The sequence below is a fragment of the Streptosporangium jomthongense genome, assembly GCF_042650425.1.
Classification (GTDB): domain Bacteria; phylum Actinomycetota; class Actinomycetes; order Streptosporangiales; family Streptosporangiaceae; genus Streptosporangium.
This window is the reverse complement of the sequence record NZ_JBHSBC010000002.1, coordinates 55,406-97,382: the sequence shown is the minus strand read 5'-3', so window position 1 is coordinate 97,382 and position 41,977 is coordinate 55,406. Positions and strand designations below refer to the sequence as shown.

Sequence of the window (41,977 nt, the reverse complement as noted above, 5' to 3'; positions counted from 1 at the left end):
CGCCGCCGACGACCCCGGTCAGGCCCACCGGGTGGACAGCGGCAGGCTGTACGAACCCTTCCCCTACTACGACTCGCCGCTGACCGCGCCGACCGTCCTGTCCTCTCCCCGGGTACGGCCGGGTGCGCCGCTGCCCGACCTGCGCTGCGCCGAGGGCGGCCGCGCGACCACGCTGCGCGCCATCACGGCGGGGTCGCTGACCCTGCTCGCCGTACCCGGTCGCGACGGCCTCACCCCCGGGCTGAGCGCCGCGCTCGACGCCGTCCCCGCCCCCGCCTGGGTCCGGCGCCGCGTCCTGGCCCCCGCGCCCGCGGGCCCCGGCACGCTCACCGTGCTGTCCGACAAGATGTGGGACATCTACGCCGGCGAGCAGGATGTCGTCTACCTCGTGCGCCCCGACTGCTACGTGGCGGCCGTCGTCCCGCTGGACGGCACCCCCGTCGACTTCGGCGCGCTGACCGCCGAGGCGTCCAACGCCGCCGGCTGACCACCATCCCGCCCCAACAAGGAGCAGCACCATGATCGACAGCAGCGCCGTCGTCGAGACCTCCCGGGTGAGCGTCGAGGCCGCGCCCGGACGCACCAAGCTGGTCACCGTTCCCCTGGACGGGCAGGTGCCCATGGGCATGCACGGCGGCGTGGCCGAACACTACAAGGTGCCGCTCGACACCATCGAGCCGCACGCCACCACCCTGGACTACCTGGTCGGCGCCACCGCGGGATGCCTGACCGGCACCCTGTCCGGCATGCTCGGACAGCTCGGCCAGCCGACCACCGACGGCGCGCTGACGTCCGAGGCCGAGGGGACCATCGTCAACGACGGCGGGGTGCTGCGGATCGCCGCCGTCCACGTGCGTTACCGGGTACGCCTGGCCGAGGGGGTGGACCCCGCCGAGGTGGCACGCGCCCACGACCGGCACACCCGGCACTGCCCCATCGCGCGAACCATCGGCGGCTGCGTGGAGATCACCACCACCCTGGAGACCGTCTGAGCCCACCTCTCCCTCCGGATCCCGGGCCGCCGGGCGGCGGCGCCGGGCCTGCGGAGCGGCGGATGGACGGAGTGCCGTTACCCTCCCGACCTGGGGTTCCAGACCACTGTGCGGACCGCCCCGTGCCGGTCGCCACGTGCGTCTCGCGTTGAGCACGTCGTGTGACGGGCGCCAGGCGGGGTAGCGCATCTGTCGTCCCCATGTCGCGTCCTCCTGGAGGGAGCCGCCGGTATGACCGACCGGATCACCGACCCGTGGGGGGCGCGTACGCCGTACGGCCCTCCTGGCGCGGCCGAGCGGATCGCCGCCTCGCTTCCCGAGGGCGTGCGCGCCCTGCTGCCCGGCGATCCGGGCCGGCACAGTGCCTGGCCGGTGCGGGTGGACGCCTTCCTTGAGGAGGGCGTCCAGGAGAAGGACGTCGAGAAGTGGGTGCAGGCCGCCTCGATCCTGCACTCCAACGGCGACGCGATGGACATCGCCGTCGCCGGAGGCCGGATCGTCGGAGTACGCGGCCGGGCGGGCGACAGGGTCAACCACGGGCGGCTCGACCCCAAGGACCTGTACGGCTGGCAGGCCGCAAACAGCCCCGACCGGCTCACACGTCCCCTGGTACGTGAGGGCGACCGGCTGGTCGAGACGGACTGGGACACCGCGATGGGGCGGATCGTCGCCCGCTCAAGGGAACTGCTCGACGGACCGGGTGGCTGGGGCCACTTCGGCTTCCACACCAGTGGCCAGCTGTTCCTGGAGGAGTACTACACCCTGGGCGTGATCGGCAAGGCCGGGATCGGCACACCGCACATGGACGGCAACACCCGGCTGTGCACGGCGACCGCCGCCGCGGCGCTGAAGGAGAGCTTCGGCACCGACGGGCAGCCCGGCTCCTACACCGACGTCGACCACTGCGACGCGATCGCGCTGTGGGGTCACAACGTGGCCGAGACGCAGACGGTGCTGTGGATGCGGATGCTGGACCGGCGCCGTGGCCCCCGGCCCCCGGCCATGATCGCCGTCGACCCTCGGGAGACGCCGGTGGCGCGGGAGGCCGACGTGCACCTGGCGGTACGGCCCGGCACGAACATGGCGCTGATGAACGCCCTGATCCACCGGCTGATCGACAAGGGGTGGTACGACGAGGAGTACGTCCGCTCGCACACGATCGGATTCGAGGAGCTGTGCCGGGTCGTGCGGGACTGCCCGCCCGGATGGGCGGCGGAGATCTGCGACGTGCCGGTGCGCTCCATCGAGCACGCCGCGGAGATCCTGGGGTCCTCCAGGAGGCTGCTGTCGACGGTGCTGCAGGGCTTCTACCAGTCCAACCAGGCCACCGCCGCCGCCTGCCAGGTCAACAACATCCATCTGCTGCGCGGCATGCTGGGCCGCCCCGGAGCGGGGCTCTACCAGATGAACGGCCAGCCGACCGCGCAGAACACCCGCGAGACCGGGGCCGACGGCGACCTGCCCGGGATGCGCAACTGGGACAATCCCCAGCACGTTCGGCAGCTCGCCGAACTGTGGAACGTCGAGCCCTCGGTCATCCCGCACTGGGCTCCCCCGACGCACGCCATGCAGGTCTTCCGCTACGCCGAACAGGGCTCGATCAAGCTACTGTGGGTCTCGGCGACCAATCCCGCCGTCTCCCTGCCCGACCTGGCGCGCGTCCGCCGGATCCTCTCCAAGGAGGACCTGTTCCTCGTCGTGCAGGACATCTTCCTGACGGAGACCGCGATGCTGGCCGACGTGGTGCTGCCCGCGGCCACCTGGGGGGAGAAACAGGGCACGTTCACCAGCGTCGACCGTACCGTCCACCTGGCGGACAAGGCGGTGGAGCCGCCCGGCGAGGCCCGCTCCGACCTGGACATCTTCCTCGACTACGCCCGCCGGATGGACTTCCGCGACAAGGACGGCGCGCCGTTGGTCAAATGGCACGATCCCGAGTCGGCGTTCGAGGCGTGGAAGGCGTGCTCGGCCGGGCGTCCGTGCGACTACACCGGCATCACCTACGAGCTGCTGCGCGGCGGAAGCGGTGTCCAGTGGCCGTGCACGCCCTCGGCTCCGCGCGGCACCGAAAGGCTCTACACCGGCGGGCGCTTCAACACCGACCCCGGCTACTGCGAGGACTACGGGCACGACCTGCTCACCGGAGCCGCCTACGACGAGGAACGCCACCGGGCCATGGAACCGCGGGGGCGGGCGTTCCTGCGGGCCGCGCCGTACCAGCCCTCCCCCGAGGTGACGAGCGAGGAGCATCCGGCGCTGCTGACCACCGGCCGCACCGTCTATCACTTCCACACCCGCACCAAGACCGCCCGCGCGCCCCAGCTGAACGACTCCGCCCCCGAATGCTGGGTGGAGATCGCCCCCGGTGACGCCGCCGCGCTGGGGGTGGCCGAGGGGGACCTGGTTCGTGTGGAGTCTCCCCGGGGGGAGCTGGAGGCCAGGGCCAGGGTGTCCGGGACCCGTCCCGGGGTGGTGTTCGTGCCGTTCCACTACGGCTACTGGGACCGTGGCGAGCCCGGCCCCGGCGGGGAGGCCCCCCGCGCGGCCAACGAGCTGACGATCACCGGCTGGGACCCGGTGTCCAAGCAGCCGATCTTCAAGGTCGCCGCGGTCCGGGTGACCAGGGTCTCCTCCGGGGGCGGGGTGCCTTCCGCCGCCCCCACCGTCGGCGTCGTCCCCGCCGACCCACGGGTCCCGGCCACGAGGGGCGGGCCCGCGGCGCAGGTCCGCGAACGCGTCGAGGAGGCGTGACATGCACCTGGCCCACTATCTGGGGTTGCTGCACAGGTCGCAGACCGAGCTGGCGGACGCCTTCCGCGAGGTCGGGCGGGGCCATCGTGGCGAACCCGACGTCCATCACGTCTGCGAGCGGCTGGCCGGGCAGTGCGACGAGCACGCCCGCAGGCTGGCGCCCTTCGCCCGGCGTTACTCCGAGAAGGCTCCCGACGAGCCCGAGAGACTGCACGCCACCCTGTTCTCCGGCACCCGCACCGGCGGCCTGGGACTGCTGCGCGACCTGCACGACCTTTACCTCATGGCCGCCGAGTGCGACATCTCCTGGACCCTGATCGGTCAGGCCGCGCAGGGGGCTCGGGACGAGGACCTGCTCGGCGTCGTCGAGGTCTGCGAGAAGGAGACCGCCGTCCAGCTGCTGTGGCTGCGCACCCGCATGAAGCAGGCCGCCCCCCAGGCCCTGGTGGTCGCCTCGTGAGCGGCCTACCGCCGCGCGGCTCCGCCCGCGTCCTGGGAGGACTCGCTTCGTGACGCCGGTTCCGGAGTCCTCCCCCGCACGGTGGGCCGCCGCGTGCGCAGCGCGTGGAGCAGGCGGGCGGACGCGCCGCCGTTCTCGGCCGCGAGTACGGCCAGCAGCATGAGCGCCGCGCCGGACCATCCGACGACGGTCAGCCGGTCACCGGCGAGCCAGAAGCCGAACAGCCCCGCGAAGACGGGTTCGGTGGTCAGGAGCAGGGACGTGCGCACCGGTGAGGTGTGCCGCTGCGCGTAGGACTGGACGAAGTAGGCCAGGGCGCTGGCCACCACCGCGGTGAAGGCGATGGCCCACCAGGTGTCGGTGGCCGTCGGTGTGACAAGCCCGCCGGTGGCCGAGGCGACCGCGAGCGCGGCGATCCCGCAGACGCCCAGCTGCACGACGACCATGGAGCCCACGGGAAAACGGCGGATGGTCCTGTCCGTGACGATGATGTGCGCGGCGAAGCCCAGGCTGCAGCCCAGCGTGAGGGCGTCGCCGACCGGGCTCCAGGCGCCGCCGAACCCCGACAGGAGCAGAAGCCCGCACGCGGCCAGGGCGATGCACACCCACACCCGGCCGCTGACCGCCTGGCGCAGCACGAGCCAGGCGAGGATCGGGGTGAAGACCACGGACAGGCCGGTGATGAATCCGGAGTTGGACGCGGTCGTGTAGGCCAGTCCGACGGTCTGGAGACCGTACCCGGCCGTGAGAAGGGCCCCCAGCGTGAGACCAGCCCGCCAGCCGGCCGCCGGTAGCCGCCGCAGGTCCCTGCCGTAGGGCACCAGCAGTACGGCCGCCGCCGACAGGAACCGGAGCGCGATGAACGACCACGGCGGAACGTCCCGGATGGCGTCCTGGGTCACGGTGAACGTCAGGCCGAAACAGAGGGCGACGCCGACGAGCCCGAGCTCGGCGACACGTCTGCTCCGTGTCCCGGCCTGACCGCCGCTGGGGGTTCTCACGTGGCTGAATTCCTTCGTCTTGCTGAGCCTGCCAGAGGATCTCCGGGGCTTCGCCCCAGCAGTGGATCATGCCAGGCGGCTCTCGCTCCGGCGGCCCGGTCCAGGGCGCGCGAGCCGCGGGCGAGCCGGGACGGCGCGCCCCGGCGGCCGGACCCCGCGACGTCAGTAGGTCGAGAGCAGATGATGCAGGACACGCACGCCGAAGCGGAGCGCGGACTCGGGAACACGTTCGTCCACCCCGTGGAACATGGCGGCGAAGTCCATCTCCGGCGGGAGCCGCAGAGGGACGAACCCGTACCCGTGGATCCCCATCCGATGGAAGGTCCTGTTGTCGGTCCCCGCGGACAGGCAGTAGGGCACGACGCGCCCCTGTGGATCCTCGGTCCTGAGCGCGCCCAGCATGGCCTCGACCAGCGGGGTGTCGAACGGAGCCTCCACCGCCTCCTCGAAGTCGATGCGCTCACTGGACACCCGGGGCCCGGCCAGCCGGTGGAGCGTGTCGAGGAAGTCGTCCTTCAGCCCTGGAAGGAAACGCCCGTCGATCTCGGCGACGGCCAGTTCGGGCACGACGTTCGTGGCGTATCCGGCGTGGAACTGTGTCGGATTGGCCACGTGGCGCAGTGAGGCCCCGATGAAACGGGCCGTCGGCCCGAGTTTGCCGAGGACACCGTCGATGTCGTCCTCGTCGAACGGCACGCCGCAGGCGTGGCAGATCTCCTTGAGCATGCGGAGGGTCGTGGGGGTCAGCCGCTGCGGCCAGTGGTGGGCGCCGATCCGGCTCACGGCCGCCGCCAGCTCCGTCACCGAGTTGTCCGGGTGGATCATGGAGCCGTGACCCGCCTGGCCCTCGGCGCGCATGCGAATCCACGCCAGCCCCTTCTGCGCCGTCTCCACCAGGTAGAGCCGCAGGTCGGGGGCGATCGAGACGGAGTAACCGCCGACTTCGCCGATGGCCTCCGCGCATCCCTCGAACAGTTCCGGGTGCTCGCGCACCAGGAACCGTGCGCCGTGGTCCCCGCCGGCCTCCTCGTCGGCCAGCCAGACGAAGACCAGGTCCCGCCGCGGCCGGATTCCCCTGCGCACCATGTCGCGCACGACGGCGACCATCATCGCGTCCATGTGTTTCATGTCGACGGCCCCGCGGCCCCATATCCAGCCGTCGATCACCTCACCGGCGAACGGGGGCACGGTCCAGTCACGCGGGTCGGCCGGGACGACGTCGAGATGCCCGTGCACGAGCAGCGCGGGAAGCCCGGGCACGGTCCCGCTCATGCGGACGATCACGTTGCCCCGGCGAGGCTCGCTCTCGATGTAGGTGGGGTCGAGGCCGACCTCGCCGAGCCACCGCATGACCAGCTCGGCCGCCTCGCGTTCGCCGGGGCCGTCGCTGCCGAGATTGCTGGTGTCGATCCGGATGAGCTCGGCGCACATGCGTACGGTCTCGTCCTCAAGGACCGTCATGCGGACTCCTTGTCAGAAGGCCGTCCTTCGGCAGGTGCCCTCGTTTGTAGGCCCGGGTGATGAACGCCATGTCCACATCGACCACGTCGGTCAGTCCTCCGACGACCCGGGTGACGAATCTGTACAGGTCCGCCTCGTGGGCCAGGCAGACCTCGACCAGGAGATCATGACTGCCCGCGATGGCCGCGCAGTAGCGGACTCCGGGATGGCGAGCGAGCGCCCTCCCCACCTCGTCCAGGCCGGCGGGACGCACCTCCAGGCCGAGCTGGGCCTCGACGCGCAGGCCGAGCAGCGCGGGTTCCGCCTCGACGCGCAGGTGGACCATCTGCTGTTCCAGCAGCGAGGTCACCTTACGCCGAGCGGTCGGTACCGAGATGCCGAGTTCGTCGGCGATCTGGGTGTAGCTCATGCGGCCGTCGCGCACGAGCATCTCCGCCACCTGGCGGTCGACGCCCCCGAAGTCGACCCGATCCGGTAGCTCGGCGAGCAGCGGGACACCCAGGGCCCCCACCGCGGCGCACTCCTGCTCGCTGAGCAGGGGGGCGTGCCAGTCGGCGACCGTGGTGAACGTCCTGAGCACCACCTGTGCCTCGGTGGCCCGTACCCCGGGGACGGCCGGTATCTCGTCGGCGAGGATCCCGTGCAGGTTCCGCAGCGGACCCTCTCCCGAGGCGACGAGTTCGCACCACAGATCGGCGGCCCCGGTGATCGCGAAGACCCCGCGTACGTCCGGCCGGGCGGCCAGGACACGGGCCGTGGCGTCCACCGATCCCGGTTCCGTGCTGACGCGTACGTGCACGGGGCTGCCGACACCGGCGCGCAGGTCGTCGTAGGTGGCCGTGATCCGGATGGCGCCGACGGCGAGCATGCGCTGCACGCGTCGCGCCACCGTGCGTTCGTTCTCACCGAGCACCCGCCCCAGGTCCCCCCAGGTGGCCCGGGGTGAGATCTGCAGCGCCGCGACGAGACGACGATCCAATTCATCAAGTATGTCGGAATCTAACATCCAGAACCTCAATATAGCGCTTTCGTAAACATTAATACCACTCCTTGCCTCAATATGTCATCAGGTGCAAACTTCTCGGCATACAGCCAGCCGTCAGACGACGAAGGAGTTCAGTGGTGACGGTCGACTCCGCGGTCACTCCCACCCTCCGCAGCCGCACACGCCAGTTACTGTCCACCTCAGCGGGAAACCTGGTGGAGTGGTACGACTGGCTGGCGTACGCGTTTCTCACCACTTACTTCGCGGATCAGGTGTTCCCCGACACCGGGCACAGCCTCGTCCCCCTGCTCAGCGCCTTCGCCGTCTTCGCGGTCGGCTTCGTCATGCGCCCGATCGGCGGCCTCGCCATCGGTGCGATCGCCGACCGCGCCGGCCGGCGCCCGGCCATGACCCTCACCGTCGCACTCATGGGCGTGAGCCAGCTCGCGATGGTCCTTCTGCCCACCTACGCACAGGCCGGGCTGTTGTCCCCGCTGTTGCTGATCGTCATACGCCTGGTCCAGGGATTCTCCGTGGGCGGCGAGTTCGCCGTGTCGTCGGTGTTCCTGGTGGAGTCGGCACCCCCCGGCCGGCGCGGGCTGTTCTCCAGCTTCAGCTACTTCAGCTCCAACCTCGGCCAGCTCATGGCGGCCGGCGTGGCGAGCCTGCTCGGCAACATGCTCTCCATGGACCAGATGTCCTCCTGGGGATGGCGGCTCGCCTTCGCCCTGGGGGCGCTGCTTTCCCTGCTCGGCCTGTGGGTCCGATACGGAGCCGAGGAGACGTACGTCCACGCCGAGGCGATCAGGAAGGGCGCCGTGGACAGGCCGGGACTCTTCGACTTCCTTCGCAGGCATCCCAAGGAGTCGATGCTCATCGTCGGCATGACCGCGGGAGCCACCGTCAGCTTCTACACCTGGTCCATATACCTGCCGACGTACGCCACGATCACCGCAGGCGCGGACCCGGCGCGGGCGCTCACGGTGAGCACGATCGCGCTCGTGTTCTTCACGGCGATCCAGCCCCTCGGAGGGCTGCTGGCGGATCGCGTGGGCAGGAAGCCCCTGCTCGTCGTCTTCGGAGCGGGCTTCACCGTGCTGACGGTCCCGATGCTCGGCATGCTGCAGGACTCCTTCTGGAATCTGCTGCTCATCTCGTGCGTGGCCATGGTGCTGCTGACCGGTTACACCTCGGTGTGCTCAGCGGTCATGGTCGAGTTGTTCCCCTCGAAGGTCCGCACGACGGGCATCGGTTTTCCCTACGCGCTCACCGTGGCGCTGTTCGGCGGCACCGCACCGTACGTCGCCACGATGCTCGCCGACGGGGGGCACGGACAGGTCTTCGGCTGGTACGCCAGCGCGCTCACTCTTGTCTCCACCGTCGTCTACATCCGCATGCGCGAGACCAGGGACACGGTGCTCGACTGAGTGAACCGCCCCTGGTGGCCCGGTAGGCCCGGTACGAGCGCGGACTGACCCGAACCCGCGAGCGGCGCCTCCGGGCCACCGCGCGTGCCGGGGCGGCGCGTTCCCAGGCACGCCGAGGCGAGCACGCCAGGACGCCGGGCGCGCGTGCCACCGCGGGGACGGAGCCGCCCGGCGCGGGCGTAGGTCGGCGCCCCCTGCCGTCCGCGCCGCTCCCCCTCACCTGGAGTAGTCGTCTCCGCCCGGATCAGACAGGGCGTACCGCAGCGGATGACACGCCATAGGCCATCCGAAATCAGCAAATAAACACCGAACCTACCAACCCATAACCAATCAACAGACGACCTACAATGTCGGGAGACGGGGTTCGTAGAGAAGTTGAGCACTTGGCTGATTAAAGCCCGACCGCATCCTAGAAGGTTTTCCGCCCGAAAATCCCGCATGAGATATACATACTCGTCCGACAGTTATGTCTGACGCCCCGTTGGGGCCTTCGTCATGGAATGGATCATGGTGGATGATGAGATTCATCGAAGAGCCGTCGACGGGTCGCCTCCGGCTTCGGCAGTGGATCACCTCCCCCCTCGCCTCCTGTTCCAGGTCCTGGGGCCTCTCCAGCTGACGGTCGACGGCCGTTGTGTCCCCCTGCGCGGCACCAGACTGCAGACGACCCTCGGCCTGCTGTTGAGCCAGCCGAACAAGGCGGTTTCGGACAGTCATTTAATCGACGGACTGTGGCCGGAGAATCCCCCGCCGTCGGCGGCCGCGAACCTCCGCGCCTACATACGCAGCCTGCGGCAGCTTCTCGGCGATCCGCAGAGGGTGGCGCGCATGTCGCGCGGATATCTGCTGCGGGCGGAGCCTCACGAGATCGACGTTCTGCATTTCGCCGAGCTGACCGCCCAGAGTGATCACTTCATCGAGCAGGGGGACATCAGGCGGGCGGCCGACCTGCTCCGGCAGGCACTGGACAAGTGGAGCGGCCCAGCCTATTCAGGGCTTCACGCCAGCGGCCCGCTCCGCACCGAGGCCGCGGTCCTGGAGGAGCAACGTTTCAGATCCGCTCACCGGTGGGTGGAGCTGGAGATCAAACTCGGGCACCACGCGGAAATGATACCGATCCTTCTCCAGCTCATCGAAGACTTCCCCCTGCGCGAAAAGCTGCGCGCCCAGCTGATGGAGGCCCTCTACCGCGCCGACCGGCAGGCGGAGGCACTGGAGGTGTACCGGGAGACACGGGCGCTGTTCATCGAATCGCTCGGCATCGAACCGGGCCAGGAACTACGGGAACTGGAACAACTGGTACTGCGCGGAGGCTCCCTGGCGGAGGCGGAGCCTGCGGAGCCCGTCGTGACGTCACCCCCTCGCAACATCGTCCCCGCGGACACCGCCGACTTCACCGGCCGGGACAAGGAGGTCGCGTTGCTGTCCGAGTGGCTGACCGGCTCTCCTGGAGGCACTCCTCCGATCGTTGTCGTGTCCGCACGCGGAGGCGCGGGAAAGACCACCCTGGCGGTCCACATGGCCAACCGTCTGCGGAACAGGTTTCCCGACGGTCAGATCTACGTCCATCTGCGCGGCGCCGAGACGACGCACCGGACGATGCCCGAGGTCGCGCTGGCCAGCATGCTTCGCGCCCTCGGGGTACCCGACACCCGGATTCCGGAGAACCACGACGAGCGTGGGGGCATGCTCCGGGCGATACTCTCCGACCGGAGAGTCCTGCTGATCATCGATGACGCCGGCGACGAGAGTCAGGTGATGCCTCTCATACCCGGCATGGGCGGATGCGCCATGCTGGTCACCAGCAGACGCAGGCTCACCGCCATCCCCGGAGCGCGCCTGCTGGAACTGGAGCCTTTCACCGAGGACCAGGCACTCAGGTTCCTGCGGCACATGGTCGGTTCCAACCGGATGGACGCCGACTCCAAGGCGAGCCTCGCGCTCACCCGTCTCTGCGGACGGCATCCGCTGGCGTTGCGAATCGCCGGAGCCCGTCTCGCCGCCAGGCCGCACTGGTCGCTGGCCCGGATGGTCAGCAGGCTCACCGACGAGCACCGGCGATTCGACGAACTCGTCCACGGAGAGCTCGACGTACGGGCCAACCTGATGGTCTCCTACAGGGCGCTGCAGCCGCGAGCACGTCTCCTGCTCATGCTCCTGGGGGCCCTGGACGCCGTGGACCTTGAGGAGTGGGTGGCGGTCACGTTGCTGGACAGCTCGTTCCTTGAGGCCGAGGACCTCCTCGACCAGCTCGTGGACAGCCATCTGGTCAACACCGCGACCACGCCTTCCGGGCGGGTCCGCTACAGCCTGCACGATCTGATCCGCATCTTCGCGCGTGAGCGCGCCCAGCAGGAGCTCGCGCCCGACGATCTCCGGGAGGCGTTGCAACGCGCCTTCGGCGCGCTGCTGACCGTCACGGAACACGCCCACACGCTCCTCGCGGGCCGCGACCACCTGGTGGTGCACAGTAACGCCCCCCGCTGGGAGGTCGGCCCCGAGGTGCTGGACGACATCGTCACCGATCCCGTGGCGTGGTGCGAGACCGAACTGACGAACATCTCCGCCGCGGTGCAGCAGACGGCGGCGCTGGGCCTTGACGAGCTGTGCTGGGACATCGCGGTGACGGCGGCTCCCCTTCTGGAGGTACGCCGTCATCTGGACGAGTGGCAGCACATGCACGAGATCGCGCTCGCCACCGTGAGGGCCGCCGGCAATCCGCGCGGGGAGGCCGTCATCCTGACCGAGCTGGGCGAGCTGAGCCTGGGGCTTCACGACCACCGCAGGGCGGTCGACTTCCTGGAGGACGCCGCGCGCATCCTCACCGGTCTGCAGGACAGGCACGCCCACGCCCTCGCCCAGCTGAAGCTGGCCGCACTGGACCGGCTGGGCGGGCGGCTCGACATGGCCCTGCGGCGGGCGCAGGACAGCGTGACCGTCCTGAACGATCTGGGTGACCTGGGAAACCAGGCACTCGCCCTTCGGCAGATCGGGCAGATACACACCCAGCTCGGCGAGCACTGTCGAGCCCGGGAACACTTCGAACGAGCGCTGAGCGCGGCCGAACAGGCCGGAGCGTCCCGCCTCGTCCAGCAGATCAACTACCGGCTGGGAGAACTTGACGTGGAATGCGAACGGCCGCAGGCCTCCGTCCCCCGTTTCGAGGCCGTACTGGACTTCTGCCGCTCCATCGGGGACCGGGTCGGCATGGCCTACGCCTTCTACGGACTGGGCCGGGCGCAGGCGGCCATGGGGCGGCTCCAGGAATCCGGTCAGACGCTCGCCCTCGCGCTGACGCACGCCGAGGACACCAACGAGCGCATCGTCGAAGCGGAGATCCATCAGTACCTCGGCAAACTCGCCCACGCCCGTGGCCGGGCGGCCGAGGCGGCAGGGCAGTTCCACATCGCGGGCGTCATCTTCCGGGAGCTGGGTGTTGTGCCGCGGAAAGACGACGCGTTCCCATGACGGCGGCGAGTGTGACGACGACACAGCAGAGGAGCGGCGTCAGGAAAACCCGGTTACCGCCGTACTCGTCCGCGGTCCATCCCGCCATCGGCGCGCCGAGCGCCACCCCGGCCCCGAGACCGGTACTGATCCAGGTCATCCCCTCGGTCAGCCTCTCCGGGGGAACCAGCCGCTCGACCAGGCCGGTGGCGAGGATGAGGATCGGCGCGCACGCGGCACCGGAGACCAGGAGCACACCGCCCAGGACGTAGAGGTTGTCCGTCACCAGCATGGGCGCCGTCGTCAACGTCAGCAGGATCGCCGCGACCGTCAACTGCCTGGGGACGCTCCAGGAAAGCCGGCGCCTGCCGAAGAGGACGCCGGAAATCCCGCTCCCCAGCGCGTAAAGCGCGAGAATCCAGCTCGCCAGCACGGTCTGACGGTGTTCGGTGGCGAAGCCGACGACGGCCACCTCAACGGACCCGAAAAGACCCCCCATCGCCGTGCAGACGGCGACCACGGCCCACAGCCCCCGCGCCTTGAGAAGCACGCCGCCACGGCGTTCGGAGACGGTCACGACCGGCGGCTCGGTGGCTGTCCGCGAGGCGAGCAGCCGGCATCCCGTGAACAACAGCACGGCCGCCGCCACGAGCCCCGCCTCGGCTCCCGCCACCAGGGACAGGTTGACCGCGAGCACCGGTCCCACGATGAAGATGAGGTCGTCGACCACGGACTCCATCGCGTACGCGGTGTGGAGCCGATCGGTTCCCTGCAGCAGGTGAGCCCACCTGGCACGCACCATGGAGCCGACGTTGGGCATCAGACCGACCAGCGCGGCGCAGCCGAAGAGCGTCCAGGCAGGCGCTCGCAGCGAACCGCAGACCACCAGGCCCGTCAGCCCGGTGACGGCGGCCAGCGACGCCGGCACGACCACCCGGCGCTGCCCCAGGCGATCCGCCGCTCGCGACAGCGGTGGCCCGAAGACGGCGTAACAGAGCGTCTGGGTCGCGGTGACGGCACCGCCCAGCCCGTAGGAACCGTACCGGGCGGCGACCATGATCACTATGCTGACGCCGATGACGGCCACGGGAAGCCTGGCCAGCACCCCCGAGACCGCCATCCCTCTGGCGCCGGGAACCGCGAGCACCCGCGCGTAGGGAGCCAGCGGCGAGGAGATCACACGCATGACCGCTGCACCGGTTCCGTGACGCAGACGAAGGCGTCCAGGGTGGCGTTGATCGCCGACTCGACGTCCGCGACGGTCCCGGCACGGTAGCGGAAGCGGCCGAGAAGCTCCTCACCACCGGACGGGCCGTCGAAGCAGTGGCCGGGTTCGAGGAGGTCCTCGCCGTACAGCCCTTCGATCGTCCCGGCGAGGGAGGGCCGCGACAGCAACCGGTGTCCCGCGGGGCCGGGAACCTGCAGGTATCCAGCGATCTCCCGGCTCTCGGACGAAACGCCGATGGTCTGCGGGCGCTCTCCGAGCTGCAGCCGGATCCAGTCGCCGATGACGTCCACCCCGTAGACGTCCCGCAGGACGAACGCGATCTCGCCACCGCCCACCCGTGCCGCCACCTCAAGGAACACCGGCCCTGACGCGGACTCGATGATCTCCAGGTGGAACGCCGAACGGTGAAGACCGAGCCCGGTCAGGCAACGCAGCGTGAAGGCGAGCATGGCGTCGGCCACCGGCCCCTCCTGCACGGCGGACCCGAGCGGCGTGCCACGGCTGTACTCGTAGCAGGTGTTGACGTAGCGCGACGCGCGGGCGAAAAGGAACCGATCGGCTTCGACGATCCCGTCGACGTGCCAGATCGGGCCGTCGACGTACTCCTCGACCTCGTAGTCGTCGTGGCCGGACCGTTCGAGCTCCGTGAGAACCTCCGACAGTTCGAAGGAGTTGTGAACGATGTGGCAGCCCTTGCTCGCGGTCTGCGCGCGCGGTTTGACGACGACGGGCCCGCCCACGCGTCGCCGGAACTCCCCGATATCGGCGGGTGACTTCACCGTCGCGAAACGCGGGACCCGTACGCCGGCGTCGGCCAGGACGGTTTTCATGGTCACCTTGTCGCGAAAACGCCGTACCCGGGAGGAGTCGTCTCCTGGAACACCGCAGACCTCCCGGATGCGGGCACCGGTGGTCAGGTCGAACTCCGACAGCGCGAGGACCAGGTCGAACCTTCCGCAGGCCTCCTGGACGGCCTGGGCCGCGGCGACCACCTCAGCCTCGTCGTCGAGGCCGTCCAGCACGGTGACGTGCCGCGCCTCTTCCGGAATCCACGGCAGATGCGTGGGCACGGTCACGTAACACACCTCGTGACGGAGGTGGTCGACGTAGTCGCCGTAGGCCGAGAACTCATCGTCCCACCGGTTCACGACGAGGACTCTCACATTGCTCTCCTTGCTCGATGGCGAGCGTCAGGCCGGAACATGACGCGACGAGACAGGCAGGACGGACACCAGATCACCCAGCGTGATCGGCTCGAAGCCACCGGGCCCACCGCTCGCACGCGGCCGGGTGGGCTCCAGGAAGGCCGCCAGGCGTGGTTCGCCCGTGCCCCCGAGCGACTCCCACAACCGCCGGCCGAGCCGCGGCATGATCGGGAAGGCCAGGACCGCCACGCCCTTCAGCCACCAGTAGGCCTGGGAGGCAGAACCCCACTCGCCGGGCGTCTCCCGCCACCAGAGGTCGAACGCCGCGACGGCGTCCGCCGTCGCGATGACCAACCCGTCCAGAGCCGCTTCCTGCCGGCGTAACAGCTCCTCAAGCCGGGCCAGCCGATCCTGCCCCATGGGTTCGGGAAGGACGTCGGCGGACACCGCCGAGGCGGCACGGACAAGGGACGTCAACCGGCCGGCCAGCCGCGTGTTGTTCACCTCGACGAAGGACCGGGGCTCCATGCTCTCGGGCCCCTCCTCCAGTCTCGTCCCGGCCAGGAAGTACCGTACGGCGTCCGCGCTGATCCGCGGGGCCCGCGCGATGTCGGCGGACCAGATGACGTGTCCCCGGCTCGTCGAGAACTTCTCCCCTTCGAGCTGGTAGAAGTCGTTGACCAGAACGCGGTCGTAGCCCTTCATGTCGCCGTGCCGCAGCGCCGTCCCCACGATGCAGACCATGGTGGGGATGACGTTGTCGATACCGAAGCTGGTCACCGTGGTGACCCCGGAGCCTGGATCGAAGGCGTTGACCCCGGTCCCGCTCATCTCCCCGTGGACGGCGCCCATGAGCCTGGCGAACATGAAGATCCCCGCGTACGAGAAGAGCGTGCGCGGCACGCCGGGCACGCCTCCCTCCAGGGCCACACCCCACTGCTGGGGCGCGCTCAGGCGGACCGTACCGCCCTCGCGGGCCAGGAAACGCTCGACCGCCTCCTGGAAACGCGGCGGCACCCGCATCTCCGCCATCCGGCGCCGGAGCGGTTCCGGCTCCGCGACCCTGAGGAAGAGTGAGGAGATCTCCCGCCATTCGAGTGGGCCTGCGCCGTCGGGCCCCTGCGGTTCCAGCAGGTTCTCCGGGCGGAAATGACCGCCGCACGTCTCGCAGAAGTAGCTGGAGACCCTGCTCCCGCAGTCCGGGCACCCGCCCGTAAGCCATGGCCCGACGATGTACCGCGCGGCGGAGCGGCTGTACGGAACGCGTTCCCGCTGCTCGACCACCGCTCCCCGGTGGCGCAGCCGCCGCACGCAGGCGTCGACCTCCTCCTCGAAGACCTTCCGCCAGGGGTCCTCACAGGGGTTGATGAACTGGTCGACGCCGATGTCCACGGCGCTGAGGTCCTCCGCGATGAGCGCGTCGTACTCGGCCGCGATCTCCGCTTCGGAACGTCCTTCGGCCACGGCCTTGAACGTCATGTACGGCTCGTAGACGTCGCTCCCGGTGATGATCAGCGGCAGGTCACCGCGCATGCGCAGGAAGCGGCTGAGCATGTCCAGACGCAGGAAGGGCCCCGCGATGTGGCCGAGGTGCAGGCGCCCGTTCGGAGTGGGCTCGGAGGGAGCCAGCAGGTAGTGCCTGGGGTGAGCGGTTTTCGAGGTCCTGATCAGACCCTCGGTTGGCACGGTCACGAACGGTCGCCTTTACGTGTGTCGAGACTGAGAAGTTCCAGTGCGCGCTCAGCGATGGCCGGGGCCAGCCGGTAGCCCGATCCGTTGCCGCCGAGCGCGAGGACGACGCCCGGCCATCCGTCCACCGGTTCGACCAGCGGCATCCGGTCCGGGGTGTAACCGTCGTAGAAGGCCCGGCCACCGCAGACCTCCGCGGCCAGGGCGGGGACGTACGCGTCGAGGACGCCGGCCGCCGTCGCCCGGTCCTCGGGACTCAGGTCCGGCGGGCCGTCGCCCGGAGAGAGGTCCCAATGCCGTGAGGTGAAGCTGAGGAGCCAGTACCCCTCCTCGTGCACGGGGAGCAGGAAGGCGTCGTGGTCGTCGAAGACGAGAACCGGCGCGTCGTCCGGTGGCCGTACGCCGAGGTGGAGGGCGGCGACCTTCTTGACTCGGAGCCCCCGCGCCCTGGCCACGTCACCGAACGGCCCCCAGGGCGCCCGCGCCCCGGTCGCCACGGCGACCCTTCCCGCGACCGCGTACACCTCGTCGCCGTGGGTCAGCTCGTAGCGGCCGTCGCGGGGCCGTACACCGGTGACGGGCGAACCACCGCGCACCTCGCTCCCCGGGCGCCGCCGCTGTTCGTCCAGCAGTCGTCCCGCCAGGCGTCCCACGTCGGCGTGGGCGCCCCCGTCGGAGCGCAGCAGCAGCCGGTCGGCGGTTCGCAGTCCGGGCAGGACTCCGGCCAGCCAGTCCCGCCGCTCCGCGTCGGCCTCGGTCAGGCGGGGACCGGCCATGCTCTCCCGCAGCCTGTGGAGGTTCGCCTTGTCGATCACCCAGTAGGTGTCGACCGGCCGGATCGGCAGTGCGGGCAGTTCGGCCCTCAGCCTGGCGTAGACAGCCGATCCCCGCGCGGCCAACGCCCGCTGCCCGGCAGTGTGTCCCGTGGGAACGTCCAGTCCGGCTGACAGGTGCGTGGCGCCGGTGTTGCCGTCGTCCATCGTGAGGACCCGGAGCCCCGGGTTCCCCTCCGCGGCGAGATGGCCGATCATCGCCCCGATGATCCCGGAACCGATGATTGCGAGGTCGAACTCCTTCTCCGGCCTCCCCATCAGCTGCTCCGCCACCAGATGGAAAGCGCGGACACCGGCGTACCGCGGTCGGCCAGCAACATGTGCTCGACGAAGGGCGCGAACCCCACGACGTCGCCCGCGCCCACCTCGTGCGGAACGCCTCCGTAGTGGAGCGTCCCCCTGCCGTCGAGCAGCAGCCAGATCTCGGTGACGGCGTGGCTGTCGGGCGGTGTCCGTCCTCCGGGGGCGACGGTGAAGCGGGCCATGCTGAACGGCCGGTCGCCCGGTAGTTCGTCGAGAGGGATCTCCCACTCCTCAAGCGCGGGGAACTCCGCGGGCAGGGCACGGAGCCCGACTCGGGGGAGGCTCATGTGTTGTACCTCCGATATCCGAGGATGTCGTTGAGAATGACCGCACTGCGCCAGGCCAGAAGGCTGAGGTTGGGGTCGGCGATCCCCCAGGCGTGCTGGGCGCCGTTCTGGACGTAGACCTTGCCCCTGACGTCACCGTCCAGCCGGAGCGAGAAGTCCTCCCCCACGTCCGGAGTCCCCCCGGTGGTGGACAACCGCGGGGTGAGGGTGTCCATGCAGGACGGGAGGCGGTGTTCGTAGCCGGTCGCGAGGATCACCACGTCGGTCGTCACAACGCGGGGTTCGGCGCCCTCGACGGTCAGTCCCCATCCGTCGGGCAGGCGGGTGCAGCCGGTCACCTCCATCCCGGGCATCAGACGGATCCAGTCCTTGCGGCCCAGGATGTACTCGTGCCGGTAACGCTCCCGGTAGATGTCCTCAAGGGTCGCCGTGTCGATTCCGTCACTGGCGTACTTCTGCTCCGCGAGAAGGGTCCGCCTGCGCTCCCCCGGCATCTTGTGGAACTCGCGGGCGTACTGGGGAAAGAAGTACTCGTTGGTGAACGGGGAGTCGTCCAGCGGCAGGAACCCCGGCCGCCGGGTGATCCATGTGATGCTCCGCGGGACCCTGTCCAGCCGCATCAGGTGCCGTACGATCTCGGCGCCGGACTGGCCTCCGCCGAGCACCGTGACGTCCCGGTCAGCGGTCGTCCGCTCGCGCAGGAGGAACTCCCCCGCGTGGAACACGTCGGCGCACAGGTGGTTGCGCAGGTGCGGCGGGATCCTGGGGACCGGGCCGGTGCCGAGCACGACGTTGCGCGCGAGGACCTCCCCCCGCTCGGAGCGGAGCCGGAAGAGGCCGTCGCGGAGGTCGATGTCCTGAACGTGGGTTCCGTACTCGATGGACGGAATCGACTGGGAGACCCACTGGAGGTACTGGTTGAACTCCGTCCTGTGGACGGCGGGGAAGCGCGCGGTGAGGAACCTGTAGAGCCGGTCCTCCTGGGCGAGGAAGGCCAGGAACGAGAAACGGCTGGTCGGGTCGACCAGGGTGACCAGGTCCTTCAACGGTGAGACCTGCAGGGTCGCCTCGGGCAGCAGAAGCCCCGGGTGCCAGGCGGTGCTCTCCCTGGCCTCAAGGTGGATCGGCCTGAGGTCCGGGAGAGGCTCTCCGAGCGCGGCGAGGCTCAGGTTGGCCGGCCCCATGCCGACGGCCGCGTAGTCGTACGGCTCGGCGGCGGTCACTGGATGACCACCCTCTCGTCGAGGGAGTCCCAGAAGGCCAGCGCGGCGCGGTGGGAGTCCGCCGTGTAGAGGACGTGCGCCAGGCGTGACCGGCAGTCCCGGACCTCGGGAACGGGGACACCGGGCGGGATGGCGACGTGTGTCTCGACGACGTTCGGCAGGTCGGACAGTTCGTCCCAGCCCTTGATGCCGGAGTAGGAGTCCCCCTCGGGGAGGGTGAGGAACCGGACCGCCGCGCTCGCCGCGACGGGTTCGCCGAAGGCCCCCAGCCGCCGGGGGTCGGCTCCGAGTCCCGCGGCGAGCATGATCAGCGTCAGGTCGACGCCGGTCACCCGTTTGACGAGTTCGGGGATGCCGTCCCCCGGCAGCCGCGCGCCGAGTTCGATCAGTACCGGCCCCTGGTCGCTGAGCCTGAGCTCGCAGTGGAACGGACCCGCTGTGACGTTGAGCGCCCGGACGACGTCCTCGGTGTAGGCCTTCACCTGGTCCGTGACGTCGCCGGGCAGGTCCGCGGGCGTCAGGTGGCCGAGCTCCACGAATCTCGGCTCGGCCCCCAGAACCTTCCGGGTGACGGCCACGACGGTCGTCACCCCGTCGGCGACGTAGCCGTCGGCGCTGATCTCCTCGCCCGGGACGTACTGCTCGACGATGACCCGGTGCCCCATCGGGCGTCCGAGATCGAGGGTCTCGTCCTGGGCGAGCTCGGTGAACGCCCTCAGGAGCTGGGGCCAGTCCCGCGCCAGGCTCACATGGATGCTCCCGGAGGACTCAACCGGCTTCATCACGCACGGGAATCCGACGTGCTCGGCGGCGCTTCTCAGCCGGTCCGTCGTGTCCGCCTCGGCGAAGCGCGGCGAACGCAGCCCGGCGCGCGTGACGCTCTCCCGCATGAGGGCCTTGTTGCGTACGGAGTCCACCGTCTCCACCGGCAGGCCCGGCAGGCCGAGCCGCGCGGCGAGCCTGGCCGCCGTCGCCACGTAGAAGTCGCAGCCGGGCAGCACCGCGTCGAACGGGTTGCGGCGGTGGAGCCGGGTGACCGCCTCGGCCAGAGCCGCCTCGTCGTTGGTGTCCACGACCAGGACCTCATCGACGATCTCCCTGAGCTTCGCGGGTATCTCGCAGTCACCCGCGTCCTGAGAAGCCGTCACCACCCTGGCACCGAGACGGTGCGCGGCCCGGGCGAGGGCCGCGCCGCCCGAGACCGGTTCCACGATGAGAACGGATAATCCGTCTAGATCAGTCATCTGCACGGTCCCTTCAGGGAAAAGCTGTGAGGATCACCGGTTTACGACTGCTTCGCAGCGGTGCGAACGGCCTCGGCCCGACGGGTTCGGAGGCCTGCGGGTCCGCGGGCGCTCCAGGACGCGGACGACGCGCGGCGCGGCTCTCGATGCCCTGGGGGAGGCCTGCGGACAAGGCGTTCATGCCATGACCTCCGTTCTCGTGCGGGTGGCGGCTCGTAGGTGGATCAGCAGCCCGACGACCACGGGGAGGGCCAGGCCACCGGTGATCGTCAACAGGTGCACGGGGTCGACGGACGCGCCGGTGACCGCGAGCAGCCCGCCCGCCAGCGGCATCGACACGCAGTTGAGCAGTGAGATGGCGGCGGCGGTGCTGCCGAACTCGGCGGCCGGGACGGCCCGGGCCCTGACGGTCCTGATGAAGGCGCTGAAGGCCGCGTCGGCGGCCATGAACACCATCACGATCGCGACGAAGGCGACGAACTCGTTGGACGCGCCGATCGCCAGGAAGGCCAGGCACTGGATCAGGGCGCTGGCCGCTCCGGCGATCAGAAGGCCGAACCTCCGGATGAACCGGGTGAGCAGGGCCAGCACGAGCAGCGCGACCAGGGCGGCTCCGGTGTACACAAGGGCCAGTCGCCCCTCGTCCACCCCGTAGTGGTGCCGCACCAGGGCCGGCGCGGCCGCCAGCAGCAGGGCCAGCATCAGGTTGATCACCATGGTGATGGCCACCACGTCTCGCAGGAGCGTGTTGGCGATCACCTGGCGTACCCCGGCCATCACCGGCGGCGGCTTCGCGGCCACCACCGCCGCAGGCTTCATGTTCCGGGCCAGCAGCAGGCTCGTCCCGAAGAGCACGGTGAGAACGGCGACCGTCGCGGTCGTCCCCACCAGCAGCAGGACACCGCCGAGGACCGGTGCGATGAGAATGCAGCTCTGCTCGATCGCGCTCAGCATGGTCTGCAGGCGGGGCATCTCCTTGGCCGAGACCAGGGAGAGTCCCGCCTTCTCACCGGCCACGAAGGTCAGCTCGAACCCCGCGCCCGCGACGAGGGCCAGAACGACCAGGGCCACTCCCGCGTTCCCCGGCATGAGGGCGACGGCGGCCACGGCCCCCGCCCCGACCGCCGTGCGCACCACATCGCTCAGGATGTGGATTCGGCGGCTCTCGAACCGGTCGGCGAGGTAGCCGGCGAGGGGCAGCGCGACCAGCCTGGGCGTCCACTCAACGAACAGGGCGACGCCCGACCACATCAGGCTGCCCGTCATCCGGTAGATCATGAGTGGCACCACGAACTGGAGCGTCTGATTGGCCAGCCAGCCGACCCCGCGGAGCGCGAGATAGAACAGCATGCCTACTCCACCGTGACGGCTCTGCCAACCGCCTGCCAGATGTCCGTCGCCTCCTGGAAGGAGTCGGCGGTGAATATGACGTGTCCGATTCTGGAGCGGAAATCTCCCGGCTCCGGGATCGGCTCCCCGGCGGCGATCGTGAGCTTCGTCTCCAGCACCTCCGGCAGGGCGAGGAGATCGTCCCATCCGTTCAACCGCCGGTAGGCGTGGTGACCGTCGGCGAGGTAGAAGCGGATTCCGGCGTTCTTCGCCTGTGGCACGCCGATGGCCCCGACGTCCTCAAGCGTCCATCCGAGATGCGCCGCGATCATCGCCTTGGGGAGGCTGACGCCGGTGGCGAGGTGAACCAGATCGACGATCCGGTCTCCGGGGAGGCGGGCCGCGATCTCGATCAGCACCGGCCCGTCGGGGGTCATCCTCAGCTCGCAGTGGAAGGCGCCGACGGTCAGGTGCACCGCGTCCACGACGGCACGCACGTACTTCTCTATCTGGGCCGTCACCTCCACGCTCTCGTCGGCGGGGGTCAGGTGTCCGATCTCCACGAAGGCGGGTTCCGGTCCCAGCAGTTTCCGGGTGAGCGCGACGACCGTCGTGCGGCCCTCCGCGACGTACCCGTCGGCGCTGAACTCCGGCCCCGCGATGTACTCCTCGACGATGGCCCGGTGCTCCAGCGGCCTGCCCAGGTCGAGGCTCTGGTCGACGGAGAGCCGATCGAAGGCCGCGCGCAGCTCCGCCCACTCGTTCGCACGGCTGACGTGGATGCTTCCCGAGGAGCCGACCGGCTTGATCACGCAGGGGTAGCCCACGTGCTCCGCGGCCTGCTCCAGCTCCGTGAGCGACGTCACCTGGGCGAACCTGGGGGTCCGCAGGCCCGCCTCGGCCGAACGCGCCCGCATGAGCACCTTGTCCCTGACCTCCTCGACCGTCTCCGGCCGCAGTCCGGTCAGCCCCAGAGCCGCGGCCAGTCTGGCGGTCGCCGGCACGTGGAAGTCACAACCGGCCAGGACCGCCGAGAACGGGGCGTCCCTGTGCATGTCGAGCACCGCCTGCTCGAGTGCGGCCTGGTCGTTGGTGTCCACCACGAGTACGGCGTGCGCCAGCGCGCGGATCTCATCGGGAAGCGTGCGGTCGTCGGCGTCGTAGGATGCGACGACGACCTGCAGGCCGAGGTCACGCGCCGCTGTGACCAGGGCGTTTCCGGAAGAGACCGGTTCCACGACCAGCACCCGGGCGAACGATAGATCACGCATATCTGGAAAGTCTCTCCCCGTGAGGTCCATCAGACGGCGAAGGCGGTTTCGATGACACGGCGGCGGAGCCTGCGGTGCGCCGCGGAGGGCACGAGGTCGCGGACCACGCACACTCGCTGAAGCCATCGATCGAGGCCGTCGTATCTGGCCTGGAACTCGGACCGCCCGTGGACGGTCCGCCTGTTGTCGATGATCAGTAGGTCGCCGGTGTCCAGCCGGGCCCACTGCTTGACCTCGTTCAGCGCGACGTGCAGCCGCTTCAGGGCCGCGTCGGCCTCGGGTGTCAGACCGACCATCAGGTCCGGGTCCACCGTGATGTAGGGGTCGAAGGGGTCTCCGTACAGAACCCGGAGCACCGGACCGTTGCCCTTCTGGCCGTTGGCGCTGCCGAAGGAGTAGTCGATACCGGTCTGGAACATCGGCTCGCTGAGGATCGCCCGTTCGCGCAGGCTCAGTCGCGACACCGCCATGCGCAGGCTCGCGCTGATCGTCTTGGCCGAGCGCTCATGGTCGGGACGCAGGCAGTGCAGCAGCACGTAGTCCGGCATGAAGGGGTGAAAGGCCGCCTCGGTGTGGAAGTCCAGAAGAAACGAGGAACTCTCCGAGGAGAGCTTCTCCGCGTTGTGCCTCGTCGGAGCCACGTTCTGGAAAAGCTGTCCCTGCTTCTCCTGAACATAGGCGATGGGCTCGCCCAGCGCCTGGGCGAATCCGGCCAGCCACAGTTCGCTCATCGGCGTCGGCCTGGGCAACGGTTCGGCCGGTTTCGCCGGCGTGGGCTGGAGATCCGGGTCGACGGGCAGTCCTCTGATGAGCAGGACGCCGCTGTCGGTGCTGTTCCGCCGGAACCTGGCGAGGGCGTGCCGGATCACCCGGGGAAACTCGTGAAAGCGAAGTTCGGCCTCGGCCAGGAACGCTTCCTGGTCCTCCCGCGAATCGGGCAGATATCCGTCGGCCAGGCTCGCCAGCAGGTGGGCGTAGGGACGCGCGTCGACGACGTGCGGCCCTGGCTCCTCCTTGAGGTTCTCCCCCTGCGGAAGGGTGCGGGTGGTGAACCGGTGCTCGTCGACCACGTGCAGCACCTTCTGGTCGATGTGCTGGACGGCCTCACCGCGGTACAGCCACGACAGCAGGGACAGCAGGAGCCGGGCGTTGTCCTCGCGGCCGAGGAACGGCAGCGCGAACATCTCCGCGTTGCCGATCACCGCGATCCGGCCCGCGCCGTACTGCGCCGTTCCGAGCAGGGTGTGGCCGTCGTACTCCACCACCGGGACCAGCTGTACCAGGGAACTCTCCACGCCCTTCGGCCGGTACAGGTGCACGCCGCCGACTCCCGGGGCGGCCGGATGCGTGCTGTTCGCCTCGACCGTGAAGTCGTAGGTGAGGAGGTGCGAGTCGGGCGAATCACCGCGTGTTCCGGGAAGCAGGCCGTTCACAGTGATCCCGAAGGGGTGGTGGCCGGACGTGGCCGACCGGCCTTCGCCGTCACCGAGGATCAGAACCGACCCGCCCTCGCGCACATACGTCTCCAGGAGCCGGCACTCGGCCTCGGTGAACGACGCGCCGTCTCCCCCGGCGGCGGGGATCACCAGAAGGTCCAGCTCTCTCAGGGCCGCCTCGTCCCAGCCGAGCTCCAGAGAGTGGACGGTGTCGCCGAAGCATACGTCGACCAGTTCGGTGACCGGCCCGATGACACCGAGATCGGAAAAATCAGCAGGCCGCCCCGGTCCCGGTTTCCGATGGAAATCGAGCGACCAGACGGAGGCGTGCACAACGTCTACACCTACCAGCATGACCATTCTCCCCCAGTTCGGTTGCAGGCTTGAGAAACCCTAGGAGAGCCTTGTGCAGAGTCCGTATATTTCCTGTATAAGACCCCGCGAGCTGCGTTGACGTTTCGACGCGAGTACCCGAGGACGCGCCGTTCACACAGCGTTTCCCTTCAATCGCCGGCCACGGACCGGAAACGCCGTCACGGTGAGGCAGATGATATAACGGAAAGTCACAGCAAACGGCGTTCCCCTCGCCCCCGGTCTTTTTCGCCTTCGGGTGGTCTCGCCGTTCCACGGAGATTCCCGGGAAAGAGCGAGGACTTCACAGAAACGTCCAGCCCCGAGCGCCGGTGGGCTTTCGCACACCGGGGCCGGTGGCCGGTGCGCACGCGCCGGCCCGGTCAGACGGCGTAGCCGTACTGCTCGGGCCAGGAAAGGGACGAGGAGGGCTCCAGTTCACGGGCGGCCCGGTGGGGCCAGTGGGGGTCGCGGAGCAGTTCGCGGCCGAGCAGTACGGCGTCGGCCCGGCCGGAGGTGAGGATGTCCTCCGCCTGACGCGGTTCGGTGATCAGGCCGACGGCGGCCACCGGCATGCCGGTCTCGGCGCGGACCCGGGCCGCGAACGGCACCTGGTAGCCGGGGCCGGTGAGGACCCTCGCGTGGGGCGCGTTCCCGCCGCTGGAGACGTCGAGCAGGTCGACGCCGCGGGAGAGCAGTTCCCCGGCCAGGAGCACGGTCTCCTCGACGGTCCACCCCTCGCGTTCGTCCTCGGGGTTCTCGGTGAGCCAGTCGGTGGCCGAGACGCGGAAGAACACGGGGAGTTCCTCCGGCCAGACGGCGCGCACGGCCTCGACGACCTCAAGCGCGAGACGGATGCGGTTGCCGAACGAGCCACCGTAGGCGTCGGTACGGCGGTTGCTGTGCGGGGAGAGGAACTCCCCGATCAGATAGCCGTGCGCGCCGTGCACCTCGACGACCTGGAAACCCGCCCGCAGGGCACGCCGGGCCGCCTGGGCGAAGTCGTCGACGACGCGCCGGATCTCCTCCACGGTCAGCTCCCTCGGCACGGGATGGTTCTCGGCGAACGGGATCGGGCTCGGCGCAACCGGCTGCCAGCCGCCGTCGGCGACGCCGACCGGTCCGCCTCCGCGCCACGGCCGGTCCGTCGACGCCTTGCGCCCGGCGTGCGCGAGCTGGATGCCGGGTACGGTGTCGTGCTCCTGGAGGAACCGGGTGACCCGGGTGAACGCCCGCTCCTGGCGTTCGTTCCACAGCCCCAGGTCCGCGGGGGTGATCCGGCCCTCCGGGGAGACGGCCGTGGCCTCGGTGAGGATCAGCCCGGCGCCGCCCACCGCGCGGGCCGCCAGGTGGGACAGGTGCCAGTCGTGCGGCACTCCCGCCTCGGGGCCGTCCGTGGCGGCCGAGTACTGGCACATCGGCGCCATCCAGACGCGGTTGGGAATCGTCAGCGAGCGCAGGGTGATGGGGTCGAACAGCATGGGGACTCCCGGTTCGGTGTTTTGTACGACGTACATCGTAGTACGAGATTCATCGTAGTACGACAAGTGACGTAATATCGAGGGGAACGCGGAGGGGAGACACACATGAGAGTCCTGGAGCACCCGGACGTCGAGGAGATCCGGCTGGAGGCGGTGCTGCACGCGCTCTCCGACCCCATGCGGCTGGAGGTGGTGCGTTTCCTCGCCACGACGGAGAACGGAGCCGCCTGTTCGGAGATAGACCTCGCCGTCAGCAAGTCCACCGGGACGCACCACTACCGCGTCCTGCGCGAGGCCGGGGTCATCAACCAGGTCTACCAGGGCACCTCGAAGATCAACTCTCTGCGCAGGGCCGACCTCGACGAGCTCTTCCCCGGCCTGCTCGACAGCGTCGTCTCCGCGGCCACCAGACGACCGCGGAGATGACCGTCCCCGCCCTGCCGGGAAGGACGGACCCGGGAAGGACGGACCCGGGGAGACGGGCTCAGGTGGCGGGCAGGGCGGTGGCCAGCAGCACCACGCCGACCGAGCCGACCAGCGCCGTCACCGCCATGCTTCGCGCGAAGGAGGGGCGTCCGGCGCGCACGGCCCATCCGTGCAGGGCCGCCGCGACCATGACCGCGCAGAACAACGCCAGCTTCGCGGCCAGGATCCGCCCGTAGCCGGGCTCGGCCAGCGAGGCCCAGGTGACGCCCTTGTGCCAGGCGATGGCGACGCCCGTACCGAGTTGCACCGGCAGGAACACCGCGCCGGTGAACATCCCGAAGCGGCGGCCGACCGCGGTCAGCACCCGGCCACGCCGTTCCGCGTCCAGCAGCCGCCGGGCCAGGGGCAGCAGCACCAGGGAGACCGTCAGCTGCCCGCCCACCCACAGTGCCGCCGACAGCACGTGCGCGAAGCGCACCACCGTCCACCACGTCATGACGCGCTCACCCGGAACAGCCCGTGCGCTCCGGCCTCGGCGTTACGCATCAGGTGGTCCACCACCGGATAGGTACCCGGCTCGGGGAAGACCAGTTCGGCGAAGCCTCCCTGCGCCGGGGCCAGGTCCAGCACCTGCGCGCCGCCCGGGTCCCCGGCGCGCAGCCGGTAGGACCCCTCCTCGTAGAGGGTGTCGAACGGCGCCCCGACCACGTGCAACGCCGTCCCCGAGTTCGGCCCGGCCGCCACCGCCCAGATCCGCACCCGCTCACCGGCCTTGGCCTCCAGCGGGGCGTGGTCGTAACCGGCGGCGGTCCCGTTGAACATCCACCCGTCGGGGCGGCCCTCGCGCAGCTTGACGACCTGGGCCTCACTGCCCGGCTCCCCCAGGTACAGCTCCCCCGAGACCAGTAGATACTCACGGTCCACACGTGCCAGGTCCGGCGGATCGATGATCACGGCTCCGTACATGCCGTTCGCGATGTGCTGGCTCATGGGCATGGTCGAGCAGTGGTACAGCCACGCTCCCGCGAAGCCGGCGCGGAACCGGTAGGTCAGCCGCTCACCCGGCTGGATCGTGCGCATGGGCCCGTCGGGAGCGGTCGCACCGGCGTGGAAGTCGATGCCGTGCCCCATGGACCCGCCGTTGACGAACGTCACCGTGAACACGTCGCCGACCCTGCCCCGCAGAACCGGCCCGGGAACCGTCCCGTCGAACGTCCACACCCGCTGCCGCACCCCCGGCGCGACCTCCCGCACGACCCTGTCGTCCACCCGGATCTCCACGGCGTGCTCGCCACCGCCCGGCGCGGGCCCGAGCGCCGCGTCGTACGGCCTCCAGCCCGGTGACATCGGCGCGGCGAGGTCGAGGAGGGGTGTGCCGTCCCCCATGCCGTTCCCCGCCCCGCCGTGTTCGCCGTGCGCTCCAGGCCCGGCCGTCCCCGTGGCCTGCCCGGCCTCCGGGGAGACGACGGGGACGGAGGAGGGGATGATCCGCACCGTCATTCCCGCGGCCCGGTGCCCGGCCACGGTGCACCAGCCGTCGACCGCCTCGCCGAGCGGCTTCAGCGTCAGCGTGGCCTTCTGCCCCGCCGCCAGCGTCGGGGTGCGCTCACCGGTCGCCAGCCGCAGGTCGTGGCGCTGGGCGTCGGCGTTGGTGACGCGGAGCGTCAGCACGGTGCCCGGAGCGGCCTCGATCACCGCGGGCCGGACGCGCATCCCCGACAGCGTCACCTCGACCGTTCTGGCGCCCGTGGCGACGACCGTCGTCGCGGGACCGGACCCGCCGTCGACGGCCACCACGACCGCGGCGGCCGTCAGCAGACATCCGGCGGCCACCCCGGCCAGGGCGGGAACGCCGCGCCTTTTTCCTGTGCCGGGCGCGGTGGCCGGGGTGGCCGCGGTGGCCGCCCGCAGCAGGGTGAGCGCGGCGAGCACGACGAACGCCGAGCCCGAGGCAAGCACCAGTGCCCAGCCCAGTACGGCGAGCGGACGCGGCACGGGAAGCGCGAGCAGCGGCGTGCCCAGGTTGAACGCGGCCAGCCGTACCACCCAGCCGCGTTCCAGCAGCGCCGCGTTCTCCTTGAACCGGGCCGGGCCGCCGCCCAGCACCGCGGGCAGCAGGTGCAGCAGCGAACCGAGCAGCACCTGGGCGACGAACCCGGCCAGTACCAGGGGCAGCAGCGGCTCAAGCGCCCCGGCCACCTCGCCGGTCGGCCGCGTGACGACGATCACCACGTCGATCACGAGGGCGATCTCGAACCAGACGACGGCGGCCCCCATCGTCCAGGCCGCGCCGGTGTGCGGACGGCGGGAACGCACCGCCTCCGCGAGCGGCACCAGCGCCGCCGCCGTCCCCGCCGCGTAGGCCGCCAGCCCGGCCGCCGCCACCCAGCGAAGGTCCGCCAGCAGGCCGCCGGTCAGCAGCGCCAGGCCGGGCACGGCCAGCCTCAGCCCGGCGGAGGAGGCCCCGCGGGTCCGCTCGGACAGGCGGGTGCGCAGCACCGTCGGCCAGAGCGTGAACAACGTGCCGAGCACGGTCAGGCCGACCCAGCCGAGCAGGTTCACCTGGGCGTGCGCCGCGTGCATCCTCTCGTGCGGGACACCGGGACCGGCCTGCGCGGCCAGCAGCCCGCCGAGGACGCCTCCGGCCGCCAGGGCCCCGGCCGCGCACACGTACCAGGCGACGACATGGCCGAACCGGCCGGGCAGCGCGCCGCGTGCCAGCCGTACCAGCGTGGCCGCGTGCCAGAGCACGACCGCCACGATCACGGCCGCCCCGCCCACGGCCACCGCGACCGGTCCGGCCGAGACGCCGTACAGCACGGCCACCGTGGCGGCGTTGAGCAGCCCGAGCCGGGTCAGGCCGAGACGCGGGTCCGGTGTGCGGGCGCGCAGCAGCACCACGGTGAAGTGCTCGCTCCAGATCAGGATGGCCGTGGTGACCGCGCCGAGCAGGAGGACGTGGACCAGCAGCCAGCGCGGCGCGGGCAGCGCCTCCCCCGTCAGCGCGGCCGTGACCGTCAGTCCCAGCCACGCCACCACGAGCGCGTTGGCCCGCAGGTGCCACGGTCCGCGGCGGCGTACGGGCTCGCCCGGTCCTGACGGCGGTCTCTTCTCGATGCGAACCTCGACCGGTGTCACCCTCGTCGCCCTTCCCTCGGCGGCCGGAGCACCGGCGTGACGGCGCGTCCGGACGCGGGCGCGGGGAGGCGGTCCGAGGACTCCGCCCTCGCCGGTTCCGCGGGCATGGCCGTTCTCCTCCGCCGGATGTCACGGGGCGCTGAATTCACCTCACGGTAAATCCTCAGGACGGTGGCGGGCATGGGCTCAAGGACCATCACCCGTGGGACCAAAGTCCTTCCGGCCGCTCCTTTACCGGGATTTGGGACTTTCGGCCCGCCGAGCAGGGGCCTGCGCCCCTTCATCGCGCCCCGCCCGCCGCCGAAAACTCCTGACAGAGCCCCTGCCGTCACGACGAAGGAGACCCCCATGAACGACCCGCGCCGGTTGGCGGCGACGCTGGTTGGCGCCGTCGGCGTCACCACCCTGACGGCCGGGGCCGTGATGACGGCCCGCGGCCTGCGGGGCAGGGACGAGATCCGCGACGAGCTCTCCCGGCAGCGGATCACCTTCCCGGAGAAGGGACTGCCTCCGGAGCTCACCGCGTACGCCGGGCACCCGGTGGAGAACGGCGTCCAGGCCCGCGCGTTCGCCGACATGATCGGCGGCAACGTACGCCACGCCACACGGGGCCGCACCTACTCCGAGGTCACCGCGGAGCTGCACGCCGCCGGCGGCCAGGACGACTCCCTCGCCGCGCTGCGCCAGACCGCGTTCATGGGCGAGACGCTGCGCGCCTCGCTGATGACGGCCTACCAGGCCTGGCAGATCACCTCCCTGACCGTCGGCCTGGGCGCGGTCCTGATGGGCGCGGGCGCCGCCTTCGTCACGGTGGGCGCCGTGATGTCCTCCGGCGGATGACCGCCGCGCCCCGTTCCAGACACCGACGACCGGGAGGTCCCGTCTTGCCGCTCGACACCACGTTTCCCACGATCATCCAGGGCGGTATGGGGGTCGGCGTGTCCGGATGGCGGCTGGCGCGGGCCGTCTCCACCACCGGGCAGCTCGGTGTCGTGTCCGGCGTCGCCCTGGACGTCGTGCTGGCCCGCCGGTTGCAACAGGGCGATCCGGGCGGTGACCTGCGCCGCGCCCTGGACGCCTTCCCCTTCCCCGAGGTCGCGGAACGGATCTGGAGGCGCTACCACGTGCCCGGCGGCATCCTGCCCGGCGAGCCGTACCGGCCGGTGCCCAGGCTCGGGCTGCGCCCGCACTCCGGCCGGACCGAACTGACCGTGGCCGCCAACTTCGCCGAGGTGTTCCTGGCCCGCGAAGGTCACGACGGCCCGGTCGGCGTCAACTACCTGGAGAAGATCCAGCTGGCCACGCCCGCGGCGGTCTACGGCGCCATGCTCGCCGGTGTCGACTACGTGCTCATGGGCGCGGGCATCCCCTCGGAGATCCCCGGCCTGCTCGACGCCCTCTCCGCCCACCGGCCCGCCGAGATCTCGGTCACCGTCGCCGGGGCCGAGTCCGGGCGGCGGCACACCGTCGGCGTCGACCCCGCCGCCCTGTACGGCCCCCTCAGGCCGCCCCCGCTCAAACGCCCCCGCCTCCTGGCCGTCGTCTCCTCCGACGTGCTGGCCGTCTATCTGGCCAGGAGGCCCGAGACACGGCCCGACGGGTTCGTGGTCGAGGGTCCCGTCGCCGGTGGCCACAGCGCCCCGCCCCGGGGCAGGCTCCGTCTCGACGAGGAGGGCGAACCTCTCTACGGTCCCCGCGACCGGGTGGACACCGGGAGGATCGCCGCACTCGGGCTGCCGTTCTGGCTGGCCGGTGGCCAGGCAGGGCGGCGAGGGCTGGCGCGGGCGCTGCGGGCGGGCGCCACCGGCGTCCAGGTGGGTACGGCCTTCGCCCTGTGCAGGGAGTCCGGCCTTGAGGAGACGCTCCGGCGCCGTCTGCTGGACGCCGCCTCCGGCGGCACCCTGCCGGTCCGCAACGACCCCGGCGCCTCACCGGCCGGGTTCCCCTTCAAGGTCGCCTCCCTGCCCGGCACCGTGGCCGACCCCGACGTCTACGCCGCCCGGCCGCGTCTGTGCGACATGGGGCACCTGCGCGCGCCGTACCTCAAGGCCGACGGTGAGGTCGGTTACCGCTGCCCGGCGGAGCCGGTCGAGACCTACGTCCGCAAGAACCGGCCGGAGAGCGACACGGCCGGCCGCAGGTGCCTGTGCAACGGGCTCGTCAGCGCGATCGGGCTCGGGCAGCGCCGCCTCGACGGCTACGCCGAGCCCGCCCTGCTCACCCTCGGCCAGGACCTCGGGTTCCTGCGTGACCTGCCCGGCGACTACACGGCCGCGGACGTCGTCGCCCACCTTCTTCACGAGTCCGAGGGCGGCCTGGGCTGACATCCCGGACATCCCGGACGCCGGGGTGATCGGGGCGGGTGAGGGTCGCCTCACCCGCCCCGGCACGATCAGGTCATCTGGACGCAGGCGTTGTAGGTGGCGCTCGCCCGCTCGGCGGCGGCGAGCTCGCCCATGCCGGTGGAGCGCCAGAGCTGGTAGGCGTAGTTGGCCGCCTGCACGCAGTCGGTGCCGGCGCCGGCCGGTGCGGCGGAGATCGCGAGCGTGGCCGTGGTGGACACGGTGACCAGGGCCGCCGCGATCAGGGGGCGGATACGCATGGTGCGGGTTCCTTTCCGGGGTGGGGGTCACAGGCGGCACGGCGCTCCGGCGGACCCGGGCGAGGGGCCCGTGCCCCGGCTGAGCCGTGCCTGACCTGTGTGTGAGGAACGGACCGGCCGGGCTACTTGGGGTCGACGCCGGGCGCGTGGCAGGCGGGGCCGTTCGGGCCGGTGGTGCAGGGCTGCGGAGGCTGGGCCTGCGCCTGGGCCGGGAGGGACAGCGCCCCCACGAAGGCCACGGCCGACAGCGTGACGGCGACGACGGTGAACGCGGGACGAAGACGGGTCACGTGGACTCCTGTGCTGGATACGCGAAGAACGCGGCGTGCGGATTCTGTGGCTGCGGTCACCGGACGCCCCGATGATCTCCGGTGCCGCACTGCTGATTCTCGGCCGGTGATCGCGCTTCCGGTTCCTCCCGCCGGATGATCTCCCGTCTACCCTCCTGGGCGGAGGCCCTACGGCCCTCGTCTGACACGGCCGCGCCGCGCGGGTGCCGATCGACCGCATTCGAAGCGGGGCGACCGCCGCCGTGCGCGGCCGGTGGACGGCCACCGCGAGACCGGCGGGCGCATCCCGTCCACACGGTTCACCCCGCGAGCCGGTTCCTGACCGCGGTCGGCCGCCGCTTCGGGATGTTCACCGGCGCGGTGTTCCTGCCGGTGCAACTCGGTACGGCGTCCGCGGCGGCGATGTTCGCGGCACACGGCCACCGCGGCGACGGCGGCCTCGACGGTCCTGGGCACCACGACGCCGATGGGGACCTGCCGGTGGTTCGGGGCGTCCGTCGAGTAGGCGCCGCGGGATCCGGCGTCGAAGCGGACCTCGCCGTCCACCTCCGCCGACAGGTCGCGTTCAAGTGCCGCGACGTCGACGGCGAGGGCCGGAACGCGTGTCACGGGGCCGGGCAGGACCACCTGGGCGGTCATGACCTGAGCTCACTGATCTTGTCGCGGGCGACGGTGGCGAGGGTGGCCACCTTGTGCGGCTGACCGCGCAGGAAGGCCTCGGTGAAGTGCTTGGCCTGCTCGTAGCTCACCTTCCCCGGCATCGGCGGCTCGTTCGGGTTGACGTCCACGTCCACCAGGGCGGGGCCGGGGTGGGCGAGCGCCTCGCGCACGGCGCCTGCCACCTCACCGGGGGCGGTGACCTTCGCGCCGTAGGCGCCGCAGCCCCGGGCCCAGGAGGAGAAGTCCGCCTCCGGCTGCCGGTGCCGTACCGCGTACTCCGGGTAGCCCAGGACGATCTGCTCCCAGAGGATCTGCCCGTAGGAGTTGTTGTTGTTGACGACCACCTTGATCGGCAGCTCGTGCCGTACGGCGGTGAGGAACTCGGCCATCAGCATCGCGAACCCGCCGTCCCCGACGAAGGCGATCACCTGCCGCCCGGGGAAGGCGTGCTGCATGGCGATCGCGTACGGCAGGCCGGGCGCCATCGTGGCCAGGTTGCCCGACAGGTAGAAGCGCCGGTCGCCGCGGATCGTCCAGTGCCTGGCCGCCCAGGTGGCGATCGTGCCGGAGTCGCAGGTGAGGATCGCGTCCTCGGCCGCCAGTTCGTCGAGGCATCCCATGAGGTACTGCGGGGCGATCGGGTCCCGGCTCGCGTCGCACAACGCGGCCATCCTCGCCCGCCAGGAGTCCATCTCACCCCGGTACCTGGCCAGGAACGAGCCGTCCGTCCCGGTCAGCAGCGGCAGCAGCGCCCGCAGCGCCAGTTTGGCGTCGGCGGCGACCGGCGCCTCGACGGGCAGCCGCAGCCCGATCAGCGCGGGGTCGACGTCGATCTGCGCCACCCGCGCCTTGCCGGGTTCGGGGAGGTACTTGCCGTAGGGGAAGGACGTGCCGACCATGAGCAGCGTGTCGCACTCCTCCATGGCCTCCTCGCTGGGTTTCGTCCCCAGCAGCCCGATGCCCCCGGTGGTCACCGGGTGGTCGTCGGGGACCACCGCCTTGCCCGGGAGGGTCTTCACCACCGGCGCGCCGAGCCTCTCGGCGACCGCGATCACCTCGTCGCGGGCGTGCAGGGCCCCGGCGCCCACCAGGATCACCGGTTTGCTCGCGGCGTTGAGCACCTGTGCCGCCGCGCGCAGCGCCTCCTCCTCGGGGGGCGGCGGCGGGCGGTCGAGTGTGGGCAGGCTCGACGGCGGCGCGCCCGGCGCGGGGTGCCGGTAGGGGTCCTGCTCGACCGGCGCGATCTGGATGTCGTTGGGGAACGTCAGGTGCGACACGGTCCGCCCGGCCAGTGCCTCGCGGATCGCCAGGTCGACCACGCCCGGCATCTGCTGCGGGTTGGTGATCATCAGGTTGTATCCGGCGACGTCCTGGTACAGCCGGTCCAGGTGCACCTCCTGCTGGTAGTGGCTGCCCAGCAGGGAGGTCTCCTGCATTCCGGTGATCGCCAGCACCGGCACGTGGTCCAGCTTGGCGTCGTAGAGGCCGTTGAGCAGGTGGATGCCTCCCGGCCCCGACGTGGCCACGCAGACCCCCAGCCTGCCGGTCGCCTTGGCGTATCCGGTGGCCATGAAGGCCGCCGCCTCCTCGTGGTGCACCAGGAGGAACCTCAGCTTGTCCTGGTGGCGCCGGAAGCCTTCCATCAGGCCGTTGATGCCGTCCCCGGGAAGTCCGAAGACGGTGTCGACGCCCCAGTCGATGAGCCGTTCGGCGAGGCTCTCTCCCACGATCTCGCGCATGGCGTCCCCCGATCCGCAGGTCAGGGCCCGCCCTACCCCCACCCCGGCACACCAAACGACAAAGCATGACAACTCGGACATAGGGTTGCGCGCGCCCACCGGGAACGCCGGCGGGCGTCCGGACTCCCCCACCGGCCGGATCCACGATCGGGCCGGAACCGGCGGAGAGGAGGACGCCGTGACCACGGTCGAGGAGATCACCGCGGCCGTCTGCACCGTACCCACCGACGCCGAACTGGCCGGGCAGCTCGGCGGCTGGGTCCACCGGGACGGCATCCCCAGGGTGAAGCTCAAGATAGGGCGGGGCAGGGACGTCCGTCCGGTACGGCGGGCACGTGAGGCGATCGGCGCGGAGGCGGAGCTGTACGTCGACGCCAACGGCGCCTACACCGCCAAGGAGGCGATCCGGCTCGCCGCCGAGCCTGAGGAGTGGGACGTGCGCTGGTTCGAGGAGCCGGTCTCCTCCGACGACCTCTCCGGGCTGCGCCGGGCGCGCGAGGCCGTACGGGCCGACGTCGCCGCGGGCGAGTACGGCTACGACCTGCGCTGCTTCCGGCGCATGGCCGGTGCCGTCGACTGCCTCCAGGCCGACGTCACCCGCTGCGGCGGCCTCCCGCGGTGGCGGTGCGCCGCGACGGTCGCCGCCGCCTGGAACCTGCAGGTCTCCGGCCACTGCGCGCCGCAGCTGCACCTGCACGTCGCGCTGTCCACACCGAACACGCGCCATCTGGATGAGAGCCGCTCCCGGGGTAGTGGGAACGGCATGCACGAACTGCGCCACAGCGACCCGGCCGAGCCCGGCATCACCCGCAGACGCCGCGGGCGTTCCTTCTCCTACGCCTACGCCGACGGGCGCCCGGTCAGGGACCGTGGGACGCTCGCCAGGATCAGGGCGCTCGCGCTGCCACCCGCCTGGCGGGAGGTGTGGATCTGCCGCGACGCGGAAGGCCACATCCAGGCCGTGGGCACCGACGCGGCCGGGCGGCGGCAGTACCGCTACCACGACGTCTGGCGTGAGGAGCAGGACCGGCTCAAGTTCGCCCGGGTCGCCGAGCTGGCGGAGAGGCTGCCGGACTTCCGCAAGAAGGTGCAGGCCGACCTCGACCAGCCGGGCCTGACGCGCGAGCGGGTGCTGGCCGCCGCGGCCCGCATGCTCGACATCGGGCTGTTCCGGGTGGGCGGCGAGGCGTACGAGTCCTTCGGGCTGGCGACGATGCGGATGGAGCACGTGACCTGCTCACGCGGACGGGTCTCCTTCCGCTACCCGGCGAAGGGCAACAGGCTGCGCGAGGTCGAACTGGACGATCCGGACGTGTGCGAGGTCGTCACCGCGTTGCGCGGAACCGGCGCCAAGGGTGAGCTGCTGCGCTACGAGGACGACGGCTCCTGGGTCGACGTCCGCAGCGACGACATCAACGCCTACCTGCGTGAACGCATGGAGACCGAGGTCAGCGCCAAGGACTTCCGTACCTGGCACGCCACGGTGTACGCCGCCGTCGGCCTGGCGGTCTCGCGGCGGGTCCGCAGCCGGGCCGGGCGCCGCAGGGCCGTCGCCCGTGTCATGCGGGAGGTCGCCGGGCACCTGGGCAACACCCCCGCGGTCGCCCGCGCCTCCTATGTCGACCCCCGCGTCGTCACCGCCTACGAACGGGGCAGGACCATCCACCGGGCGCTGACCGGCCTCGGCGAGGCCGACGGCCCGGCCACGCACGGCGCGGCGGAACGCGCGGTCATCGACCTTCTCAAACACCCCTGAACCGGCCGCTCCTGGGTAGCGATACAGGATGCGGACGACACAGCCTCCACGGATCACCCGGCCGGTGATGTACCACGGGTGGTCCCAGATGACCTTCATCCACTGGCGCTACTCCCCCGCCCAGGTCCAGGCGCTGCTTCCCGGCTGGCTCACGGCCGAGGAGTTCGACGGCTCGGCGTGGGTCGGCCTGACGCCCTTCCTCATGGAGGACGTACGGGTGCCCGGAACACCGGCCCTGCCATGGCTGTCGCGGTTCCCGGAGACGAACGTGCGCACCTACGTGCGGGACGCGCGGGGGCGCCGTGGCCTGTGGTTCCTGTCGCTGGACGCCGGGCGGCTCCTTCCCGCCCTGGGCGGCAGGGCCGGTTACGGGCTGCCCTACCACTGGTCCGACATGTCCGTGCGCGTCGAGGGGGAACGGCGGGCCTACCGCTGCCGGCGCCGGCTGATCGGCCCCGCGGGCGCCCGGTGCGACGCCGACGTGGAACTCGGCGCCCCGCTGCTCGACACCGAGCGGGACGAACTCACCGACTTCCTCACCGAGCGCTACCGGCTGTTCACCGTCGTCGGAGGCAGGCCGGCCCACGCCGAGGTCGAGCACCGGCCGTGGCCGTTGCGCCGCGCCCGCCTGGTCCGTCTCGACCAGGACCTCCTGCGGGCCGGGGGCCTTCCCTCCCCCGAGGGTGATCCGCTCCTGCACGCCTCCTCGGGGGTGCGGGTGCGGGTGGGGATGTGGAACCTGTCCTGACGGCCGCTCACGCGCGCTCACCGGTCAGCGCGGAACGCAGGCCCTCCGGCCCGTCGTACCGGCGGCCCTCCGTGCCGTGCCACTCGACGAGCAGGACGGTGGCGTCGTCCTGCAGACGGCCGCCGTGGTAGTCCAGCACGGCGTGGGTCAGGCGGCGCAGCGTCTCGGGCACCGGCAGGCCCGCGGCGTCGTGACGGACGACGAAGTCGACGAACCGTTGCAGCCCGAACTCCTGGGCGGTACGGCCCCTGGCCTCGGTGATGCCGTCGGTGTACAGCAGCACCCGGTCCCCGGGTTCCAGCTGTTCCCGGCACGAGGTGACCGGCAGGTTCAGGTTCAGCCCCATGGGGTGGGCCGGGACGCACCGCAGGGTGGTGACCCAGCGACCGTGGCGGATCACCACCGGCGGGTGGTGGCCGCGGTTGACCCAGCCGAACAGGCCGGTGGTCATGTCCAGGTCGGCCATGATCGCGGTGACGAACCGGGTGGTCCTGCCGAACTCGCCGATCAGCACACGTTCGATCGCCTCGCTGTTGTCCGCCAGTCCCATGCCCTGACGGCGGTGGTTCCGGCAGGCGGCCATCGCGAGGTTGGCGGTCAGCCCCGCCGAGGTGTCGTGTCCCATGGCGTCGAAGACGGCCAGATGCAGGGTCTCACCGGCGATGGCGTAGTCGAAGGCGTCCCCGCCGACCTCGTAGGCCGGTTCCATGACCGCGCTGACCGTGACCCGGCGGTTGGCGAAGGTGAGCGGCGGCATCAGGTTCCACTGCATCTCCGCGGCCACGTTCATCGGCCGGGTGCGCACCAACCGGGCGTAGGAGTCGCTGTGCTCGCGGTAACTGACCAGCAGCAACGCCACCATCGAGGCCAGATGCCGCATGGCGTCCCGATCCGCCTGGTCGTCCTCCGGCGGCCGGACGCGCAGCACGCCCAGCCGTCCCGTGCCGTCCAGCACCGGCACCCACCAGTGGTCCGCCCGCCCGTCGGCGCCGGCCTTGGCCAGCGGGCGCACCTCCTGGAAGGCGCGCCCGGCCAGGGTGGCGTCGATGCGCAGTTCCTCCGGTTCCCCACCGGCCTCCTCCGGCCCGGCCAGGGGCCGCAGCACCGTCTGCTGGAGGTCGGCCAGGTAGATCGCCACCTCCCGAAGTCCCGCGCGGGCGGCGTACTCGCTGACCAGGAACGGCAGGCGCTCCAGTTCCGCCAGATGACTGGCCTCCAGCAGGCCGGTCAGCATCCCCGTGACATCGCGTGAGGAGGACATCGGCCACCCCCTGTCCGCATCGTGGCCGGCCGCGTCAGCCTGTGGCGCCTCCCCACCCCGAGCGACTTGTCGTTAATCATCACTAAAGACGGGATTCCCGGATTCCGGGGAACGCAACGTCGCCCTCGAAGGTCGCACGCCTTGCCGAAAGGACCTCGGCCAGGCTTCACGGAGAAGGGGCCGGACCGAAAGAGCGGTGTCCACGCCCGTGCACGGAGCGCCTGCGGCCGCTCAGGGAGCCTCCGGTGGCGCCGGCCAGACTCCGATGGCGAGTTCGGCCACCGGGCGCAGGTCGGCGGCGGTCGCGCCGTCGGCCGCCTGTTGTGACAGACCCTGGAGAGCGGCTCCGAAGTACCGGGCCAGGGCCCGGGTGTCGACGGAGTCCGGCAGCTCGCCCGCGCGGACGGCCTCGTCGAGACGGGCCGCGAAGACGGCGACGTTGGCGTTGCGGATGTCGCGGAGGAAGGCCTCGATGTCGGCGTCCCTCGGGTTGACGTTGGTCGCCGAGCGAATGATCAGGCAGCCCGCCGGGTGGGACGGGTCGGTGTAGGCCTCGGCGGCCTCGCGCAGGATGCGCGCGAAGGCGCCGCGGGCGGTGCGCTCCTCACGCAGGGCGATCTTCGCGAAGGTGGCGGGCGCCGCCCTCTGGTAGGCGACGACGGCCTCCTTGAACAGGGACTTCTTGTCACCGAAGGCCGCGTAGAGGCTCGCGGGCCTGATGTTCATCGCCTCCGTCAGGTCACTGACCGAAGTGGCCTCGTAGCCGCGGTCCCAGAACAGGCGGACGGCCTCGGCCAGCGCCTCGTCACGGTCGAAGGTGCGGGGGCGGCCCCGGCGGCTCTCGGTCATGGCACAAATTCTAGAGCACTCACTCAATAATCCGTGCTACCGTATTTTTTGAGCAATCACTCAACAAAGGAGTTTCGTCATGGGACGTCTCACGGACAAGGTCGCGCTGGTCACCGGGGGCAGCCGGGGTATCGGCCGGGCCGTCGCGCGACGGCTGGCGGGCGACGGGGCCACCGTCGTGCTGACCTACGCCCAGGACGGCGCGGCGGCGGCGGAGACCGTCGAGAACATCGAGAAGGACGGCGGACGGGCCTTCGCCCTCCGCGCCGAACTGGGCGAGCACGGCGACGCCGAGGCCCTGTGGGCGGCCTTCGACGCCGTGACCGGCGACGCCCGGGTCGACATCCTGGTCAACAACGCCGGCATCGGGCGCAGCGCCGGCATCGCCACCCTCACCGAGGAGGAGTTCGACAAGGTGTTCGCGGTGAACGTCCGCGCACCGTTCTTCGTCGTCCAGCACGCGCTGCCCCGGCTCAACGACGGCGGCCGGATCATCAACGTCTCCAGCGGCGCGGCCCGTATGGCGTTGCCCGAGATCATCGCCTACAGCTCGACCAAGGGCGCGCTGGACACCTTCACCCTCAACCTCGCCAAGGCGCTCGGCCCGCGCGGGATCACCGTCAACTCGGTCGCACCGGGGATCATCGACACCGACGTCAACGCGGGCTGGCTGCGCGCCGACCCCGAGGCCTGGGAGCGGGCCGCGGCCCTGTCGGCGCTCGGCCGGGTCGGCACCCCCGAGGACGTCGCGGACATCGTGGCCTTCCTCGCCTCCGACGACGCCCGCTGGGTGAGCGGCCGGGTCGTCGACGCCACGGGCGGCTCCGGCCTGTGAAGGGCATCGTTTGCTTGACCTGTTCGGGGGTAGAGCACGGCCCTGTCGCGGGGAGGTTCTCGTGCGAGTCCGTCCTCGGAGGTGCCGTTGACCGTCCCTCGCCCAGCCGCCGTCCTGTTCGACCGTGACGGCACACTGATCGTCGACGTCCCCTACAACGCCGATCCACACCGGGTACGGCCGATGCCCGGGGCCCGGCGGGCGCTCGCCCGGCTGCGCGGGGCGGGCGTGCCCGTCGGGGTGGTCACCAACCAGTCGGGGGTGGCCAGGGGACTCATCGGCGCGCGGGAACTGCACGCGGTGAACGCCCGCGTCGAGGAGATCCTCGGCCCGTTCGACGTGTGGGCGGTCTGCCCCCACGGCGAGCACGACGGATGCGGCTGCCGCAAGCCCGCTCCCGGGCTCGTCCTTCGGGCGGCGGCCGTCCTCGGGGTGAACGTCCGCGACTGCGTGGTCATCGGGGACATCGGGCGCGACGTGGAGGCCGCCCGAGCCGCCGGGGCCCGCGGCATCCTCGTCCCCACCCCCGTCACCCTTCCCGAGGAGGTGGCCGCGGCGCCCGAGGTCGCCGCCGACCTCCCCGGCGCCGTCGAACGGGCGCTGCGCCCGCCTCCTGACACGTCCACCGACCCCGGGGAACCGACATGAGAATCCTGCTGTGGCACGTGCACGGTTCCTGGACCACCGCGTTCGTCCAGGGCGACCACGACTACCTGGTGCCGCTCGTGCCCGACCGCGGCCCCGACGGACGTGGCCGGGCACGGACCTACCCCTGGCCGGATCCGGTGCGCGAGGTCTCCTGGGACCGGCTGCGCGAGGAGGAGATCGACCTGGTCGTCCTGCAACGGCCGCACGAGCTCGAACTCGCCGAGGGCTGGCTGGGCCGCCGTCCCGGGCGGGACGTGCCCGCCGTCTACGTCGAGCACAACACCCCCGTGGGCGACGTCCCGCGCACCCGCCATCCCCTCGCCGGGCAGTCCGGCGTCCCCGTCGTCCACGTGACCCACTTCAACGACCTGTTCTGGGACTGCGGCCGGGCGCCGACACACGTGATCGAGCACGGCGTCGTGGACCCCGGCCACCGCTACACCGGCGAGCTGCCGCGCGCGGGGGTCGTCGTCAACGAGCCCGTCAGGCGCGAGCGGGTCGCCGGGACCGACCTGCTCCCCCTGTTCGCCGCGGCCGTACCGCTCGACGTCTTCGGCATGCGGACCACCGGCCTGCCGGAGGCACTGGGGGTGCCCGCCGGGACGTTCGAGGACCTTCCCCAGCGGGCGATGCACGCCGAACTGGCCCGGCGCCGCGTCTACCTGCACCCCTACCGGTGGA

At 71.0% G+C, this 41,977-nt stretch carries 35 protein-coding genes and 1 pseudogene (1 of these 36 only partly in view); 14 read left to right on the top strand and 22 right to left on the bottom strand.

Annotated features, from left to right (window positions below; all coding sequences use genetic code 11):
• From ACFOYY_RS03685 to ACFOYY_RS03670, 4 genes and pseudogenes are all read left to right on the top strand, one after another.
• Positions 1-487, top strand: a pseudogene (locus ACFOYY_RS03685) (hypothetical protein); the annotation flags it as partial.
• Positions 488-518: 31 nt separating this feature from the next.
• Positions 519-992 (top strand): OsmC family protein, encoded by a 474-nt coding sequence (locus ACFOYY_RS03680; protein WP_352011913.1) that lies wholly within the window; start codon positions 519-521, stop codon positions 990-992.
• Positions 993-1,223: 231 nt separating this feature from the next.
• Entirely contained in the window at positions 1,224-3,743 is a 2,520-nt protein-coding gene (locus ACFOYY_RS03675; RefSeq protein ID WP_386187828.1) for a molybdopterin oxidoreductase family protein, read from the top strand.
• Between the two features lies 1 nt (position 3,744).
• Positions 3,745-4,203, top strand: a complete 459-nt coding sequence (locus tag ACFOYY_RS03670) for a hypothetical protein (protein ID WP_386187825.1) — start codon at positions 3,745-3,747, stop codon at positions 4,201-4,203.
• Between the two features lie 5 nt (positions 4,204-4,208).
• Here ACFOYY_RS03670 and ACFOYY_RS03665 read toward each other — a convergent pair whose 3' ends face one another.
• The 3 genes from ACFOYY_RS03665 to ACFOYY_RS03655 all read right to left on the bottom strand — a co-directional run bounded on the left by ACFOYY_RS03665 (position 4,209) and on the right by ACFOYY_RS03655 (position 7,644).
• On the bottom strand, positions 4,209-5,204 hold the full coding sequence (locus ACFOYY_RS03665) for a DMT family transporter (RefSeq protein ID WP_386187822.1): 996 nt from the start codon (positions 5,202-5,204) through the stop codon (positions 4,209-4,211).
• A gap of 162 nt (positions 5,205-5,366) precedes the next feature.
• The gene (locus ACFOYY_RS03660) at positions 5,367-6,665 is read right to left on the bottom strand and encodes a M20/M25/M40 family metallo-hydrolase (protein ID WP_352011909.1); all 1,299 of its coding nucleotides are present in this window, start codon (positions 6,663-6,665) and stop codon (positions 5,367-5,369) included.
• The gene (locus ACFOYY_RS03655; protein WP_352011908.1) at positions 6,652-7,644 is read right to left on the bottom strand and encodes an Lrp/AsnC family transcriptional regulator; all 993 of its coding nucleotides are present in this window, start codon (positions 7,642-7,644) and stop codon (positions 6,652-6,654) included. Before ACFOYY_RS03655 ends, ACFOYY_RS03660 begins: the two co-directional genes overlap by 14 nt.
• A gap of 143 nt (positions 7,645-7,787) precedes the next feature.
• Here ACFOYY_RS03655 and ACFOYY_RS03650 point away from each other — a divergent pair, with 143 nt between their 5' ends.
• A complete protein-coding gene (locus ACFOYY_RS03650) occupies positions 7,788-9,077 on the top strand; it encodes an MFS transporter (protein WP_352011907.1) in 1,290 nt (429 codons plus the stop codon).
• A 564-nt stretch (positions 9,078-9,641) separates the two neighbouring features.
• On the top strand, positions 9,642-12,545 hold the full coding sequence (locus ACFOYY_RS03645; protein WP_362776142.1) for an AfsR/SARP family transcriptional regulator: 2,904 nt from the start codon (positions 9,642-9,644) through the stop codon (positions 12,543-12,545).
• Here ACFOYY_RS03645 and ACFOYY_RS03640 read toward each other — a convergent pair.
• The 11 genes from ACFOYY_RS03640 to ACFOYY_RS03590 all read right to left on the bottom strand — a co-directional run bounded on the left by ACFOYY_RS03640 (position 12,493) and on the right by ACFOYY_RS03590 (position 26,380).
• Positions 12,493-13,710, bottom strand: a complete 1,218-nt coding sequence (locus tag ACFOYY_RS03640; RefSeq protein ID WP_386187817.1) for an MFS transporter — start codon at positions 13,708-13,710, stop codon at positions 12,493-12,495. The two genes, ACFOYY_RS03645 and ACFOYY_RS03640, sit on opposite strands and share 53 nt — an antisense overlap.
• A complete protein-coding gene (locus ACFOYY_RS03635) occupies positions 13,701-14,915 on the bottom strand; it encodes an ATP-grasp domain-containing protein (protein ID WP_352011904.1) in 1,215 nt (404 codons plus the stop codon). Before ACFOYY_RS03635 ends, ACFOYY_RS03640 begins: the two co-directional genes overlap by 10 nt.
• 27 nt (positions 14,916-14,942) lie before the next feature.
• On the bottom strand, positions 14,943-16,589 hold the full coding sequence (locus tag ACFOYY_RS03630) for a class I tRNA ligase family protein (protein WP_386187815.1): 1,647 nt from the start codon (positions 16,587-16,589) through the stop codon (positions 14,943-14,945).
• Positions 16,586-17,677: an NAD(P)/FAD-dependent oxidoreductase gene (locus ACFOYY_RS03625; RefSeq protein ID WP_386187814.1), complete on the bottom strand. Its 1,092-nt coding sequence runs from the start codon at positions 17,675-17,677 to the stop codon at positions 16,586-16,588. Before ACFOYY_RS03625 ends, ACFOYY_RS03630 begins: the two co-directional genes overlap by 4 nt.
• Complete coding sequence (locus tag ACFOYY_RS03620; protein WP_352011901.1) at positions 17,677-18,009, bottom strand: cupin domain-containing protein; 333 nt, start codon at positions 18,007-18,009, stop codon at positions 17,677-17,679. Before ACFOYY_RS03620 ends, ACFOYY_RS03625 begins: the two co-directional genes overlap by 1 nt.
• Positions 18,006-19,232 carry a lysine N(6)-hydroxylase/L-ornithine N(5)-oxygenase family protein gene (locus ACFOYY_RS03615; RefSeq protein ID WP_352011900.1) on the bottom strand — a complete coding sequence of 409 codons (1,227 nt, stop codon included), beginning with the start codon at positions 19,230-19,232 and terminating at the stop codon, positions 18,006-18,008. The genes ACFOYY_RS03620 and ACFOYY_RS03615 overlap by 4 nt, the downstream gene beginning before the upstream one ends.
• Complete coding sequence (locus ACFOYY_RS03610) at positions 19,229-20,476, bottom strand: ATP-grasp domain-containing protein (RefSeq protein ID WP_362776153.1); 1,248 nt, start codon at positions 20,474-20,476, stop codon at positions 19,229-19,231. Before ACFOYY_RS03610 ends, ACFOYY_RS03615 begins: the two co-directional genes overlap by 4 nt.
• Positions 20,477-20,653: 177 nt before the next feature.
• A complete protein-coding gene (locus ACFOYY_RS03605; RefSeq protein ID WP_352011898.1) occupies positions 20,654-21,826 on the bottom strand; it encodes an MFS transporter in 1,173 nt (390 codons plus the stop codon).
• A gap of 2 nt (positions 21,827-21,828) precedes the next feature.
• Entirely contained in the window at positions 21,829-23,076 is a 1,248-nt protein-coding gene (locus ACFOYY_RS03600; protein WP_386187809.1) for an ATP-grasp domain-containing protein, read from the bottom strand.
• 29 nt (positions 23,077-23,105) lie between these two features.
• Entirely contained in the window at positions 23,106-24,866 is a 1,761-nt protein-coding gene (locus ACFOYY_RS03595) for a TauD/TfdA family dioxygenase (RefSeq protein ID WP_362776157.1), read from the bottom strand.
• Between the two features lie 380 nt (positions 24,867-25,246).
• Positions 25,247-26,380, bottom strand: a complete 1,134-nt coding sequence (locus tag ACFOYY_RS03590) for an NADH:flavin oxidoreductase/NADH oxidase (protein WP_386187807.1) — start codon at positions 26,378-26,380, stop codon at positions 25,247-25,249.
• A gap of 69 nt (positions 26,381-26,449) precedes the next feature.
• Here ACFOYY_RS03590 and ACFOYY_RS03585 point away from each other — a divergent pair, with 69 nt between their 5' ends.
• On the top strand, positions 26,450-26,770 hold the full coding sequence (locus ACFOYY_RS03585) for an ArsR/SmtB family transcription factor (RefSeq protein ID WP_362776161.1): 321 nt from the start codon (positions 26,450-26,452) through the stop codon (positions 26,768-26,770).
• 58 nt (positions 26,771-26,828) lie between these two features.
• Here the strand turns inward: ACFOYY_RS03585 and ACFOYY_RS03580 are convergent, their stop codons facing one another.
• Both ACFOYY_RS03580 and ACFOYY_RS03575 read right to left on the bottom strand, forming a co-directional pair.
• Positions 26,829-27,266 (bottom strand): hypothetical protein, encoded by a 438-nt coding sequence (locus tag ACFOYY_RS03580; RefSeq protein WP_352011893.1) that lies wholly within the window; start codon positions 27,264-27,266, stop codon positions 26,829-26,831.
• Entirely contained in the window at positions 27,263-29,908 is a 2,646-nt protein-coding gene (locus ACFOYY_RS03575; protein WP_386187803.1) for a multicopper oxidase domain-containing protein, read from the bottom strand. The genes ACFOYY_RS03580 and ACFOYY_RS03575 overlap by 4 nt, the downstream gene beginning before the upstream one ends.
• A gap of 348 nt (positions 29,909-30,256) precedes the next feature.
• Between ACFOYY_RS03575 and ACFOYY_RS03570 the strand changes: the two genes are divergently transcribed.
• Together ACFOYY_RS03570 and ACFOYY_RS03565 are read left to right on the top strand one after the other, a co-directional pair.
• Positions 30,257-30,748: a hypothetical protein gene (locus tag ACFOYY_RS03570; protein ID WP_352011891.1), complete on the top strand. Its 492-nt coding sequence runs from the start codon at positions 30,257-30,259 to the stop codon at positions 30,746-30,748.
• A gap of 44 nt (positions 30,749-30,792) precedes the next feature.
• A complete protein-coding gene (locus ACFOYY_RS03565; protein WP_386187801.1) occupies positions 30,793-32,232 on the top strand; it encodes a nitronate monooxygenase in 1,440 nt (479 codons plus the stop codon).
• 68 nt (positions 32,233-32,300) lie between these two features.
• Here ACFOYY_RS03565 and ACFOYY_RS03560 read toward each other — a convergent pair whose 3' ends face one another.
• The 4 genes from ACFOYY_RS03560 to ACFOYY_RS03545 form a co-directional block, all read right to left on the bottom strand.
• Positions 32,301-32,510, bottom strand: a complete 210-nt coding sequence (locus tag ACFOYY_RS03560) for a hypothetical protein (RefSeq protein WP_352011889.1) — start codon at positions 32,508-32,510, stop codon at positions 32,301-32,303.
• Positions 32,511-32,632: 122 nt separating this feature from the next.
• Positions 32,633-32,800, bottom strand: coding sequence for a hypothetical protein (locus ACFOYY_RS03555; RefSeq protein WP_362776168.1), 168 nt, complete (start codon positions 32,798-32,800; stop codon positions 32,633-32,635).
• Positions 32,801-32,968: 168 nt separating this feature from the next.
• Positions 32,969-33,439 (bottom strand): hypothetical protein, encoded by a 471-nt coding sequence (locus tag ACFOYY_RS03550; protein WP_386187797.1) that lies wholly within the window; start codon positions 33,437-33,439, stop codon positions 32,969-32,971.
• A complete protein-coding gene (locus tag ACFOYY_RS03545; protein ID WP_352011887.1) occupies positions 33,436-35,199 on the bottom strand; it encodes a thiamine pyrophosphate-dependent enzyme in 1,764 nt (587 codons plus the stop codon). Before ACFOYY_RS03545 ends, ACFOYY_RS03550 begins: the two co-directional genes overlap by 4 nt.
• A 178-nt stretch (positions 35,200-35,377) precedes the next feature.
• Between ACFOYY_RS03545 and ACFOYY_RS03540 the strand changes: the two genes are divergently transcribed.
• Both ACFOYY_RS03540 and ACFOYY_RS03535 read left to right on the top strand, forming a co-directional pair.
• Complete coding sequence (locus ACFOYY_RS03540; RefSeq protein ID WP_386187795.1) at positions 35,378-36,955, top strand: enolase C-terminal domain-like protein; 1,578 nt, start codon at positions 35,378-35,380, stop codon at positions 36,953-36,955.
• 88 nt (positions 36,956-37,043) lie between these two features.
• On the top strand, positions 37,044-37,703 hold the full coding sequence (locus ACFOYY_RS03535) for a YqjF family protein (protein ID WP_352011884.1): 660 nt from the start codon (positions 37,044-37,046) through the stop codon (positions 37,701-37,703).
• 7 nt (positions 37,704-37,710) lie between these two features.
• Here the strand turns inward: ACFOYY_RS03535 and ACFOYY_RS03530 are convergent, their stop codons facing one another.
• Together ACFOYY_RS03530 and ACFOYY_RS03525 are read right to left on the bottom strand one after the other, a co-directional pair.
• Positions 37,711-38,964: a PP2C family protein-serine/threonine phosphatase gene (locus ACFOYY_RS03530; RefSeq protein WP_352011883.1), complete on the bottom strand. Its 1,254-nt coding sequence runs from the start codon at positions 38,962-38,964 to the stop codon at positions 37,711-37,713.
• Positions 38,965-39,195: 231 nt separating this feature from the next.
• Complete coding sequence (locus ACFOYY_RS03525) at positions 39,196-39,813, bottom strand: TetR/AcrR family transcriptional regulator (RefSeq protein ID WP_386187791.1); 618 nt, start codon at positions 39,811-39,813, stop codon at positions 39,196-39,198.
• A 79-nt stretch (positions 39,814-39,892) separates the two neighbouring features.
• Between ACFOYY_RS03525 and ACFOYY_RS03520 the strand changes: the two genes are divergently transcribed.
• From ACFOYY_RS03520 to ACFOYY_RS03510, 3 genes are all read left to right on the top strand, one after another.
• Positions 39,893-40,648, top strand: coding sequence for an SDR family NAD(P)-dependent oxidoreductase (locus tag ACFOYY_RS03520; RefSeq protein ID WP_386187788.1), 756 nt, complete (start codon positions 39,893-39,895; stop codon positions 40,646-40,648).
• Positions 40,649-40,735: 87 nt separating this feature from the next.
• Positions 40,736-41,296, top strand: a complete 561-nt coding sequence (locus ACFOYY_RS03515) for a D-glycero-alpha-D-manno-heptose-1,7-bisphosphate 7-phosphatase (RefSeq protein WP_386187785.1) — start codon at positions 40,736-40,738, stop codon at positions 41,294-41,296.
• Positions 41,293-41,977, top strand: partial view of a glycosyltransferase gene (locus ACFOYY_RS03510; protein ID WP_386187782.1) — the 5' portion only. 269 nt of this gene lie beyond the right edge of the window; 685 of the gene's 954 nt are visible here — the first part of the coding sequence; its start codon is at positions 41,293-41,295; its stop codon lies beyond the right edge, outside the window. Before ACFOYY_RS03515 ends, ACFOYY_RS03510 begins: the two co-directional genes overlap by 4 nt.

Bases quoted from the DNA above. Each gene is read 5' to 3' on its own strand.
- ACFOYY_RS03680 (WP_352011913.1), top strand. From the start codon at position 519: ATGATCGACAGCAGCGCCGTCGTCGAGACCTCCCGGGTGAGCGTCGAG.
- ACFOYY_RS03675 (WP_386187828.1), top strand. From the start codon at position 1,224: ATGACCGACCGGATCACCGACCCGTGGGGGGCGCGTACGCCGTACGGC.
- ACFOYY_RS03670 (WP_386187825.1), top strand. From the start codon at position 3,745: ATGCACCTGGCCCACTATCTGGGGTTGCTGCACAGGTCGCAGACCGAG.
- ACFOYY_RS03660 (WP_352011909.1), bottom strand. From the start codon at position 6,665: ATGACGGTCCTTGAGGACGAGACCGTACGCATGTGCGCCGAGCTCATC.
- ACFOYY_RS03640 (WP_386187817.1), bottom strand. From the start codon at position 13,710: ATGCGTGTGATCTCCTCGCCGCTGGCTCCCTACGCGCGGGTGCTCGCG.
- ACFOYY_RS03625 (WP_386187814.1), bottom strand. From the start codon at position 17,677: ATGGGGAGGCCGGAGAAGGAGTTCGACCTCGCAATCATCGGTTCCGGG.
- ACFOYY_RS03620 (WP_352011901.1), bottom strand. From the start codon at position 18,009: ATGAGCCTCCCCCGAGTCGGGCTCCGTGCCCTGCCCGCGGAGTTCCCC.
- ACFOYY_RS03610 (WP_362776153.1), bottom strand. From the start codon at position 20,476: ATGACTGATCTAGACGGATTATCCGTTCTCATCGTGGAACCGGTCTCG.
- ACFOYY_RS03605 (WP_352011898.1), bottom strand. From the start codon at position 21,826: ATGCTGTTCTATCTCGCGCTCCGCGGGGTCGGCTGGCTGGCCAATCAG.
- ACFOYY_RS03600 (WP_386187809.1), bottom strand. From the start codon at position 23,076: ATGCGTGATCTATCGTTCGCCCGGGTGCTGGTCGTGGAACCGGTCTCT.
- ACFOYY_RS03595 (WP_362776157.1), bottom strand. From the start codon at position 24,866: ATGCTGGTAGGTGTAGACGTTGTGCACGCCTCCGTCTGGTCGCTCGAT.
- ACFOYY_RS03590 (WP_386187807.1), bottom strand. From the start codon at position 26,380: ATGTACGTCGTACAAAACACCGAACCGGGAGTCCCCATGCTGTTCGAC.
- ACFOYY_RS03585 (WP_362776161.1), top strand. From the start codon at position 26,450: ATGAGAGTCCTGGAGCACCCGGACGTCGAGGAGATCCGGCTGGAGGCG.
- ACFOYY_RS03580 (WP_352011893.1), bottom strand. From the start codon at position 27,266: ATGACGTGGTGGACGGTGGTGCGCTTCGCGCACGTGCTGTCGGCGGCA.
- ACFOYY_RS03570 (WP_352011891.1), top strand. From the start codon at position 30,257: ATGAACGACCCGCGCCGGTTGGCGGCGACGCTGGTTGGCGCCGTCGGC.
- ACFOYY_RS03560 (WP_352011889.1), bottom strand. From the start codon at position 32,510: ATGCGTATCCGCCCCCTGATCGCGGCGGCCCTGGTCACCGTGTCCACC.
- ACFOYY_RS03550 (WP_386187797.1), bottom strand. From the start codon at position 33,439: ATGACCGCCCAGGTGGTCCTGCCCGGCCCCGTGACACGCGTTCCGGCC.
- ACFOYY_RS03545 (WP_352011887.1), bottom strand. From the start codon at position 35,199: ATGCGCGAGATCGTGGGAGAGAGCCTCGCCGAACGGCTCATCGACTGG.
- ACFOYY_RS03535 (WP_352011884.1), top strand. From the start codon at position 37,044: ATGACCTTCATCCACTGGCGCTACTCCCCCGCCCAGGTCCAGGCGCTG.
- ACFOYY_RS03530 (WP_352011883.1), bottom strand. From the start codon at position 38,964: ATGTCCTCCTCACGCGATGTCACGGGGATGCTGACCGGCCTGCTGGAG.
- ACFOYY_RS03525 (WP_386187791.1), bottom strand. From the start codon at position 39,813: ATGACCGAGAGCCGCCGGGGCCGCCCCCGCACCTTCGACCGTGACGAG.
- ACFOYY_RS03520 (WP_386187788.1), top strand. From the start codon at position 39,893: ATGGGACGTCTCACGGACAAGGTCGCGCTGGTCACCGGGGGCAGCCGG.